The organism is Halalkalibacter lacteus (assembly GCF_036663595.1).
Taxonomy (GTDB): Bacteria; Bacillota; Bacilli; order Bacillales; family Bacillaceae_D; genus Halalkalibacter; species Halalkalibacter lacteus.
Window position 1 is genome coordinate 172,335 of the sequence record NZ_JAWRVL010000004.1, and the last position, 45,068, is coordinate 217,402.

Consider the following 45,068-nt stretch of genomic DNA (forward strand, 5'->3'; position numbering starts at 1 on the left):
CTGCTAATGCACCGTTTTTCGTCATTCGCTTCCAGAAAAGCGCTAAAATGATGACCGGACCAAACGCAGCTCCAAAGCCAGCCCAAGCATATCCTACTAAGTCAAGTACGGAATTTTCAGGATTGTATGCAAGGAAAATGGCTAGCAATGCAATAACAACAACACCAATTCGCCCTACTAGAACAAGTTCTTTTTGAGAAGCATCCTGACGAATAAAACCCTTATAGACATCCTCAGCGAGAGCACTTGATGAAACAAGAAGCTGAGAATCAATGGTAGACATAATAGCCGCTAAAATAGCTGCTAGCAAAAATCCAGCTACCCAAGGATCAAACAGAACTTGAGTAAACATAATAAAGACCGTTTCATGTGCTCCATCAGGAAGAGACTGTCCTCCTGGTCCATTTGTTGAAAAATAAGCAATTCCAGCAAAACCAGTGAAGATCGCACCGAACAAGGCAAGAACCATCCATGTCATCCCAACTGCACGTGCTTTCGGAATTTCTTTTACTGATTTTACAGCCATAAAGCGTGTAAGAATATGTGGTTGACCAAAATAACCTAACCCCCATGCAAGCAACGAGATAACCCCAATAAACGTTGCTCCTTGGAACGCATCTAAATAGGCAGGATCTATCGTTCCCACTGCATTTACTGTCTCATTCCAACCACCAATCTTTGAAATTGCGACAATCGGGACAATAATCAATGCTAAGAACATAAGAATCCCTTGGAAAAAGTCCGTCCAGCTAACAGCAAGAAATCCACCTAAGAAAGTGTACGAAATAATTACAAGCGCACCAATCCAAAGTGCTTGAGTATAGCTCATTCCAAATGATGCTTCAAAAAGAAATGCACCACCGACAAGTCCTGAAGACGTATAAAATGCAAAGAAAACAAGAATTACAAGTGCAGAAATAATACGTAATACCTTCGACTTATCATGAAACCGATTTTCCAGAAAATCAGGCAGCGTAATCGAATCATTCGCCACTTCTGTGTACGTACGAAGACGCGCTGCAACAAACTGCCAATTTAAATACGCACCAATAGCTAATCCAACAGCAATCCAACTTTCACCCATGCCACCTATATACATAGCACCAGGTAAACCGAGTAATAACCAACTACTCATATCAGACGCACCCGCACTCAAGGCAGCAACACTACCACCTAGTCGTCGTCCACCAAGAACATAGTCTGATAAATTACTTGTCATTCTATAAGCCACTAAACCAATTACGAGCATCCCAAGTAAATACAGGATAAATGTAATAATCGTTGCTAGTTCCAAATTAATCACTCCTTTTTAATACTAATGATACGAACGATAAAATAATTATTACCGGCATTGGGATAAACAACAAAAGCCAAGTTGCTGTAGTCAAACCATAATCCATTTGTACACCTCCTTAGATAGGCTATATGCAACTACTATGCAAGTACATGTTGCTTGATTCCTTAAACAAATGTTTGTTTAACTAAACGGAACGATTGGGACACACTATTTACCATACCATAAAATAAAAATTAGAACAGTCTAACAACTTGTAAACCAGAAAACAAATTGCATACTTATTCACCATACACAAATAAAAGAACGCTTTAATCAATATAAAGTAATATATATACATCAAGAATTATCTTCATTAATTTCTTTTTTACATTAACGCAGTAAATTTTCAAGTTAGAGAAAAGAAAATTTTACAAGTCGTTTTATTTTTTTTAAAAAGCTCTCCAAAGGTTTAGACCCCTAGAAAGCTATTGTTTCTTTGACTTATCTCGACCCTTTTTTATACGGTCCTTAATTACTTTTGGTCCCTGCACACAAATGCACCATTAAGCAACATTAATACCATTAGAGAAATCTAACATCCCTAGAATAAGAGCAGTAAGTCAAGATAGCTCTTTACATAGGTTTTCACGGTCCTGGGGTTCTTATTCCTGTTATACAAAAAATCAGTTTCGCTTTATGATAAGGATTATGTAGTGATCAGCACTTATGTAGCGCTTTCATACTTCTTAAGTCAATGACCAGATTTTATCTATTTTATCTATTTTATCTATCGAAAAAAAGGACCTCCCAATCGAAACCCTCTAAACTACGAGAAAATAATTTCAATGTGTTTAAGAGAAGAACGAAAAAGCGGCCCTTGTTTTCAATTAAAATATATGAATAAACGGTTCTTCATTTGGGTTTTGAATAATAACACTCTCGGTATTTCCTGCAACAGATGTGATCGCAACACTGACCTTGTAATGTCCTTGGAATCTTTGTTGCAATTGACTTGCTACGTATTGTGACAAAGCAACAATCTCAGCTTTCCCTTGAAAACGAAGTGGAATTTCAATCGTTAACTCCTGAACTTGATTGTCTACATAACGACCTTTTCCAACTACCCCAATATACGTATCAAAAAACGCCTGGACATCATCTTTAAAACGTTGGAATTGATCTGCTTCATTTCGTGCTTCTTGACTTGCTTCGCTTGAAGGAAACAAATAATAGCGCTCATTGATACGTTGCCACCTGTCTAAGTCACTGCTTGCTTCAGCTTTTGCTCTAGCAACAAAATAGCCCGGAATGACCGATTCACGTGATTGCTCTCGAAATAGAGCAAATACAATTGGAATGTCCTTAAACGCTCCCTCTTGCATATTGTCAGAGCGAATCCTTGCCAAAATTTCACCCGCAATTCGTTGACCTTCTTGTTCAATCACATCGTCTGAAAGTGGCAGCTCATAAAAATAATAACGCCCCTGCTCGTCTTCCACCCTGAAATTATATACACTGTTCATCGAAAGACCAATCACAATACCACCAAGGTTTAATTGCCCATTACTATCTTCAACAAGATAATTATGCTCTAAAATGTGCGACAAATAACGAGGTTGACTTTCTTCTCTCTCTCTCATCGATCCTCCCTCACCAAGGGCTGGATTCAACCCTTGAGGATTATCGTCCTCATCATAGCGCATTAACCAGTTATTGAGCGTATTTCTTTCAATAAATTGACCTTCTCTGAAAAAATAACTTTCAGGTTCAAAGTATTCTTGTGCAATACGAGTTAGACCGATTTCTAATTGGTCTAGATCAAGGCGATTATATACAACAGAATTTCCAAAACCTCTTGATTCCCCGTGTAAATAGGAGCCATCATATAATACACTTTGGTAATAATTATCTGGTGTAATTATTTGTGGTACAACTTCTACGACTTGATCCTGCTCTTGTTCATCTCCTTCTTCCACAACTTTCCCTTCTTCCTGAGGTGTTATAGGAAAACAAGCTGTTAGAAGCAATAAAGTGAGACATAGGATTCCCCATCTCTTTAACACAAATACTCCCCTCCCTTCTTTTTTCTATGTTTCCTTACTAAAAACTTCTACAAGCTGTGCTTCATCCCAAATTTCTATCTGCAATTCTTCAGCCTTTGTCCGTTTTGAACCAGCATCTTCTCCCGCTATAACAAGGTCGGTCTTCTTACTTACACTGCCTGTCACTTTTCCTCCGAGGGCTTCTATTTTTTCTTTCGCCTCTCCACGTGTAAGTTGCTCGAGTTTCCCTGTTAACACAATGGTTTTTCCAGCGAACGGACTATCTGCTACTTCTGTACTTGAAGGTGCTCTTGGACCTTTATACGTTACATTAACGCCTAACGCTTCTAACTCATCGATTAATTGTAGTACTTCTGGTTTTGCAAAATAGCGATTAATAGAAGTAGCCATTTTCTCGCCAATTTCATTTACGGCTATCAATTCTTCTTCTGAAGCCTCTTTAATCTTGTGAATCGTTTCAAACTCCATCGCTAACGTTTTTGCCGCTTTTGCTCCCACAAAACGGATTCCTAAGCCAAACAATAGACGTTCAAGTGAATTATCCTTTGTTTCTTCAATGGCCTCAAGCAAATTATCGACTGATTTTTCGCCCATTCGCTCAAGTTTCAACAACTCTTCACGATTCAGTTTGTAAATATCTGCAACATCGTGAACTAGATCATGTTGAAATAATTGACTAATCACTTTTTCACCAAGCCCATCAATATTCATCGCATTTCTTGATACAAAGTGGATCAAGCCTTCTCGTATTTGAGCGGGACATTGTGGGTTAATACAACGTAGGGCTACTTCCCCTTCTAAGCGTACAAGCTCACTCTCACAGGCAGGACAGTGTGTCGGCATTGAAAAATCGCGTTCACTCCCATCACGTAGCTCAGCAAGAACATTCACGACTTCTGGAATAATATCTCCTGCCTTCTTGATCACCACTGAGTCTCCTAGCTTTAAATCTTTTTCCCGAATTAAATCTTCGTTATGAAGCGAAGCACGTTTGACTGTTGTACCCGCGACAGTAACCGGGGTAAGAATAGCCGTTGGTGTCACAACTCCCGTTCGCCCAATGCTTAATTCAATTTCTTCAAGCTTTGTGACAACTTCTTCAGCCGGAAATTTAAATGCGATGGCCCATCTTGGACTTTTCGCGGTAAAGCCTAACTTCTCTTGTTGTCCGAGACGATCTACTTTAATCACAATCCCATCAATGTCATACGGAAGTGTCGCTCGCTTTTCTACCCATTCCTCTGTATAAGCAATAACTTCTTCAATCGTTGAACAGTGTTTGCTTTCATTGTTCACGCGAAAACCAAGTTCTCTTAAGTAGGTCAGCCCTTCGTGATGCGACTGGACTTCACGACCTTCTAGATGACCGATCGCATAGACAAACATAGATAAATTCCGTTTTGCTGCAAGCTTCGGATTTAATTGACGCAAAGAACCAGCAGCGGCATTACGTGGATTGGCAAACTTCTCTCCACCAGTCTGTTCTTTCCGCTCATTTAATGCTTCAAAAGAACCCTTAGGCATATAAGCCTCACCACGCACTTCTAGACTAACACGCTCGGTTAAGCGAAGTGGTATCGCAGGGATCGTTTTAAGATTCGCGGTAATATCTTCTCCAACAGACCCATCACCACGTGTTGCTCCTCGAGTAAACTTCCCATTTTCATACGTTAGGGAAACTGCCAAACCGTCAATTTTCAGTTCACAGCTGTACGTGACGTCATCGCCAACCAACTGTCTAACTCGACGGTCAAAATCACGTAAATCCACATCAGAAAAAGCATTCCCTAGGCTAAGCATTGGTGTACGGTGCTGAACCTTTTCAAAAAATGGCAAAGTGTCTCCCCCGATACGAACGGTGGGCGAATCTTCACTGAAAAGCTCGGGATGCTCTCCTTCTAGCTTTACTAACTCGTGCATTAATGTATCATACTCTGCATCTGAAACAATTGGTTTGTCAAGTACATAATAATGATGACCATACTCTTCTAGTTGCTTACGAAGCTCTTCAATCCTCATTTCTACCTGCTGTTTCCCCATGGCATTCTTCCTTTCTATTATGTAAGATTGACCAATTGAGGTATATTGCACTATCTATTCGAAGTCTGACCCTTTGAGATGGCTTCTAAAAATAGTGTTTCTGTCATTCTTGTCTACTACTGTTGTTTCGATATCGGTGCAAACTTAGCAAATAATCGCTTCACACCTGTTGGATTTGGAAAAGCAATATCAAGCTCAAGCGATTCACCTTCCCCCTTAAGGCTTACAACCGTGCCAACTCCCCATTTCTTATGTTCCGCTTTATCACCAACGCTCCACGAAAAGCTTTCTCCACCAGTTTGAATCACTTTTGGCCGGTCTATTGTTCTAGAACGTTGCTGTGCTGGTGCTGGATTTTTACGTGATGTCTTCATCCAGTCTGGCGTTTGCTTTACTTCATTTAATGACTCTAAACATTCAACTGGAATTTCGGCAATAAATCGCGACGGTGGATTTGTATTCGTTCGTCCATACAACGTTCTCATCCTTGCATTTGTTATATAAAGTTGTTTTTCTGCTCTAGTAATTCCAACATAGGCAAGCCTACGCTCCTCTTCCATCTCTTCTTCTTCAAATAAAGAGCGGCTGTGCGGGAATATTCCTTCTTCCATTCCAATTAAGAACACAAGCGGGAACTCTAATCCTTTTGCAGAGTGAAGTGTCATTAATGTAACAGCATCTTTCGGCTTGCCTTCATTATCATCATCCAGCTTATCAATGTCAGCGACTAATGCTAAATCAGTTAAGAAAGCAACGAGTGATCTATCTTCTCCATTTTGCTTCTCAAATTCATTCGTTACCGTGATAAACTCGTCAATATTTTCAAGACGACTTTGCGCTTCAATCGACTTTTCATTTTTCAGCATATCACGGTAGCCTGTCCGCTCAAGAAGCTCTTCAACTAGCTCTGTTACCGATAAATATTCTTGCATTTGTACCCAATGTCCGAGCTGATCTGAAAAGTCTCGTAATTTGCTCACAGTACGTCCAGTAAGACCGATTTGTTCGACCTCTTGAAGCGCAGCGAACATCGATATCCCTTGTTCGATCGCAAACGCACCTATCTTATCAACCGTTGTTGCCCCGATCCCGCGCTTTGGTACATTAATAATTCGTTGTAAACTAATATCATCATCAGGGTTGGCAATTAAACGTAAATAAGCTAGAACGTCTTTAATCTCTTTTCGATCATAGAACTTTGTTCCGCCGACAATGTTGTAGTCAATGTTCGACTTCACAAAAAATTCCTCAATTACACGCGATTGAGCATTTGTACGGTATAAAATGGCAATATCCGAATAAGAGTAGTTTTCTATCAGCATGGCTTCCCTTATTCTTTCAACAATAAATTGAGCCTCAGAATGCTCTGTGTCAGCTGCAAAATAGCCGATTCCACAACCTGCGTCATTTTCCGTCCATAAATTCTTCTTCTTCCGATTTGAGTTATTATCAATAACACGGTTAGCCGCTTGAAGAATTGTTTTCGTTGAGCGATAGTTTTGTTCAAGCAAAATCACCTTTGCACTAGGGTAGTCTTCCTCAAATGATAGAATATTAGCGATATCTGCCCCACGCCAACGATAAATTGATTGATCTGAATCCCCTACTACACAAAGGTTTTTCAAGCGAGCCGCTATCATATTTACAAGCATATATTGAGCCCTGTTTGTATCTTGATACTCGTCAACTAGAATGTACTGGAATTTTCGTTGATAGAACTCCAACACTTCTGGAACTAATTTAAATAATTCTATCGTCTTCATGATCAGGTCATCAAAATCAAGCGCATGGTTCTTCTTCAATTGCTTTTGGTACTCTACGTACACATCTGCAACAGTTTGTTCATATGGACCTGTTGCACTTTTAGCAAACACATCAGGCTTTTTCAATTCATTTTTTGCACTACTTATCGATCCAAGAATACTTCGTGCTTCAAACTTCTTCGGATCAATATTTTTATTTTTTAAAATTTGTTTAATAACCGATAATTGGTCGCCAGAATCCAAAATCGTAAAATTACGATTATAGCCAATACGATCAATGTCTCGACGCAATACCCGTACACACATCGAGTGGAATGTTGAAATCCAAATATCTTCCGCTACTGGCCCAACAAGCTGAGCAACACGCTCTTTCATCTCACGAGCTGCTTTATTTGTAAATGTAATTGCCAGCACACTCCAAGGGGCAATTTCTTTCTCGCGTAGCAGATAGGCAATTCGGTGCGTTAGCACACGCGTCTTCCCACTTCCTGCACCCGCCATTAACAATAGAGGTCCTTCCGTATGAGTTACAGCTTGTCTTTGCTCCGGGTTTAACCCGGCTAGCATCTTTTCAATTATTTTCGCTTGCACACCCTCACCACCAAACGTTTGTTCTCATCTTTATTTTAGCTTGTTTTCTTGGTTATTTCAATGTTTCTTTAACAGCTGTAACAGTATTTAGTGCAGCACGTAAATCTTCATAAATGATGTTTCCTACAACCACAGTATCTGCATATTGCGCCATTTCCTTTGCTTGGTCAGCAGAATGAATGCCACCGCCATAAAACAGTTTTGTTTTTTCAAGGACGCAAGAAACAGCATTCACAATTTTCACATCCCCATATGTTCCACTATATTCTAGATAAAAGATCGGAAAATGATAAAGATGCTCTGCCATCCGCGCATAGGCAACAACATCGTCCGTCTCAAGGTCCGCTTGGGCTTCCGTAAGCTTAGCAGCCTTTGCATCACTGTTTAATATGCAATAGCCTTCAACAGCAATTTCATCCCAGTTCATAATCGCACCGTATTCCTTGATCGCCTGATGATGATGACCAGAAATCCACTCTACTTTCGTACTGTTCATAACAGAGGGAATAAAAAAATAATCAAATCCAGGAGTGATTGCACAGACGTTTGACACCTCTAGTGCACATGACACAGTGTAACGCCGTACACGAGCAAGCAAATGCAACGTATTATCAAGAGTTACTCCATCGGTCCCACCAATAATAAGACCATCTGTCCCGGATTCACAAATGGCTTCTAATGCTTCATCTGATATTTCTTTATTCGGATCCAACTTAAAAACGTGTCGCCACTCATTAAACTCTAGCATCTTTATCACTCCTGCTTCCTGCAAAAAATACATTTAAGTACCTGTCTGAGAAGTCATTATATCAAAGAAAAGTAACGTTGTCGCCCGCAGCTCCTAACCAAAATGACCTCATTTGATTAGGCTGTCCCAAAGTCACTTTTGCCTTTTAGAACACTCTAATTAAATGAGCATAGCTATTTTCACTAAAAAGAGAAACGTCTCAAAAATTTAAAAGCCTGCTATGAGTATTTTCATAGCAAGCTACGTAGGAAGGAAAACCATTCCTCAGCTCATTTTTTTCTTTCCAGGCTGTTTCTACTTTCTGTCTTTTCAAACAATGTTTGATTTTAAACTACTGATTTCTAATGACTGATTCTACAATTCATCAAACCCATTGTCGCTCGATACTTTCGCATACTGCCTTGATTTCTGCTCAAAGAAATCACTTTTTGCTGCGTTCACATCTTCATAAGCTTTAATCCATCTCATCGTGTTAGTACGGTTGTTAGGATAAACCGCATTGTAGCCTAGCTGCTTTATGCGTTTGTTTGCCATAAATTTTAAATATGATTCCATTTCTTCTGGATCTATTCCATCAAGCTTGTCACCGATAATATAACGGAACCAACGGATTTCTAGATCGGTTGCCTTCTTGAATGCCTCTTCCACAAATGTTTGCATCTCAGTTGAATCTAGTTCCGGTTTTTCTTTCAATAGCTCCTTAAACAAATTCGTAAAGTAATAAACATGCAGTTGCTCATCACGATTAATATAATTGATCATCGTCGAAGTTGACACCATTTTTTGATGACGAGCCAAGTTATAGAAAAAGGCAAATCCAGAGTAGAAGTTTAAGCCCTCTAATATCACATCATAGACAATCGATTTAGCAAGTGTTTCTGCTGTTGGATTGTTTACAAACTCTTCATACCCCTCAACGATAAACTCATTTCTCTCACGCAAGACAGGGTCATGCTTCCAATACTCATAAATTTCATCTTGTGTTGCTTTCGGTACAACGCTTGAGAGTACATACGAATAACTTTGATTGTGAACGACCTCTTGGAAAGAGAGAACACTCATTAAGGCAGCCATGCTAGAATCAGTTAAATAATCCGCTACACGAAGGGTGTAGTCTGTTTGGATACTATCGAGAAAAGCTAGTAGTCCAATTATTTTCTTAAATGCTTCCTGTTCATCATTTGTTAAGTTCGGGAACTGTTTTGCATCATGTGTCATATTAATTTCAAACGGTGTCCAAAAGTTAGCTAGCATGTTTTTATATAATGGATAAGCCCATGAAAAACGAACATCATCCCAATTCAAAACGTTTGAACTTTCTCCGTTTATTAACCCCGTTGACGCATTAGGTGCCCCTACATCATATAATTTCCGTTGTTGCATCGTATCCACTTAAATGGCCCCTTTCTCTTCTTAACTTGAACAACTTTCGCAATCCTCTTCAATGGAAACAGAGGTAGAGCGAACGTAATAGGTTGTCTTTAGCCCTTTCTCCCAAGCTAAAAGATGCAAATCTAGTAACTCTTTTGCTCTTACTGTATTAGGTACATATAGATTAAAAGAAATCCCTTGATCAATATGACGTTGTCTCTTCGCGTTCTGAAGAATACTCCATTTTTGATCAATTGTATGGGCTGACTTGTACAGCCATGTTGTCTCTGCTGATAAGTCAGGAGCTACAACCGGAATCCGGTAATTTTTCTTTTCTTCCATATAGAACTTTGAAAAAATAGGATCAATGGATGCTGTTGATCCCGCAATAAGTGACGTCGTTGCATTTGGTGCTACCGCAAGTAAATAGCCGTTTCTGATTCCATGTTTTTTAACTTCTGTTTGTAATTCTTTCCACCTTGGAGAGTCATACTGACGCTTTTCGAAATACTCACCTGTCTCCCAATCTGAATTAGGAAAAGCTGGATACGCTTCTTTTTCTTTGGCAAGCTCCATACTTGCTTGGACGGTCGCATAGTTAATTGCTTCATACACGCGATCAACTTCTGCAACCGCCTCATCAGATTCCCATCTGATCCCTTTTCTAGCTAAATGGTGATGCCACCCATACGTACCTCCACCTATGGCACGATAAGTTTTATTCGTTAACTCTGCTTGTTTAACATCGAGACTGTTCATATCAATAACGTTATCAAGCATCCGGATTTGAATTTTAATAACTCTTTCTAATACATCGTCTTTCATTACATTGGCAATTGATAATGAGCTCAAGTTACACACAACGTAATCACCTGGCTTTTTCGTTACTGTTATCATTCCATTTTCAAGCAGCTCTTCTTCTATCGTTGTCGCACTCATGTTTTGCATGATCTCAGTGCATAAATTAGAACCATAAATCATCCCATTATGACGGTTAGGATTAAGTCGATTCGCAGTATCTCGGTAGAACATAAACGGACTTCCCGTTTCAAGTTGCGACATCATAATGCGTTTCATAATATCAATTGCTTGTACTTCAACTCTCGATAACTCGTTGTTCTTCACACATTGTTGATAACGTTCGCGAAAGGACCCTTCGCCCTTATTCTCATCGTAAAAGTCTTCTAACGAAAATCCCATCATTTGACGAACTTCATGCGGATCAAACAAATACCAACTCTCACGATTATCAACTGCCTCCATGAATGCATCTGGGATTGAAACAGCAGTAAATAAGTCATGTGTACGTTGACGTTCATCACCGTTATTAAGCTTTGAATCTAGAAAAGAAAAGATATCTTTATGCCAAACATCAAGGTAAACAGCAATCGCTCCTTGACGCTGGCCAAGTTGGTCAACACTTACGGCAACATTATTTAATTGCTTCATCCACGGAATGACACCAGAAGATACCCCTTTAAACCCTCTGATCGAAGAACCTTTTGCGCGAATTTTCCCAAGATATAGTCCAAGTCCCCCACCGTTCTTGCTAACTGTTGCCGCATCCGTACAGCTATCAAAGATCGCGCGTAGGTCATCTTCTACTGTATCAATGAAACAACTAGATAATTGACCGTCTTTTTTACCTGCATTAGCAAGCGTCGGTGTCGCAACGGTCATATACAAATTTGACAGTGCCCAATAACTTTCTTTCACAAGCTCTACTCGCTTTTCTACTGGTTCCTCGACCATTAATGTCATCGCTATGATCATCCAACGTTCTTGCGGCAATTCAAGCAATGTTCCATCAAAGTACCTCGTTAAATAGCGATCTGCCAGTGTCTTGACTCCGATATATGTAAACCGATCATCTTGCTTACGATTGATAGTAGCTGCAAACTCATTAAGCTCTTCTATTGAATAAGCTTGTAGCCTTTGATCATAAAAGCCGTCCTCTATTAATTTTTGTACCCAATTAGCAAATCGATTATCCCAATCGATAGCCCATCCTCTTGTCTGCTCAATTTGTTCATACAACGAGTTTAAATAGCACTGTCCCGCCACATATGTCCAATCAGGCGTATCAATCTCTAACTGATTAAGCGCATCCAAAGCTCGCGTTTCCCACGTGACATCTTCTTTCCACCATTCATTTATTGTTAGATGCGGAAATCGTTCCTTTACCTTTTCTATCATTGACCTTTTCTCCACTGTTGTCTCCATTAATTAAACACTCCTCTTCTAAAATAAAAAACGCTCTTTCTCCTGGTAAGAGAAAGAGCGCAAAACGGCGAGTGAAATAAGACAATACCAAACATACCTGCCGTCTCACTTCTCACACCCCGAAGATAGTTAACTAAAGAATGACGGCAGGTCTCCTGGCTAGCGCTTCACTCTACTTTGAGCCTTCCCATGCTAGTTCATATCTATCGATACGAACCTATTGCACAGTGGGTCCCTCATTTCGTCCACACATACAGTTGCGGGGGCAGCTCTGGCCTCACGCCAGATTCCCTATTAAGTCTACTAGACACCGTTCATTCCGCAAAATCAATATATAGTTGTTTTTACATTTATAGATTACGATATATTGTACATGCTACAGAATCACACTTAAGAATGCAAGAACTATTTTCAGCAAAAAATAGCATCTACTAATGTACATATTATTAGATTGCTTGTTACTCTCCTGACTAGCGGCTTTACTAGCCACAACCAACTCCTTCCACACAAAATAAGAGACTGCTCCTCTAAAAGGGCAGCCTCACTCACTCTAATTAGTACTTCTCAATCACCACCGCGGTCCCATACGCAATAATCTCCGCTGCATTTGCCATAACCGTCGATGTTTGCATTCTCATTCCGATGATCGCATTGGCTCCTTGTTCTTCCGCCTCTGTTACCATGCGGTCGATCGCAAGTTCACGTGCTTCGGTCATCATCTCGGTGTAGCCTTTTATTTCACCACCAACAATCCCCTTTAAACCTGCAGTAATATCACGCCCAATATGTTTAGACTGAATCGTACTTCCTTTTACATAACCTTTTACATCTGCAATGTCATACCCCGCTACTTGTTCAGTCGTTACAATCATCATAATTGATTTCCTCCATTTCTTCTTTCTTATGCTCTAATTTAAAAATCAAAAGTAATATGACTAAAGACTCCCCACTACCTCAGACATGACGATTTAACCATTGTTTGACGACCTCAAGAAAAACAGGTGAGAGTGGCTTTTCTCCGATGTTTTTGTACACCTTTTTCAATTGCAGAATTCCAACTTCTTCCATTTGATCACGAAGCATATGATTCATCCCATCAATTACGTGCGTTTCTGTTTCTACCTTTGTATAGCTCGCAACTTCACGTACTTTATCTGGGGTCGCTTGTACGTCCTTGGAACCCGTAACGGCTAAGATAGGACAAGATACTTGCGCTAATCCACTATACACATCATACTCATAATGTTCTCGAAACCACTTAGCTGGAATTTTCACTCCTTGATATCGAATGACGTCTTTTTTTGTTGAACGTACTTTTTTATCAAATTTGACTCCTTTTTTCTCTGCTTTTTTTGCTACATTTAACAGGCTGAATAGTTTCCCTTTCACACCTTTTTGTTCCTGTAATGATTCAACTATTTGTCCTCTCTGATACGTAAGAGCATCTTCAAGTGATGCCCCAGCTCCTGCAACTAATAGAAGTCCAGCTAAGTCTTCACCCTTTGCAATTTCTGGTGCTAGCATACAGCCTTCACTATGACCAAGCACAAATATCTTATTACGATCAACAATCGACTGCTTCTTCAAATAGTGAATCGCAGCCTTCGCATCATTAACGAGATCCCAGAAACCCATTTTCGCAAAAACTCCCTCGCTTTTCCCTGTCCCTCGTTTGTCATAACGCAACGTAATAAAACCTTGATTCGTCAGAAAGGTTGCAAGCTGATCATATAAATGCAATGTCTGCCCTTTGCCATTCCCATTGCGGTCAAGTGGACCTGAACCAGCAACAAGCAAAATGGCAGGTAGCGCAATCGGTGACGTTTCTGGATACGTTAATGTCCCGAAAATCTGATTTTTTTCGCCAAACTGAATCTCTTTTTCAGTCATATAATCGCCTCCAAAGAAGTTTTGCAGGATAAACATCATAAGTCCGTGCTTGTCGGTCTCTTAATGGTCGTTTCATAGCAGCTTTTCGAAAACCTCGCTAAGGTTCCTCACCAAATTGCACCACCTCATCATGAGTTAAGTGAAGCGTTGTCTGACCATACATAATCCAACTTGTTTATATTGCTTTAAATGATGATTTAGCATATCTAGCCACGAAAAGGGTCTACCTCTTCTCTCTCGATTCGAAACTCCTGTTTTCATCCCCCACGGTGTCTGACTACTTGTTCAACAGACTAGTCATGAAAAGCCGATCTGTTTATTAGGTGTTGTTTTATTTAACTCTACTTCTAAAAACGCAATATTATCCCTTTTTTTCAACATATATTTTTTTCTAATGTTCCTCTACCTTTATTGTTCAACTACTTGATTCTATATAGCGATACTATTGCAGAGGGTTTTACCTATCAAGAGTGTTTCATTCGATTTTCTTTTCTATTTCTATGCTATAGTAACATTACCATTACATTCAAAAAAGGCAGGAGTTATGTTATGGATTCGAATAAATTTGACCGTGTTTTCGATTCTCTTGAAGAATTCGTCGATACAATCAGTGATGTTCTTGATTGTCCCGTAACACTTGAGGATGCAAATCACCAATTACTAGCATACAGCTCTCATGACGATGAAACAGATGCAGCGAGAATCTCAACGATCATTGGAAGAAGAGTCCCTGAGAAAGTCATTAATCGTTTTTGGAAAGAAGGCGTCATTCCAGCACTTAACCAAAATGATGTTCCTGTTGAAATTAATAGCATCACAGATATTGGTCTTAGGAATCGTGTCGCGATTTCCATTCGAAAAAACCAAGAAGTTCTCGGGTACATTTGGGTGATAGAGGTTGATACGAAGCTTTCAACTAAAGATAAACAGTTATTAAAAATAGCTGCTGGAAAAGCAAAAAACCTCTTACTTCAATTAAATCTCCAGAAGAAGCAACGCGAAAAAAATCATCAAGAACTATTATGGCAAATCATAACTGACGAAACGACTACTCATGACCAAACAGCACCTCTTCTTGAAAAAGTAGGTGTCCTTCCTACAAAGCCTCTTGGCTTTATGGTATTACATGTTAACGAAATGTCAGATACTCTTTATCGGAATATTATGTACATCATCAAAACGACAAATAAAATAAACCTAGTGCTTGATACAATAGATGAGAATCAGCTAATCTGTTTGATTAGCTCCATTCATGAAAAAACCAATCAATCAGAGTTAATCGATTTTATGAAGACCGTCCAGGTTCAGATGCGGGAACGATTTGGATTAGAGGACATGTTTATTGGGTGCGGTTATTTATACGAGGATTATTCAAAACTAATGCAAAGTTATCTTGAAGCCAAAAAAGTTGTTCAATTAAAAGCAAATCGTCAAACTGATATTAAACAAGCTTATTTTTATCATCAACTAGGCGTGTTCCAACACCTAGATGTATTGCATAGTCACAAAAAAAGTTTAGTGGTAAATCCAGCCCTATCCCAGTTACAGTCGTATGATCAAGAGCATGCTACTTCCCTTTATCAAACACTCGAAGTGGTCTTAAATAAGGATGCAAATATGAATGAAGCCGCCAAAGAATTGCATATTCACGTTAACACCCTTAGTTACCGCTTAAAACGCATTCAAGAAATTACATCGATTCAACTAAAAGATCCTATACAGCGAATCGGTCTTTATTTAGATATTAAACTGCAAGCTTATAATTATGCAAATCAACAACCGTAGCGTATCCAAAAGGTCTGACCCAATGCAGAAGGCAGACCCTTAGACTACCTCAGTCATCGGCTACATTAATATGAGAAAAGCGTTTCACGTCAAACAGACCAGTATCCGTCAACTTTAAAGACGGAATCACAGGTAAAGCAAGAAATGATAACGTTAGAAATGGGTTCCAGTCTCCGTCAAAACCAATATCTCTTAGAGCAGCTTCTAATTTTTGTAACGCTCCGTTCACTTCCTCAAATGGCTTGAGCGACATTAAACCAGCTAAAGGTAGTGGCAGTTCTGCTAGAAGTTCTTGACCCCTTACAACTGCAATTCCCCCTTCTTGCTTTGCTACTTGTTCGATAGCAAATTTAATGCTCTTGTCATCTGTTCCACAAGCCACGATATTATGAGAATCATGAGCTACCGTTGCGACAATTGCACCTTCTTTTAGTGGAATTCCTTTCACAATTCCAACTCCTACATGACCGAGTTTGTGATGTCTTTCTGCTACGACAAGCTTTAATTGATTATTTTTAATGGAAGGAACAAAGAAGCCATTTGTCACATCTACTTCTTCAATTAAATGGTCTGTCACAATAGATCCAGGCGTTACTCCAATAACATGTGCCTTTGAAGAATCTAGTTTCAATTCCAAACTATTTGCCGTTAATGGCTCCAAGTGAACACTATTGAGTAGATAAGATGGCGGTTTAATCGCATCACGAACCGTTCGTGTCATTTCACCATTTTCAGCGACACATTCCCCTTTTATATAAACTGCTTCAATTTCAAGTTTGTCTAGATCACGAATCATGAGAAAACTCGCTTCATACCCGGGTGCGACGGCTCCCTTTTCCGAAAGACCAAAACATTCAGCTGCATTTAAACTAGCCATCTGAATCGCTTGAAGTGGGTCAACACCTAATTGAATAGCCTTTCTAACACTTGCATCAATCGATCCTTCATTGACAAGATCATCGAGATGTTTATCATCTGTTGCGAACACACAGCGTCTTGCATTTTGTGGTGTTAATATAGGGAGCAATGCCTCTACGTCTTTTGCAGCTGTTCCTTCGCGCATTAATACATACATTCCCAGTCGCAAGCGAGCAAGTGCTTCTTCAGCTGTAACAGCCTCATGGTCGTTACTTATTCCAGCAACTCGATAAGCATTTAACCCTACTTCATCTAATCCAGCAGCGTGCCCGTCAATTTTCTTTCCGCGCTTCCAAGCAGCCTCTAGCTTCGATAGCATCTTTTCGTCTCCCGAAAAAACAGCTGGATAGTCCATGACTTCAGCCAATCCATAAGCTTGATGCTGATCAAAAAGACTCTCAATATCTTCAGTCGTTAACTCTGCTCCATTATGCTCAAATTCAGTTGCCGGAACACAAGAAGGCACCATAATCTTAATATCAAGTGGAAGGTTTTTCGCTGCCTCGATCATGTACGTAACTGCTTTTATACCACCTACATTCGCAATCTCATGTGGGTCAGCCATAACCGTTGTTACCCCGCGCGGCACAACGATTTTCGTAAATTCCTCAGGTGGTACCATTGCAGATTCAATATGGACGTGTCCATCAATAAATGTAGGAGCCACATACAGTCCGTTAGCGTCTACTTCGGTCTGCCCATCGTATTCTCCAATTCCAACAATCATGCCATCTGTGACGGCAATATCAGCTTTATACGTTGTTAACGTAAACACATCAACAATCATTGCGTTTTTCACGACTATCTCTGCTTTTTCTCTTCTTGTCGCAGCACCGATCCTCGTTTGTAACGTTTGCCTCATCTTATACACCTCGCTATTTCGTGATCGTTCATCTATTGTAGTACGAAAGCTAATCAAAAACACGTAATCAGCAAGATTTTCTAACAAACACACTAGCTGCTCATTCGTTATTATGTTCGGACAACTAAGAAAACCGCAGGATTTCCTGCGGTTTTCTTTCCTTATTCCTTTACTTGCACTTCATCCTCTTTTACACGTTCTAACGTCAGTTTATAGCCATCATTTCCGTAATTCAAACACCGTTTCACACGTGAGATTGTCGCTGTACTTGCACCGGTTTCCGTTTCAATTTTATGATACGTATATCCATTTTGTAGCATTCTAGCAACCTCTAAGCGCTGCGCTAATGATTGTATTTCATTTATCGTGCATAGATCATCAAAAAATTCGTAGCATTCTTCAAGATCTTTAAGCGAAAGAATCGCTTTAAATAGTTGATCAAGTTCTTTTCCTCGAAGTTTATCAATTTGCATTTACATTCACACCTTTCATTAGAAGACATATTCATCGTGCGTTTTCAATAAGTGGCACAATGCTCTGCACATTGCTCACCTGATATAAAAATATAACAGCTTCGCTCATTACTTTAAGGTTGCTCCAAATATGTTACACTCTCCCCTAGACCTGGAGATGTAGAAACAACGTTAATCCATGTCTGACCAGGCTTTAATGGTACTAACTGACCATCTTTAACTGGGACAATTTGCCCTTTTTGATTTTCCCAGTTGATTATATTAGCAATCCCACTTTGAAAAAGAATTGCTTTTCCACCAGAAGTTAAATCGATGGCACGCCGACCTTGGTCATCTAACACGGTATGTTCCGTTTCAATGACAAGTAAATTAGATAATTGAATAGGCTCACTTGTCTCGTAATCAATCGTTTGTTGATCACCATTAAAACGCTCATACAAACCCGTCTCTTCAACAAATCGATACGTAACACGGTTAAGATCATAATAATTGATTTCAATTTCTTTCCCACTTCTTCCGGCTACGTATATATCTTCACTTTCATAAAAAGAAAGATTGGGTACATCTCCAGTAAGCTCATAACCTTTAGCGTCTAAGCCTTCCCAAATATGCTCAGAGGTAATATAGGAATTGTGAGGTGCCTTTCGATCAGAGGAGCGATGAAAGAACGTTCCATCATGGAATAACCCATTAAGAAAATCAGCTTCGCCTGCTTCCAAAAGTCGTTTTGCTTCTGGACTCCAACCGTGTGAAATAAACAACCCGTTATAACCGTTTACTAAATCGATATGATACGGACGAGCACTCCGAACAGGACCTACTCTTTTTGGAAGTTGACTGTGAAACAGCGCAACTAATCGAGTCACTTCAAACTCAGATAAAATTTCATACACAATGTCAGCATCACGTAACCCTGATTGAGGACGGGCAGCAGGATGGTTATTAATCGTAACACCAATTACTCGACGATTAAGTGGCTCCTCTACCTCTATTCCACTCAGAGGATATGTATAGGAAGGAGGTGCTTCTCCCACCTCTTCTTCCTCAACGCTTTCTTCAATTGGCTCTTCTACTTCTGGTTCAACAACAGAATTATTATTACATCCCCCTACAACGAACATTGCTGTTAAGAGAAGGGAGAGATTCATTATTTTCCACATGCCTTACACGTCCTTTTATAAGTTAACTCACTACAGTAAAAAAGGATTCTTTCTTAGTTTAACGCATAATCGCAGGAAAGAGTACAGTTTTCTTCTTCACATCGTAGATTCCTCTTTGCGTTACGCGAATATACGGAAGATGAGTGGAAGAGAAAAAGAGCAAACTATAAATAGGATCTTCAAATTTATAACCTCGCTCACGAAGTAATTTAACAAAAGTTTTCTCTTCCTCCATGACACCTTCCATCGATTTGGTCGATAATACACCAAACAATTCTAATTGTATTTGACCGATTACTTCATCCGATTCAACTAGGGTCATTCCGCCACCTTGCTCTTTTAACGCTTGGAACGCTTTGACCATATCGGATACATTTTTTCCAATCAATATAATATCACCTGTATTGGAAAACGAACTTGCAAAACCAGACACATGAGTTGCAAATCCTCTAATCATTGTAGAAATCTGCCATTTCCCATATTTATCAATCATGACAAAGAAACTTTCATCATGATCAGTACTTAGTCTTTTCGACGTACTTTCAATAGGAATTTGATACGGTTTTAAAATAACAGAATTAATCATTTCGATTCCCATTGGCATTGAAAAATGAAGATCATCCTCCGTTAAATCCCAGTTAATATCAAGCGGTTCAATGCCGTAATCACCCCATGGGAATTTTCCAAATTGATCGAGTGCCTCACCATCTCGTACAATCCAATTTCCTTTCGCAATGACGGAGCTAGGAAGAGGATTCGTCATATCATCAAGAATATTTAGATGAGCAATTCGTCCCGGTGCAATCATTCCAAGTTTATGGTCAAGGTTGTAATATTTTGCAACATTGTAACTCGCCATGGCATAAGCATCAATTGGATCTAGTCCACTTTCTAAAGCTATTTTAATTAACTGATCCATGACTCCATTTTCATAAAATGATGGCGGAGACCCGTCTGTCGTCATTAAGCACCTTTCAAAATAATCAACCCCTAAGTCTTGCATTTCCTTTAATAATTTAGGTAAATCTGGCCGTATCGAAGAATGTCGTAATGAAGTTGTATAACCTAAGTCAAGACGCCTGACAGCCTCTTCTCCTGTCATAGCCTCATGATCACATGTCACACCAAGAAGTGCCATTTGTGCCAATGTTCGCTCTGATGCACCCGGTAAATGTCCTTCGATTGGCTTGCGAAGCCTTGTTGTTTCTTGCATTAAGTGAAGTGTGGAATCATCCCCAGCTAATACTTTCGGCCATGAGGTCAATTCTCCTCCTTGTACAACAAGAGGGTGCTCTAACCATTCTTTCATTTTCGAATTCGACAAAGGTTCTTCATCACGAAGCTCTGTCTGTGCATCGTACCTGAACCACCAGTACATGGATGCTGGTAATTCATCTATCGCCTCAATCAAAGTAAGCGCTTTCTTTTTTTCGAGATGCAAAAAGAACATCATGTTATCATTGATAAGTGTTGTTGTTCCTCGCCCCGACGCATAGTTCGCAAAGCTATGGGGATTATAAAGTTGAAACGGGTGAGCGTGGTGCTCAATATAACCTGGTACAACGAATTTATTTGTACAATCAATAATTTCTGTATCAGTTACGACTGCGGGCATTTCTTTTCCTACGTATACGATGCGATCCTCAGCTATCCATATATTTGCTATCAACCATTTACGACGTGCAAAATTTAAGTAATTAGCATTTTTGAGGACAAGTGAAGGAGCTTTCTCTCCTTGTACAACAGCAAGCTGCTGTCGCAATCGTTGTTTTGTCCAGCGGTAAAGTCTCTCAGTCAATGTCATCACCCATTTCATCAGTTCCTATTTTTCTAATCGTAACACAAAATTTGTTAGTAGACTCATTACTATGTCAAATCTTTTAACAATATTTATTGTGAAATTGACAAACATGTGAAAGGTGGATTTTTTATGAAACCAAACATTGGACGAGTGGATGCCTTATGTCGAATTTCATTGGGCTTTACAGTACTTGCATGGTCTACTGCTAAGCTTGTTCGAAAACCAAGCCACAATCTCCCGTTATTTGCTGCTATGATAGGTGGAATGAAAGTGGCAGAAGGAATTACACGTTTTTGCCCACTTGTTTATATGGCAGAGCATAAAATGGTCGCGGTGCAAGCTCATGCATCTCATGACCGAAGTTGCCATCATGACGAAAACCAACAGAACCACGTCGTTAACTAACTCGCAACAAAGACCAAAGACATTGTTATTTTTTATGACTGTCCTTACACGTCCTTAGATAGATAAGTCAACGCACAATTTTTTCTTCTTTATGAGCCGAGCCATTGCACCTACTTTTTGGACACGCTTTTATAACAAATAAAAGCCGTATAAGATCAAAACAATCTTATACGGCTTATAATTTATTATTTTCAGAGGTGATATCTATGTTCAACATTCAAGAATACGCTACAGATACTCTTTTTGTCTATATCATGGTGATTGGTAGTATCGTTGCACTTATTTATTTGTTCATGAAGAGGAAACGCTCGAAATAGCTTTGTTTGCAATATCCTTACGATAAAACAAACCATCTGGACTAACGTTACTTACTTGTTCATATACACGTTGCTGCGCATCAAGCAAAGAACCTTTTTTAGTTGCAAGAAGTAAAACTCGCCCACCGTTTGTTTTCCATTCTCCGTCTTCCTTTTTCGTTCCAGCATGAAAAACAAGAACGTCTTCTGAAAGCTCGTCAAGCCCCTTGATAACCGTCCCTTTTTCATAAGTACCAGGGTACCCTTCACTTGCTAAGACAATGCCGACTACCTCTTCCTCTGACCAATCGAGTTCAGGTGTCTTCCCATCAAGTAACGTGGTAAAAACCGTGACAAGATCAGAATTCAATCTTGGTAGAACGACTTGAGTTTCTGGATCACCAAAGCGTGTATTGAATTCAATCACCTTTGGTCCAGCTGAAGTCATCATTAAACCAGCATATAAGATTCCAGTAAAAGGAGTTCCTTCTTTAATCAATGCGTTAGCAGTTGGTTGCAAGACTTTTTCTACGGCTTCTTCCACATCATCATTTGAAAACTGTGGAACTGGTGAATAAGCACCCATTCCACCTGTATTAGGACCGTTATCTCCATCTAGCGCTCTTTTGTGATCTTGCGCCCCAACCATTGGAATAACCGTATCGTTATGAACAAACGCCATTAATGAAAGTTCTTCCCCTTCGAGGTATTCTTCAATAACGACTTGTTCACTTGCTGCACCAAAGGCCTGATCATTTAACATCGCTGAAAGAGCATTGATCGCTTCCTCTTCTGTCATTGCAACAACAACGCCTTTACCCGCTGCTAGACCATCTGCTTTAATAACAATTGGAGCACCTTGCTCTTTTACATAGGCAACTGCCTTATCATAATTCGTAAACGTTTCATAGCTGCCTGTTGGAATATCGTACTTTTTCATAATTGATTTAGCAAAGGATTTACTTCCCTCTAGTAAAGCAGCTTCTCTTCTCGGTCCGAACACGCGCAAACCTTCATCTTGGAACCGATTCACTACTCCTTGGAGTAACGGAACCTCAGGACCAACAATTGTCAGACCTATTTCCTGTTTTTTCGCAAACGCAACGAGCTCATCAAAATTGTTTTCCTCAATTTTGATGAGTGTTGCTACATCGACCATCCCATCATTTCCTGGTGCAACAAATACTTCTGTTACTTGGTCACTTTGAGCAACTTTCCAAGCAATTGCGTGTTCGCGACCGCCACTACCAATAATCAGAACTTTCATAAGTCCCTCTCCTTTATCAATTAATGTTTAAAGTGTCTGACTCCTGTCATCACCATTGCAATTCCGTACTTATTCGCCATTTCAATTGATTCCTCATCACGAATCGATCCACCCGGTTGAATAATCGCTGTAACGCCTGCTTTTCCAGCTAATTCAACCGTATCTCCCATCGGGAAGAATGCATCTGACCCTAGAACCGCACCTTCAATTCGCTCGCTCGCTTGCGTAATCGCAATATCAGCAGCTCCAACACGGTTCATTTGTCCAGCCCCAACTCCAACAGTCATTAACCCGTTTGTTAAGACGATCGCATTCGATTTCACATGCTTCACGACTTTCCAAGCAAGCTTAAGTGCTTCCCACTCTGCATCTGTTGGTTTTCGATCTGTTGGAATCGAAACGGTAGCATCATCTAGACCAAAATGGTCCTCTTCTTGAACAAGTAGACCACCATGAATCGATGTTAGCATCGCTTCTGGTTGTTCTTGCTTATTCATCGGAACTGTTAATAGTCGTAAATTCTTCTTAGCTGTTAACACATCTAATGCTTCTTGAGTGAACGATGGAGCAATAATGATCTCAAGGAAAATCTCCTTCATTTTTAAAGCAGTCGCTTCGTCGATTTCACGGTTTGCTGCAACAATTCCACCGAAAATTGAGACAGAATCTGCTTCATATGCACGTCCATATGCTTCTCCAATTGTTTTTCCTGTTCCAACTCCACATGGGTTCATATGCTTCACTGCTACAACAGCTGGTTCTGTAAATTCTTTTACAATTGCAAGAGCAGCATCAGCATCGTGAATATTATTATAAGAAAGTTCTTTTCCGTGTAATTGGTTTGCACTTGCAATCGAACTTTCATCCGCTAATGGCTTTTTATAGAATGTTGCTTTTTGATGAGGGTTTTCTCCATAACGCAACCCTTGCTTACGCTCATAAGTTACCGTAAACGTTTCTGGTTCAGCTTCTCCTACAGCTTCCGTTAAATATTCAGCAATCAGTGCATCATAGGCAGCTGTATGTCTGAATACCTTTGCAGCTAGGCGCTGTTTCGTTTCCAATGTTACGTCGCCTTTTGAAAACTCATCAATAACCGTTTGGTAGTCTGTCGGATCTACAACTACTGTTACATGTTGGTGATTCTTTGCTGCAGCACGTAACATACTAGGACCACCAATATCAATGTTTTCAATTGCATCAGCAAATGTGCAATCAGGCTTGGCGATCGTTTCTTTAAACGGGTACAAATTCACGACAACAAGATCAATAGGTGAAATATTGTGATCAGCAAGTTGCTTTTGATGTTCTTCGCGTTCTCTCATGGCAAGCAATCCACTATGTATATTAGGGTGGAGTGTTTTGACTCTTCCATTTAAAATCTCTGGAAAGCCTGTTACCTCAGAAATACCAATAACCGGTATACCCGCCTCTTGTAGTGCTTTACTTGTTCCGCCAGTAGATACTACTTCAAATCCTTGTTCAACAAGCGCTTGAACAAATTCCACAATTCCATCTTTATTTGAGACGCTCACCAATGCTCTTCTTTTACTCATCACTTATCCAACCTCTCCATACGATGTTCTGATATTATTGTTTGCAATGTTTTTGGGTACAATTTATGTTCAACTGCTTGTACCTTTTCCTGCAGAGAACCCACTGTATCATCCGCTTCAACTCTAACTGCCTCTTGCGCAATGATCTGCCCTGTATCCATTCCAGCATCAACGTAATGAATTGTCACACCTGTTACTTTCACTTGTGCCAAAAAGGCTTGCCCAATAGCATCAAGTCCTGGAAACGAAGGGAGCAAGGAAGGATGGATATTAACAATCCTTCCTTCATAGGCATTTAACAATGTAGAGCCAATTAATCGCATATATCCTGCCAAAACGACAAATGTGATATCTCTTTTCTTTAATTCATCCACAATTTCTTGTTCAAATTCAGCTTTCTTTTTATATGACTTTGGATCAAATGAAAACACCGGAATGCCATGCTTATTCGCTCTTTCGATCACTTTCGCCCTGCGATTATCCGTTACAATCAAGTCAACCTCAGCATCAAGGAGTCCTGTTTTTGCAGCACGAATGATCGCTTCCGCATTCGTTCCACTCCCTGAGGCGAAAATAGCAATTTTCATTACTCAATGCCCCCAATTGTTACACCAGATCCATCTTGAACTTGTCCAATAATATATGCAGATTCGCCGTTTTCTTCAAGTAAGCGAAGAACATCGACATGCTCCTCTTTTGGAACAACCACGACCATTCCAATTCCCATATTAAACGTTGAGAAAAGTTCTTTATCCGTTAATTCGCCGTACTTTTGTAACAACGTGAAGATTGGTGGGATCGGCCATGATCCGTTATCAATACGAACGCTCACTCCTTCTGGTAACATACGCGGAATGTTCTCGTAAAAACCACCACCGGTAATATGAGCCATTCCGCGAACTGTATGTTCACGCAAACAAGCAAGTAACGGTTTCACATAAATTTTTGTCGGTGTTAATAGCTCCTCACCAAGCGTCTTTCCTAATTCCTCCACTTGTTGATCCAAGCTAAACGAATGATCATGTAATAAAATTTTCCGCACTAACGAGAAGCCATTACTATGAAGACCACTTGAAGACAGACCGATGACAACATCACCAGATTGAATCGCCTCACCATTAATAAGGTTCTTCTTCTCAACAGCCCCAACAGAAAAGCCAGCTAAATCATATTCATCCTCGCTGTACATGCCTGGCATTTCGGCTGTCTCACCGCCAACAAGGGCACATCCTGCTTGTTCACAGCCATCTGCAACACCTTTTACAATGGCTTCTAAACGTTCAGGAACCGCTTTTCCACATGCAATGTAATCTAGGAAATAAAGAGGTTCTGCCCCTTGTACAACAATATCATTGACACACATTGCAACCGCATCAATCCCAATCGTGTCGTGACGGTCGAGCATAAAGGCAAGCATAAGCTTTGTCCCAACTCCATCAGTTCCTGAAACGAGTACCGGCTCCTTCAGATTTAATGTAGACAGATCAAACATTCCACCAAAGCCACCCAGTGACCCCATTACACCAGAACGCTTTGTTCTTGCTACATGACTCTTCATTCGCTCTACTGCTTCGTACCCTGCCTCAAGGCTGACCCCTGCTTTTTTATAAGCTTCTGACATTCTTATTGCTCCCTTCTCCTCTAAACCTTTGCGTATGGATGTAACGTGTCTGGATAAATTTCTGTCGGATACTCACCCGTAAAGCAGGCTAAGCATTGCCCACAATTAGATGTATTATCTGAACGTCCAATCCCTGTTTTTAAGCCTTCTACTGATAAAAATGCTAATGAATCTGCGCCCATAATCTCTTGCATCTCTTCTAGCGAATGGTTTGCAGCAATTAACTCACCTGAATTAGACGTGTCAATTCCGTAAAAACAAGGATTCTTAATTGGAGGGGAACTGATTCGTACATGCACCTCTTTTGCTCCCGCTTCACGCAACATATTCACAATTCGTCTACTTGTCGTCCCACGTACAATCGAATCATCAATCATGACAACACGTTTGCCTTCAACAACCCCACGAACAGCAGACAGTTTCATCTTCACACCTTGCTCACGTAATTCTTGAGATGGTTGGATAAACGTACGTCCAACATAACGGTTTTTAATCATACCAAGCTCATAAGGAATACCCGCTTGTTCTGCATACCCGATTGCCGCTGAAATACTTGAGTCAGGAACACCTGTGACAACGTCTGCCTCTACAGGCGCTTCAATCGCTAGCTGTTTCCCTAGACTTTTTCTAGATGTATGAACATTAATTTCATCGACATTGCTATCAGGTCGCGCAAAGTAGACATACTCCATACTGCAAATAGCTCTCGTTGCCGTACCTGAAAATCTCGTTGATCGTAATCCATTATCATCGATAATGACTAACTCTCCAGGTTCTACTTCACGTTCATACGTTGCCCCAATTAAATCGAATGCACATGTTTCAGACGCAACAACGTAAGCATCACCTAGTCTACCAATTGAAAGTGGACGAAGACCATTAGGATCCAATGCGACCATCAGTTGCTTTTCGTTTAGAACCGCTAAAGCGTAAGCCCCCTTAAGCATTTCCAGTGAGTTTCGAAGCTGCCCCTCTAGTGTGTTATAGCCACTACGCTTAATCAAATGAGCAACAACCTCTGTATCAGAAGTTGATTGAAAGATACTTCCTTGGCTTTCAAGTTGATGCTTCATACTATTCGCATTGACAAGATTTCCATTATGAGCAATCGCTAAGCTTCCTGTTTGCGAGCGGAAAAGAAGGGGTTGCACATTCGCAAATCCCCCTCCGCCAGCTGTCGCATAACGGACGTGACCAATTGCTGCATGTCCACTTAATCTTTCAAAATCATCTGGACTAAAGACATCATTTACAAGACCTAACCCTTTATGAACCTTCAATTGTTCCCCGTCTGTTACAACAATTCCAGCTCCTTCTTGACCGCGGTGCTGTAAACTATGAAGACCGTAATACGTAAGATGTGCTGCATCCTTATGTCCCCAAATAGCAAACACACCACATTCTTCATTTAAGCCTTTGATTTCAGCAAACATGGAATGGCTCCTTTCCAAGCCGTTACGATTTCATCCTGAGTCGTTTCAAGGATGACACATTGTTCATCATTTTTTATTTGAAGCGTTTTTGCATCCGTTACTTCCCCAATTTTTGTAGCTGCAACGAGTTGTTCAAACTTCTCTGCTTTGTCACTTGGAACCGTCACAATAAAACGAGATTGTGATTCAGCAAATAAAGCTGCTGTTGTTTCACCTGGTAATGCTACACTAGCTCCAACTTCGCCCGATGTCATACATTCAGCAAGTCCAACAGCTACTCCACCCTCAGCTACATCATGCGCTGATGCGACAAGCCCTGAACGAATGGCTTTTAAAAGTTGCTTTTGAAGTCTCTTTTCAAGCTCTAAATCAAGAGTTGGCGCTTTTCCAGAAATATCGCCTTCAACTAGCTTTTGTAACTCACTACCACCAAACTCTGGCTTTGTCTTACCAACAAGGTACACTACGTCTCCAGCTTGCTTAAAGCCTTGAGTTGTAATATGGTCCGTGTCTTCAATTAAACCAACCATCCCAATAACTGGTGTTGGATAAATGGCAACACCCGCTGTTTCGTTATAAAGTGATACATTCCCTCCAATTACAGGTGTTTCAAGAACGCGACAAGCCTCACTCATCCCATCTGTTGACTTCTCTAGTTGCCAGAAGATTTCAGGTTTATCAGGGCTTCCGTAATTTAACCCGTCTGTTAGTCCAAGTGGCACCCCACCGGAGCAAACGACATTACGCGCTGCTTCAGCAATGGCAATTTGTCCACCTACTTCTGGATCAAGATACAAATAGCGTGAATTACAATCTGTTGTCATAGCAAGAGCTTTTCTTGTCCCACGAATACGAACAACAGCAGCATCAGAACCTGGCTCTACGACTGTATTTGTTTGAACCATGTAATCATATTGATCATAAACCCATTCCTTACTAGCAATAGTAGGTTGAGCTAATAACGTAAGCAAAGTCTCTTTGTAATCTTCAACAACAGGCGTTTTTGATTCTTGTTGTTGGAACTTCTCATAATAAGCAGGAACACTAGATGGCTTATGGTACACTGGCGCTTCTTCTGCTAAAGCATCTACTGGTAAGTCTGCTACTACTTCTCCTTTATGAAGAAGACGAAGACGCTTATCATCAGTTACATGTCCAACCTCTGCTGAAAGTAATCCCCAACGATCAAAGATATCCTTAATTTCTTGTTCACGACCTTTTTCTACAACGATTAACATACGCTCTTGAGATTCAGAAAGCATCATCTCGTAAGGCGTCATACCTTGTTCACGTTGTGGAACTAGATCTAAATTCATTTCAATCCCAGATCCAGCCTTACTTGCCATCTCTGCAGATGAAGAAGTTAATCCAGCAGCACCCATATCTTGAATACCAACAAGAGCATCATTATGAATTAATTCTAAACATGCTTCAAGAAGTAGTTTTTCCATAAAGGGATCTCCTACTTGAACAGCTGGTCGCTTCTCATCAGAATCTTCACCAAGTTCTTCTGAGGCAAACGTTGCACCATGAATTCCATCACGACCCGTGCTTGCACCAACGTACATAACCGTGTTGCCAACACCTTTAGCTTGTCCTTTTTGGATATCTTTATGGTCGATTAAGCCAACACACATCGCATTTACTAGTGGATTCCCTTCATAGCAAGGGTCAAATTGAATTTCTCCCCCTACGGTTGGAACACCCATACAGTTTCCATATCCAGCAATTCCTGCTACGACCTCTTCAAACAGGTAACGTACACGTGGAGATGTTAACTCCCCAAATCGTAAGGAATTTAGTAACGAAATTGGACGAGCTCCCATTGAAAAAACATCACGAAGGATACCGCCAACACCTGTTGCAGCACCTTGATAAGGTTCAATCGCTGAAGGATGGTTGTGACTTTCGACTTTGAACACGACTGCTTGTTCATCACCGATATCAATGATCCCTGCTCCTTCACCTGGCCCTTGTAAAACACGTTCTCCTTCTGTTGGGAACTTCTTTAAAAGCACTTTTGAATTTTTATAACTACAATGTTCCGACCACATTACTGAGAAAAGACCGGTTTCTGTATAGTTCGGAGTGCGGCCAAGAATGTCTTCGACCATTGCAAACTCCTCATCTGTTAAGCCCATTTCTCTATAAATCTTCTCCTCTTTCACTCGCTCAGCTGTTGGTTCAAGAAGTAGTGACATGAGATTCCCTCCAATTTCGTACAATCGATTGAAATAAACGTAAACCATCTTCGCTACCAAGTAATGATTCTACGGCACGCTCAGGGTGCGGCATCATTCCTAATACATTTCCACGCTCATTTGTAATTCCTGCAATATCTGCTTTTGACCCGTTAATTGCTTGCGCATAACGGAAGACAACTTGGTTCTTCTCTTCTAGTGTAGCTAATGTCTGTTCATCACACTCATAGTTTCCTTCACCATGTGCAACAGGAACTGAAATCACTTCATCCTTTTGATAGCCTGCCGTAAACATCGTTTCATTGTTTTCAACGACAAGTTCAACTGGACGACAAATGAATTTCAACCCATCATTACGCTTCATCGCTCCTGGAAGTAAACCTAATTCAAGTAACATTTGAAAGCCATTGCATACGCCAAGCACTGGTTTACCTGATTCTGCAAATTGTTTAACAGCTTCCATAATCGGTGCAAAGCAAGCAATCGCACCTGAACGTAAATAATCTCCATACGAAAATCCTCCAGGTAACAAGACACCATCAAATCCCTCTAGAGACGTTTCATCATAACGAACATAAGCAACCTCTTCTTTTAATGCATCCTGAATCGCAAAAAACATATCTGAGTCACAATTTGAACCAGGAAATACGATCACCGCAAATTTCATGAAGGAACAACCTCCTCGATTTCATAACGATAATCCTCGATTACTGTATTAGCTAACAGCTTTGAACACATTTCGTCAATACGCTTTTCAACGTCATCTGTATTTTTTAAAGTTAATTCCATGTATTTTCCGATCCGAACTTCTTCAACTTCTTTATATTCCATTGTATGAAGAGCACGTTTCACCGCTCCTCCTTGTGGATCTAGAACACTTTCTCGTAACGTTACATAAACTTTTACTTTGTACATGATGCGCCTCCTAAGCGTGATAAAATTTCTTGATATCCCTCTTGTAAACTTCCTAAATTTCTTCTAAATAAGTCTTTATCAAAACGTTGATTTGTTTCTTTATCCCATAAGCGACAAGTATCTGGCGAGATTTCATCAGCAAGTAAGATTTCTCCTGCATTTGTACGTCCAAACTCCAACTTAAAATCAATTAAGCGAACGTTCATGTTATCAAATAACGTAATCAAATGTTTGTTTACTTCTAACGCTTTCTCTCTTAATACGGATAAATCTGAGCCCGATGCGGCTTTTAAAATGGCAATATGATCTTCTGTCACAAGAGGATCTCCTAGCGCATCGTCCTTGTAGTAGAATTCAACGATTGGTTCAGCAAGTGCTGTCCCTTCTTCAATTCCTAGACGCTTTGCCATACTACCAGCAACTACATTACGAACGACAACTTCCAAAGGAATAATCTCTACTTTTTTTACAAGCTGTTCGGTTTCAGATAGTCTTTTGATGAAGTGGCTTTCTACACCATTTTTTTGTAAGTACGCGAAGATTAAGGACGTAATTTCATTATTCAATCGCGCTTTCCCTGATAGTGTCTCTTTTTTCTCTCCGTTAAATGCAGTTGCATCATCTTTATAACTAACCCAAAGCTCTCCTTCAATTGCTGTTTTATAAATTTGCTTTGCTTTGCCTTCATATAGTAAGACGCCTTTTTTCATGAATTTCCCCTCCGAAAACTGAAATATTGGAATTTAAATGTTGAAGAGGGATCCCCCTCTTATTGTTAAAGAGGAAATCCCCCTCTTTTTAATTCTTACGCTTCTAACCCCACTCTTGTAAAAATCGTATCTACGTGCTTAAGGTGGTGCTCATAGTTGAAGCAATCTTCAATCTCATCAGGAGTTAGAACACTTGTAATTCTCTCTTCTGCTTCGACTAATTCACGGAACTGAATTCCTTTTTCCCATGCTTCCATTGCCTTCGGTTGAACAAGATCATAAGCTTCTTCACGAACCATTCCCTTATTGATCAACGAAAGAAGAACGCGTTGAGAGTAAATTAAACCGTATGTGCGTGTCATGTTACGTTTCATGTTTTCAGGGAATACAGTTAAGTTTTTCACAATGTTCCCAAAACGATTCAGCATATAATTTAGCGCAATCGTCGCATCAGGAAGAATAATACGCTCAGCTGATGAATGAGAAATATCGCGTTCATGCCATAATGGAACATTTTCATATGCAGTCATCATGTACCCACGAATGACTCGAGCTAAGCCAGTCATATTCTCAGACCCAATTGGATTACGTTTATGAGGCATTGCAGATGAGCCTTTTTGACCTTTGGCAAAGAACTCTTCTACTTCTCTCGTTTCACTCTTTTGTAAACCACGAACTTCAACAGCAAACTTCTCGATTGAAGTGGCAACAAGTGCAAGCGCCGCTAAATAATCAGCATGACGGTCACGTTGCAACGTTTGTGTTGAAATTGGTGCTGCTTCAAGTCCTAACTTTTCGCATACAAATTTCTCAATTGATGGATCAATATTTGCAAATGTGCCAACTGCACCTGAAAGCTTTCCAACGCGAACTCCTTCAGCGGCTTGTTTGAAACGCTCTAAATTACGTTTCATTTCCTCATACCAAAGTGCTAACTTCAATCCAAATGTAGTCGGTTCAGCATGCACACCGTGAGTACGTCCCATCATAACGGTGTACTTATATTCCACGGCTTTCTCTTTTAGAATGTCAATAAAGCGTTCAATGTCCGCAAGTAAAATTTCATTTGCTTGCTTTAAAATATAAGATAAAGCTGTATCCACTACATCCGTTGAGGTAAGACCGTAATGAACCCACTTTCTTTCTTCTCCTAAAGTCTCTGATACCGCACGTGTAAATGCAACGACATCATGACGCGTTTCTAGTTCAATTTCATTAATTCGGTTAATATCAAAGCTTGCATTTTCACGAATTTTTTCAACATCTTCTTTTGGAATGTCCCCAAGTTCTGCCCAAGCTTCACAAGCGACGATTTCTACTTCCAACCATGCTTGAAATCTATTTTCCTCTGTCCAAATAGCTCCCATTTCAGGGCGAGTATAACGTTCGATCATCTAAAACCAGCCTCCGACTTTTATCTAACGATAAGTATTTTTTCTATGTTTATAAGGAAAAACTTGCCTTTTTGGATAACTTCTTTATTTTAGCACATTCGTCTGTTGCAAACGTGTTAGCTTCTCACAAGCCTCTTCAACTGTAAGAGCTGTTGCAGTCAAATGGCCCATCTTTCGCTTCATTTTCGCCTCTTTTTTTCCATAAAGGTGAAGTTTCACATTACCTAAATTCTTGGTTTCCTCAAGTACATGAGTTAATTCTTCGCCAAGGATGTTCTCCATCACAACAGGAGACCATAATGTCGTTTTCCCAAGTGGCAATCCGCACACCGCTCTTATATGTTGTTCAAACTGTGATGTTTCACAAGCCTCAATTGTATAATGACCTGAATTATGTGGTCGCGGTGCGAGTTCATTGACATATAATCTGCCATCTTCAAGCATAAAAAGCTCGACAGCCAGTGTCCCAACTACATCTAATCCGGTCACAATCTGAAGTGCTAGCTCTTTAGCCTGTTCACAGACAGCTTCTTCAATTCTTGCTGGTACATGCGAACGGAACAAAATATTCTCTCGATGTTCATTTTCTGATACAGGGAAAACGGATGTTTCACCATTTCTAGATCGTGTGACAATGACCGATAGCTCTAATGAAAAAGGAATCCAAGCCTCAAGCACACATTCCCCACTTTCAAGTAAATCGGAAGCCCCTTGCTTAAGTTGCTCTACATCATGAACAACTTTTTGGCCTTTCCCGTCATATCCGCCTCGGCACGTTTTTAACACCGCTGGAAAATCTAATTTATCGGCTGCCTTATCGATATCATTTATTGAGCGAATGGCATGAAAGGGAGCAAGCGGAACCCCAAGTGATTGAATCGCTTCTTTTTCCTTTAAACGGTGTTGGGTAATTCCTAATACCTTCGCCCCTTGTGGAAAATCAGCCTGTTCAGTAAGCCACTTGGCTGTTTGTTTATCTATGTTTTCAAATTCATATGTGATGACATCTGAAACCTCAGCTAGTCTTTTCGCACCTTCAATATCATCATAAGCTGCTTCAATAACAATGTCTGCAACTTGTCCACATGGAGAATCTTCTGTTGGCTCAAGTACAGCAATGCGGTATCCCATTTGCTTTGCTGAAATTGCCATCATTCGTCCTAGTTGCCCACCACCGATTATGCCTATCGTTGCTCCCGGCTTAACAACCCGACTCATAGTTCATCACTACTTTCTATAACAGTACGCTTTGTCTTTTCTCTCCTTGTGTTTAATCGATCAGCAATATCTGCTTGAAACGCCCCAAGGATTTGCGCCGCAAGCAAACCAGCATTAGTGGCACCGGCCTTCCCAATCGCAACCGTTGCAACAGGAACTCCTCCAGGCATTTGAACAATGGACAAGAGCGAATCTAAACCTTGTAGCGCTTTTGATTGAACAGGGACACCAATAACAGGCAATGTTGTCTTTGCTGCAACCATTCCAGGTAAATGCGCTGCACCACCTGCGCCTGCAATAATAACTTTCAACCCTCTTTTTCTTGCCTCTTCAGCATATTGAAACATCAAATCCGGAGTACGATGGGCAGAAACTACTTTCTTTTCGTACGGTATTTCTAACTCATCTAATACATCACATGCAGCTTTCATCGTTTCCCAATCAGACGTACTTCCCATGATTACACCAATTTCAGGATTCATTGTCGCTCTCCTCCATTATTCATTGATATATATATATATTGCTCATTTTCACATAAAAAAAACGCAGAACACTTTCTTCATCTACTCAATCTTGAGAGAAAGGAAGCCACTTCTGCGCTTTCATACGGATACAGAAAACGCAATCTCTGTATCTACCACTTTCCCTCATAGTCCGACTATTTAAGGCAATCGGGTAGAAACTTATGGACCATATCTCCAGATTATATGAGGTCGTATTTCGTTTTTTGTTCATTCTTATAGGTATATCTTACAAGCAACACTAGTAGCTGTCAACAAAATGTCGAACGTTTTAAAATGTCAGACTTTTATCGTTCGCTTTCTATTAGAATTCCTTCAAATATTATCTGTTGCCTGATCGGAACATATTCTTTTGTCGAATTCATAGGTTCTTCCTTAAAGATTGGTTTTTCCATTCGTCTAATAGGTTGATACCCTTCTGCCTTCATTCGATCTAAACAATCTTCAATTGTTTCAGACTCTTGTACTTCAAATCGCTCTTTCCTTTTTTTCGCCAAATTGCTTCCCTCCGATATTCAACTCTTATGTCAGTAATGATAGCCTCCCTCGTTATTCTTGATCAAGTATTTTCTGTGAAAACTTATCAATACATTTGTATTATTCCTCATATGTAGGAACAAACCTTCTACGCTTTTTAAAGACATCTTTGTAGTTGGTCGCATTTTCAAGTGCTTTTTCCTCAACCTTTATACGTATAGATAGAACGAGACCATTCATCATTGTAAAAAGGATAGCAGTCCAATAAGCTTGAAAAATCAAAGGGAGACAAGCCAATTCAGTCACTACAATGACATAGTTTGGATGACGAAGGTAACGATACGGACCTTTTGCAGCCACTTTTGCACCAGGTAGTATCATGATTCTCGTGTTCCAAAATCTACCTAATGCAGACAAAGTCCAAACCCGACCAATCTGCGCAAGAAGAAACATACATAAAGGTGCGACTGCCCAAAAGACAAAATGACTGTCTATAACGGTAACTTCTATTAATAATGAAATAAAAAAAAGAGCATGCAAAGCAACGATGTACTTATAATGATCCTTTCCTGCCTCATAACCACCCTGACTCTTTATCCACCTAGCATTACGATTAGCTATGATCACTTCAACAATTCTTTGTGTAATAACAAGAACAATAAATAAGTAAATGGCGAACATTAGTGCATCCCCTTCCATTGTAATAAGACTAATTCCGAGCAAAAACCTGGACCAAGTGCTGCCATTAAACCGTATTCTCCCTGTACGTGTTCTTGTATCATAAATTGTTCAAGAACATACAAAACGGTCGGTGAGGACATATTTCCGTGCAGCTTGAGAATTTCCTTCGATACATTCGTCATTTCTTCATCTAATTCCAGCGCCTCTATGTAGGCCTCTAACACTTTCTTCCCACCTGGGTGCGCTATAAACGAAGATAATTGATTCATTTCTATCTTGTTGTCCGTCAGAAAAGTTTCTACATTTGGTCCTAACCATTCTTTAATGATCGCCGGTATATCTCTTGAGAAGACAACATGCAACCCTGAATCTTTTACATCCCATCCCATGACATCTTCAGAATCTGGCATTAAGGTAGACTGAGTTGCAACAATATGTGGTCGTAAAGCTTTTTTTGATTGTTTCACAAGATGCGATTCCTCTCCAACGACAAGTGCACATGCTACTCCATCTGCGAATAAAGATGTGCCGACAAGATTGCTTTTAGAGCGATCATTCCTTTGAAACGTCAAGCTACATAATTCCACACATACTACTAATACACTTTCTCTCGGAAATGCTCTGCAATACTCATAAGCCCGACTAACCCCTGCTGCTCCCCCCGCACACCCGAGCCCCCATAGTGGGATTCTTTTTGTATGGGCAGAAAAAGAAAGTCTATTCATAATACGAGCGTCTAAGCTTGGCGTAGACATTCCTGAACTCGAGACCAGTATGATCGCATTAATGTCTTCAACATCAACCCCGTCCTTAACAAATACTGAATTCGTTAGACATTGCTTAATGACGCTTGTACAAAATGTCGTAGCTAGTTCAATATATAGATCATTTTTTTCCTGCAAAGAATGATTTGTTTGAAACCAATTCAAAGGGACGGCAAATTGCCGTTCATCAATCTGACCATTTGCAAACACTTTTAATAAACGTTCAATATCGTCAAAGCTGTCACTAAACAACTCTCTAGCAAATTCAGTTGTTGTATTTTGATCCAACGTATGAGGGGGATTATACGTACTAATGGAGACAATAGAAGGCATTCGGCTGCACCTACCCTACTCAGTAATTTACTGTTAGGTTCACCAAAAGTTGGCTTATCATTCAGTAAAATGGTAACTACATTTAAGATGCTTACGTTTAAATTTTTTTATTTGCCTAAATCCTACTGATGTTTGCCTTTGGAACTATATAAGTTATTTGTCAACTTTTATTCGACTCAGAGGGAAGCCTCTAACTACCCTCGGCTCTGAAGATTGTTGATTTTATCAACTCTCTTCTGCTTGGTTCATAAAAAAATCTCAGCACGACAAAGCCGGGCTGAGGTCCTGACTATTTTATAGCGCCTTATCTATTTGCCAACTAGAATCCGTCCCTCTTTTAGCTCTTTGAATCACGACCGCAATGATAGCTATACCAATAGCAACAAAATCCATATAGACGTTTGAATTGATCAAGGTTAGTGATGCAACTAACAACAGCACTCGAACGATCCAGTTTGTGCTAGCACCTGCAAACCATCCTTGAACCATTGCTGCTAAGAAGTAAATTCCAACCGATGCTGTGATCACTGCTAGAATGATACTTCCGGCTGAACCGATCATCATGATTTCAGGACTATAGATAAACATGAACGGTACGATAAACGCAGCAATCCCTAACTGAAACGCGGTGACGCCGGTTTTAAATGGATCGGTACCTGCTACCCCTGCTGCTGCATAAGCTGCTAGTGCAACTGGTGGCGTAATCGCCGACATGACTGCATAATAGAAGACAAACATATGAGCAGATAATGGCTCAAGTCCCATTTGAATAAGACCCGGTGCCACAACAGAAGCAGCAACTGCATACGCAGCTGTTGTCGGCATTCCCATACCTAAGATAATGGAGATTAACATTGCAAAGAATAAAGCAAGAAGCATGTTGTTATCAGCAAGGCCTAGTAACATTGAGCTGAAGCGTTGTCCTACTCCTGTTAATGCAATAACCCCTACGATAATACCAGCACACGCACAAACGGCAAGTAACTGAATCGTATTTTTCATACCGAGTTCAAGCGCTTGTAATACTTTTTTCAATCCCATACGAGTACTTGGATGAATCCAACTTACAACTAAACAAGCAAGGATCGCTACTGTACCAGAACGAATAACAGAGAATCCCATTAATAATGCTCCAATTAAGATGATAATCGGAATGAACAAGTACGCTTGCTTCATAATCCCTTTTAAAGGTGGTAATTCACTACGCTTTAAGCCTCTCATATTGTTTTTAATCGCTTGAAAATCGACCATAAAGTAAACAGATAAGAAGTAAAGCAATGCAGGAATTGTTGCTGCAATAATAATCTCTGAATATTTGATTCCCGTAACCTCAGCCATAATAAAGGCACCGGCACCCATAATTGGAATCATAATTTGACCACCAGCAGATGCCGTTGCTTCGGTCGCTGCAGCAAATTGGCCTTTATAACCAACACGTTTCATTAACGGAATCGTAAGGGAACCTGTTGCAACCGCATTACCTGCTGACGTCCCGTTCATCATCCCCATTAATCCACTCGAGATAACGGATACTTTCGCTGGTCCCCCTCGCATCCCCCCTGCTAGGGAGAAAGCAAAGTCGATAAAGTAACGACCGACACCAGACATTTGTAAAAATGCACCGAAGACTATGAAGAGTAAAATATATTTCGAAGAAACGTCTAACGTAACACCGAATATTCCATTATCCTTATAAATATATGTGACAAAACGATCGAAGCTGTAGCCACGATGATTTAAAATACCAGGTAAATAAGGACCGACAAATGCATATAAAGAGAAAACACCAGCGAGTATTGGGAGTGTCCATCCGCTTGTACGACGAGTTAACTCCAATACCACGATGAACCCTAGTATAGCAACGATCGTATCATGCGTTTGCGGCACCGTACCAAAACGACTTAATACCGCATTCAGGTTCGTATAAATATAAAACGTCACATAAAGGATCGACGCAATTAGTAGCCAGTCAAAAATCGTAACTTTGTTCGAGGTTGCTTTCCAGCCTTTAAATAGAATGAACCCTAATACTGCCCCAAAAGCTAAGTGAATACTTCTAAAAATCATTGGGTCGATTGGATGAAAATTTAAGATATATAGATGAAATAATGCCCCAAATACGGCAATTGACATGAACGTATATTTCAGCCATCCAGATAATACCCTTATATTTGAACCTTCAACCGCTTCTTCAAGCTCTTTTGCTTTATCATCGCTGACAATTGATTGAACTTCTTCTTTTTCAAGTTGATTGTTGTTTTTGTCTTTGCTCAAAGGAATAACCTCCCCATTTGAATTTCTACCTATTAATAGAACTCCTCTCTTAATGAAAAGAGAGTTTTTAAAATGGTATTCAAAAAGATAACGGATTCTTTTTGATACTTTTTTGAATATCATTTTGGTTAAAATGTTCACTCTCCTATGAACGAAGAGTGAACACTAGATTATTAGTTTTGATACTCAGCTGGATAAACTAATTCTGGTAAATCAATTCCGATTTCTTCGTAGTATTTAATCGCACCAGGATGTAATGGTACAGTTTCGTTAAGTAAAATTGTTTCTGGAACTGCTTCTTTAGCTGATGAATGTGTTGTTACTAAAAGATCGTTATTTTCGTGATATGCTTTTACTAGGTCATAAACAAAGTCAATGTTCATTGTTTTATGAACGATACCAAAGTTGAACTGAGCGATTGTCTCAATGTCATCATGGTCAATATTTTCATATGTTCCTGCTTCAATTGTGTAAGGTGTGAAGAATGGAAAATTCTCAATAACTTGATCACGTTGCTCTCCGTCGATACCAAATAAGTTGATATTACGTAATGCAGCTACCTCTTGTACAGCTGGAATTGGAAGACCTGCAGCAAAACCAATGACGTCAAGCTGGCCATCTTGTTGTTGACTCGCCATATCACCAGCACCCGCATAAACAGGTGTCGCATCTAATCCAAGAAGCTCATGAATTTGTGGTAAGTACGTACCAGAAGTCCCCCCCATAGGACCTACACCTGTACGACTAATTCCTTGTTCTGCAATATCATCAAGAGATGCAACACCACTTGATTCTAAAGCCCACCAGTGAAACGGTGTATAATACATTGGGAATACGACGCGAATATCCTCATGCGGACTTCCCTCAAATTCTGACCCAACACCATTAATTGCTTCGTATCCTGGTCCCGTTGTAATCATCCCAAGATCTTGATTTCCAGCTTGAATTAAACGAATGTTATCAACTGGTCCACCTGTTACCTCAACGTTAGCGGTAACGCCAAGCTTGCTTTCTAGAAGTTGACCAAGTCCGCCTCCATAAATATAGTACACTCCACCTTGTGATGCTGTACCTATGACAACAGTTGACGGTGCATCCTGGTATTCAACAGTTTCACCTGCATCACCACCTGAATCAGCGTCACCGTTATCTGCTGGTGTACTTGATTCACTACCTCCACATGCCGTAGCAAACACTAATCCTAAACTTGCAACCGCTGTTAGCATTGAATGCTTTAAAATTTTTTTCATTGCTTGTTCCCCCTTATATATAACTTTTTTCTAACTATTCAAATTATAAAGCGCTTTCACACCCTTGTCTGGATTTGAACTTAATATTCTTTTTGGTCTTTTTGGTCTCGGAACTAAGAATAAGAATCTCAGCAATGCGGTTGTAAAAGGTGTTTTCCCACACCACCAATGCAAAAAGAGCAAAAATCTTATAAAGACTTTTACTCCTTTTGATCTAGATTTCTATAAACCTCATTCATAATCTCTTGACCTATGGCATGAGAATGTTTTCGATAAACTGGTTCTAATTTTTCTCTCCATATAACCTTTTCTTCTTCGGTTAAATAATAAACTTTAGTTAAACCGCTCGCAGCAACTCGCTCTAACATTTCTTTGTTGTGAGTCTTGGCGTAGATCCGCAACCATTCTGTCACTTCATCCATCGCTTCGATTATATTCTTTTGATGTTCAACAGGTAAGGCGCTCCAATACTCCTGATTCATCAGAACCGCATAACCTAAATAATTATGATTACTTACGGTCATATACTTTTGCTTTTGATAAAATCCTTTTGAAAAAATGTTGGAGAGTGTATTTTCCGTCCCGTCGACTCGTTTATCACTTAGGACTTCATACACTTCATTAAAAGGATAAATGCGAGGACGTGCTCCTAATGTACGATACGTATCGATTAACACGTCACTTGGCATCACTCGAAAAGACAAACCCTCTACATCAGCTGGTTCTATAATAGGTCTACTATTGTTCGTCATTTGCTTAAAGCTATTATCCCAGTAGGCAATTCCTTTATAGCCCTTTTTTTCAATACTTTCAAATAATAGTTCTCCTATCTTACCTTCAAATACGTCTTTTACCATCTCTTCATTATTAAAAAATAATGGCAAGTCCATTACCTTCCATTTTTGATCATGAATGGTAATCTCAGAAAAGGCGGGAGCAATCAAATGAACATCATTTTTCATTAAAGCGTCAAATTCTTCTTGTGCTTCATACAACATTCCATTTGGAAATACTTGCACTTCGACCCAACCATCTGTTTTCTCGCTTACTAATTGAGCAAACTTTGCTGCAGCTATCCCTTTTGGTGTATTCTCAGCGACCACGTGGCTGAATTTCAACACATACTTTTCATTTAATCCTTCTAGTTCTTTATCAACTGCAGTTGGCTTATTATTAACATATACACCAAATCCAATGTGAAAGGCCGTAATAATCCCAATACATAAAAACGACATTATCACCAAAAATCCTTTCATCGCCCTTCACCCTTCAACCGGTACATTTGAATTGGTCGACCAATGGCGCCGTATGTTAATTCCATTTCTACTTTTCCAATCGATTCTAAATAATTCAAATACCTTCTTGCCGTCACTCTCGCCAGCCCCACATTGCTACCTATTTCTTCTGCTGACTTAGAGTCTTTCATTTTGCTTAGATAGTTATAGATTTGATTTAGCGTCTGTTCATGTAACCCTTTTGGTAAATCTGCTGATGACTTTAGCTCGTCTTTTTTTTGTGTTGACAAGACTTCATCTAATTTATCCTGAGTCATCGGCACGTCTTGATTTAGTTGACTTTGAACATCTATATATTGCTTGAAAGCTTGCTTTAAACGTTCAAATGTAAAAGGTTTTACAATATAATCAATGACTCCATAACGTAACAATGCTTTAACCGTCTTTGTATCATTTGCTGCTGTAACAGCAATGATATCGACATCTACTTTCTCTTGCCGCAAATCTTGAATTAAGGAGAGCCCATCTTGCCCAGGCATAAAAATATCCAATAACACAATGTCTGGGTTAAGAAGTTCAATTTGCTTTTTCCCCTCTAATCCTGTGGAAGCAACACCAACAACTATGACCCCGTCTATTTTCTCAATAAACATCCGGTTCACTTGTTGAACCATTGGATCATCTTCAACAAGTAAAACGTGAATAGACTCATTCTGTTTTTTACTCATTTGTCTCCTCAACCCCTCTCATCATTGGCAATGTAATGATAAACTCTGTCCCTTTTTCCACACCGCTATTAATGTCAATCTGACCATCGACCCGTGATACAATCGAATGAATTAAAAATAGGCCGATTCCTCTTCCTTCCTTTTTCTTCGTTGAAAAACCTCTTGAGAACACACTTTCTATAATTTCACTAGGAATCCCACTGCCATTATCCGATACTCTAATGAGTAACTGTTGTTCCTCTTCCTTTAACAGCAAATGGACTTCCTTTGTTACTTCGGAAAAGTCAGCTAAAGCATCAAAGCTGTTATCAACTAAGTTTCCTATAATAACGACTAAATCATGATTTGTAATACCTTCTGGGAAATCAGTAAATTCACTATTCTTATTTATCTTTAATGTAATCCCTAATTCTTTTCCTCTACTTACTTTTCCTAGTAGTAACCCTGCTATATTATCATCATGAATTTGCTGCATAAGCATTTGCGATAAACTAGTTTGTTCTTCTGTCAAATCGAAGATATATTCAAGTGCCTTTTGCCCTTCTTCTAACTGAATTAATCCAGCTATCGTATGAAGTTTATTTGAATATTCATGACTTTTAACGCGTAATGCTTCCACAAAGGCTTGTACTCCCGTTAATTCCTGCGCTAAACGATTTACCTCTGTCCTGTCTTGGAAAATGGCCACTGCACCAACTGTTTTATCTCCCACTGTGATCGGAATTCGATTACTTAAAATGGCTCTGTTTTGAACATATAAGTCACGTTGATAAAGCGGTTTTCCTAGTTCTAAAATTTCTGGCAGCTTAGTATCAGGTATTACCTCTTGTATTTTCGCACCTATTATTTTCTCATTTTCATTTAAGCTTAGCATGTTTAGTGCAGCGCTATTTATAACAGTAATCCTCTCTTGATCATCAATTGCAATGACACCCTCATGAATCGCATTAAAGGTAGCTGTCCTTTCAACTAATACACGTGCTAACTCTTCAGGCTCCATCTCAAATGTTTGCTTTCTAATATGATTAGCTAACAGCCAAGCACCCCATACTCCAAAAAGTGTTGTAATGAGAGCGATTACAAATATTGTATGACGAAATTCATATAAAATATCTTTTACGGTCGGTAAAACATTTCCGACGACCACGACTCCAATTTGTTCTTGTGCTTGATCAGGTTTCTTAATTGGAACAAACGCTCTTACTGAAGTTATATCATCAGCTACTTGCGCCTTTGAAACATAAATATGCTCTGTAAAAGCAGGCCCCTCATCACCCCCATCAAACTGCGTATTCATGCGCTCTTGGATCGGGTGTGTCAAACGGATTCGATCCATATTTAGAATGACAATATAATCATGATCGTTTATCACTCTTATTCTCTCTACAACCGGTTGCAGTCTTTCAGATGCGTGCTCGGACTCTATATTTTGCTGTACGATTGGATTTTGCGCTACAAGTTGTCCCGTGATCATTGCACGTTGTGATAACTGGTCTTCTTTTACATTTAAAAGGTAACCTATCAAAATAATGCCTACAATTAATAAAGTAAATGCAACAATTCCAAAGGATAATCCTGTTATTTTCCACCGAGTCGGTATATTTACATATTTATTCACTAGGCTATACCTCATTCGACTTTTTTCTCTCTTAACTATATCACATGATGTTTAATAGAATAGGTTTTCAGTTTTAATAGGGTGTTGAAATTTTAACCAGTTAGTGAGAACGAGTTGTGAGACTGGGCCTTATGTCAACCATGTTGTCATTCAAAAGATTCACCTGTGTAAAAAAAGCTACTGTTAACCCTAAAGGTTAACCTAATACTCCAAACATTGCAGAACTTAATATTTGAGAATAAAAGCTCTTTTGCTCCCTTCCTCATTTCATACATAGAAAAAAGCATTCCTCATTGGAATGCTTTTAGGTGCCTGGCAACGTCCTACTCTCACAGGGGGAAGCCCCCAACTACCATCGGCGCAAAAGAGCTTAACGACCGTGTTCGGCATGGGAACGGGTGTGACCTCTTTGCTATCGCCACCAAACTATAATGGTATTTTTCAAAAATACCTTGAAAGAAGTGATTCCTTCAAAACTAGATAATGCGTAATAGAAACATCAAGAATTATATATTGGATAAGTCCTCGACCGATTAGTATCTGTCAGCTCCACGTGTCGCCACGCTTCCACACCAGACCTATCAACCTCATCATCTCTAAGGGGTCTTACTGGATTAACTCCATGGGAAATCTCATCTTGAGGGGGGCTTCATGCTTAGATGCTTTCAGCACTTATCCCGTCCACACGTAGCTACCCAGCTATGCTCCTGGCGGAACAACTGGTACACCAGCGGTGTGTCCATCCCGGTCCTCTCGTACTAAGGACAGCTCCTCTCAAATTTCCTGCGCCCGCGACGGATAGGGACCGAACTGTCTCACGACGTTCTGAACCCAGCTCGCGTACCGCTTTAATGGGCGAACAGCCCAACCCTTGGGACCTACTTCAGCCCCAGGATGCGATGAGCCGACATCGAGGTGCCAAACCTCCCCGTCGATGTGGACTCTTGGGGGAGATAAGCCTGTTATCCCCAGGGTAGCTTTTATCCGTTGAGCGATGGCCCTTCCATGCGGAACCACCGGATCACTAAGCCCGACTTTCGTCCCTGCTCGACTTGTAGGTCTCGCAGTCAAGCTCCCTTATGCCTTTGCACTCTTCGAATGATTTCCAACCATTCTGAGGGAACCTTTGGGCGCCTCCGTTACTGTTTAGGAGGCGACCGCCCCAGTCAAACTGCCCACCTGACACTGTCCCTGAACCGGATCACGG

36 protein-coding genes, 2 rRNA genes and 2 riboswitches (1 of these 40 only partly in view) are annotated in these 45,068 nt (G+C 40.1%); of the genes, 3 read left to right on the forward strand and 35 right to left on the reverse strand.

Translation table 11 applies throughout. The annotated features are described in order from the left end of the window. The 9 genes from putP to SAZ04_RS04805 all read right to left on the reverse strand — a co-directional run. Positions 1-1,294, reverse strand: the 5' portion of a protein-coding gene (gene putP / locus SAZ04_RS04765; RefSeq protein ID WP_332691820.1) for a sodium/proline symporter PutP. The gene continues 206 nt to the left of window position 1, outside the view; 1,294 of the gene's 1,500 nt are visible here — the first part of the coding sequence; its start codon is at positions 1,292-1,294; its stop codon lies beyond the left edge, outside the window. 869 nt (positions 1,295-2,163) lie between these two features. After that, positions 2,164-3,339, reverse strand: coding sequence for a CamS family sex pheromone protein (locus SAZ04_RS04770; RefSeq protein ID WP_332691824.1), 1,176 nt, complete (start codon positions 3,337-3,339; stop codon positions 2,164-2,166). Positions 3,340-3,363: 24 nt separating this feature from the next. Further along, entirely contained in the window at positions 3,364-5,379 is a 2,016-nt protein-coding gene (gene ligA, locus SAZ04_RS04775) for an NAD-dependent DNA ligase LigA (RefSeq protein ID WP_332691827.1), read from the reverse strand. Between the two features lie 116 nt (positions 5,380-5,495). Continuing rightward, complete coding sequence (pcrA, locus tag SAZ04_RS04780) at positions 5,496-7,709, reverse strand: DNA helicase PcrA (RefSeq protein WP_332691956.1); 2,214 nt, start codon at positions 7,707-7,709, stop codon at positions 5,496-5,498. A gap of 76 nt (positions 7,710-7,785) precedes the next feature. Continuing rightward, positions 7,786-8,481 (reverse strand): heptaprenylglyceryl phosphate synthase, encoded by a 696-nt coding sequence (pcrB, locus tag SAZ04_RS04785; protein WP_332691830.1) that lies wholly within the window; start codon positions 8,479-8,481, stop codon positions 7,786-7,788. A 354-nt stretch (positions 8,482-8,835) separates the two neighbouring features. After that, positions 8,836-9,864 (reverse strand): ribonucleotide-diphosphate reductase subunit beta, encoded by a 1,029-nt coding sequence (locus tag SAZ04_RS04790; protein WP_431308962.1) that lies wholly within the window; start codon positions 9,862-9,864, stop codon positions 8,836-8,838. A gap of 30 nt (positions 9,865-9,894) precedes the next feature. Further along, entirely contained in the window at positions 9,895-12,075 is a 2,181-nt protein-coding gene (locus SAZ04_RS04795; protein ID WP_332691836.1) for a ribonucleoside-diphosphate reductase subunit alpha, read from the reverse strand. A gap of 128 nt (positions 12,076-12,203) precedes the next feature. Next, positions 12,204-12,406: riboswitch (cobalamin riboswitch) on the reverse strand. A gap of 223 nt (positions 12,407-12,629) precedes the next feature. Beyond that, complete coding sequence (locus tag SAZ04_RS04800; protein WP_332691839.1) at positions 12,630-12,950, reverse strand: YbjQ family protein; 321 nt, start codon at positions 12,948-12,950, stop codon at positions 12,630-12,632. Between the two features lie 79 nt (positions 12,951-13,029). After that, positions 13,030-13,965: an alpha/beta hydrolase gene (locus SAZ04_RS04805; protein WP_332691842.1), complete on the reverse strand. Its 936-nt coding sequence runs from the start codon at positions 13,963-13,965 to the stop codon at positions 13,030-13,032. A gap of 549 nt (positions 13,966-14,514) precedes the next feature. Between SAZ04_RS04805 and SAZ04_RS04810 the strand changes: the two genes are divergently transcribed. Beyond that, positions 14,515-15,750, forward strand: a complete 1,236-nt coding sequence (locus SAZ04_RS04810; protein WP_332691845.1) for a PucR family transcriptional regulator — start codon at positions 14,515-14,517, stop codon at positions 15,748-15,750. A gap of 49 nt (positions 15,751-15,799) precedes the next feature. On the opposite strand, the gene ade is transcribed toward SAZ04_RS04810, so the two are convergent. The 4 genes from ade to SAZ04_RS04830 all read right to left on the reverse strand — a co-directional run bounded on the left by ade (position 15,800) and on the right by SAZ04_RS04830 (position 20,961). Further along, the gene (gene ade, locus SAZ04_RS04815) at positions 15,800-17,530 is read right to left on the reverse strand and encodes an adenine deaminase (RefSeq protein WP_332691848.1); all 1,731 of its coding nucleotides are present in this window, start codon (positions 17,528-17,530) and stop codon (positions 15,800-15,802) included. A gap of 161 nt (positions 17,531-17,691) precedes the next feature. Continuing rightward, entirely contained in the window at positions 17,692-18,003 is a 312-nt protein-coding gene (locus SAZ04_RS04820; protein ID WP_332691851.1) for a YerC/YecD family TrpR-related protein, read from the reverse strand. Between the two features lie 113 nt (positions 18,004-18,116). Then, positions 18,117-19,163 (reverse strand): DUF3048 domain-containing protein, encoded by a 1,047-nt coding sequence (locus SAZ04_RS04825; protein WP_332691854.1) that lies wholly within the window; start codon positions 19,161-19,163, stop codon positions 18,117-18,119. A gap of 58 nt (positions 19,164-19,221) precedes the next feature. Beyond that, complete coding sequence (locus SAZ04_RS04830) at positions 19,222-20,961, reverse strand: adenine deaminase C-terminal domain-containing protein (RefSeq protein WP_332691857.1); 1,740 nt, start codon at positions 20,959-20,961, stop codon at positions 19,222-19,224. 132 nt (positions 20,962-21,093) lie between these two features. On the opposite strand from SAZ04_RS04830, the gene SAZ04_RS04835 reads away from it, so the two are divergent. Then, on the forward strand, positions 21,094-21,369 hold the full coding sequence (locus SAZ04_RS04835; protein WP_332691860.1) for a YgaP family membrane protein: 276 nt from the start codon (positions 21,094-21,096) through the stop codon (positions 21,367-21,369). Positions 21,370-21,623: 254 nt separating this feature from the next. Continuing rightward, positions 21,624-21,686, forward strand: coding sequence for a hypothetical protein (locus SAZ04_RS23370; protein WP_431308963.1), 63 nt, complete (start codon positions 21,624-21,626; stop codon positions 21,684-21,686). Here the strand turns inward: SAZ04_RS23370 and purD are convergent. From purD to SAZ04_RS04945, 22 genes are all read right to left on the reverse strand, one after another. Beyond that, a complete protein-coding gene (gene purD / locus SAZ04_RS04840) occupies positions 21,661-22,932 on the reverse strand; it encodes a phosphoribosylamine--glycine ligase (protein WP_332691863.1) in 1,272 nt (423 codons plus the stop codon). The two genes, SAZ04_RS23370 and purD, sit on opposite strands and share 26 nt — an antisense overlap. A gap of 20 nt (positions 22,933-22,952) precedes the next feature. Continuing rightward, positions 22,953-24,488, reverse strand: a complete 1,536-nt coding sequence (purH, locus tag SAZ04_RS04845) for a bifunctional phosphoribosylaminoimidazolecarboxamide formyltransferase/IMP cyclohydrolase (protein ID WP_332691866.1) — start codon at positions 24,486-24,488, stop codon at positions 22,953-22,955. Further along, positions 24,488-25,075, reverse strand: coding sequence for a phosphoribosylglycinamide formyltransferase (purN, locus tag SAZ04_RS04850; protein ID WP_332691870.1), 588 nt, complete (start codon positions 25,073-25,075; stop codon positions 24,488-24,490). The genes purH and purN overlap by 1 nt, the downstream gene beginning before the upstream one ends. After that, a complete protein-coding gene (gene purM, locus SAZ04_RS04855; protein ID WP_332691873.1) occupies positions 25,075-26,109 on the reverse strand; it encodes a phosphoribosylformylglycinamidine cyclo-ligase in 1,035 nt (344 codons plus the stop codon). Before purM ends, purN begins: the two co-directional genes overlap by 1 nt. A 20-nt stretch (positions 26,110-26,129) precedes the next feature. Further along, complete coding sequence (gene purF / locus SAZ04_RS04860) at positions 26,130-27,542, reverse strand: amidophosphoribosyltransferase (RefSeq protein ID WP_332691876.1); 1,413 nt, start codon at positions 27,540-27,542, stop codon at positions 26,130-26,132. Beyond that, positions 27,518-29,743, reverse strand: a complete 2,226-nt coding sequence (gene purL / locus SAZ04_RS04865; protein ID WP_332691879.1) for a phosphoribosylformylglycinamidine synthase subunit PurL — start codon at positions 29,741-29,743, stop codon at positions 27,518-27,520. The genes purF and purL overlap by 25 nt, the downstream gene beginning before the upstream one ends. Continuing rightward, entirely contained in the window at positions 29,727-30,410 is a 684-nt protein-coding gene (gene purQ, locus SAZ04_RS04870) for a phosphoribosylformylglycinamidine synthase subunit PurQ (protein WP_332691883.1), read from the reverse strand. The genes purL and purQ overlap by 17 nt, the downstream gene beginning before the upstream one ends. Continuing rightward, positions 30,407-30,658, reverse strand: a complete 252-nt coding sequence (gene purS / locus SAZ04_RS04875; protein ID WP_332691886.1) for a phosphoribosylformylglycinamidine synthase subunit PurS — start codon at positions 30,656-30,658, stop codon at positions 30,407-30,409. Before purS ends, purQ begins: the two co-directional genes overlap by 4 nt. Next, positions 30,646-31,368, reverse strand: coding sequence for a phosphoribosylaminoimidazolesuccinocarboxamide synthase (gene purC / locus SAZ04_RS04880; protein ID WP_332691888.1), 723 nt, complete (start codon positions 31,366-31,368; stop codon positions 30,646-30,648). Before purC ends, purS begins: the two co-directional genes overlap by 13 nt. Positions 31,369-31,463: 95 nt before the next feature. Then, positions 31,464-32,762 (reverse strand): adenylosuccinate lyase, encoded by a 1,299-nt coding sequence (purB, locus tag SAZ04_RS04885; RefSeq protein WP_332691891.1) that lies wholly within the window; start codon positions 32,760-32,762, stop codon positions 31,464-31,466. An 84-nt stretch (positions 32,763-32,846) separates the two neighbouring features. Then, positions 32,847-33,980 carry a 5-(carboxyamino)imidazole ribonucleotide synthase gene (gene purK / locus SAZ04_RS04890; RefSeq protein ID WP_332691894.1) on the reverse strand — a complete coding sequence of 378 codons (1,134 nt, stop codon included), beginning with the start codon at positions 33,978-33,980 and terminating at the stop codon, positions 32,847-32,849. Then, the gene (purE, locus tag SAZ04_RS04895; RefSeq protein WP_332691897.1) at positions 33,977-34,462 is read right to left on the reverse strand and encodes a 5-(carboxyamino)imidazole ribonucleotide mutase; all 486 of its coding nucleotides are present in this window, start codon (positions 34,460-34,462) and stop codon (positions 33,977-33,979) included. Before purE ends, purK begins: the two co-directional genes overlap by 4 nt. Before the next feature lie 148 nt (positions 34,463-34,610). Continuing rightward, a riboswitch (purine riboswitch) is annotated at positions 34,611-34,711 on the reverse strand. Between the two features lie 77 nt (positions 34,712-34,788). Beyond that, positions 34,789-34,998 (reverse strand): NETI motif-containing protein, encoded by a 210-nt coding sequence (locus SAZ04_RS04900; protein ID WP_332691900.1) that lies wholly within the window; start codon positions 34,996-34,998, stop codon positions 34,789-34,791. A 100-nt stretch (positions 34,999-35,098) separates the two neighbouring features. Continuing rightward, on the reverse strand, positions 35,099-35,659 hold the full coding sequence (locus tag SAZ04_RS04905; protein WP_332691903.1) for an isoprenylcysteine carboxyl methyltransferase family protein: 561 nt from the start codon (positions 35,657-35,659) through the stop codon (positions 35,099-35,101). Next, positions 35,659-36,756 carry a type III polyketide synthase gene (locus tag SAZ04_RS04910; RefSeq protein WP_332691905.1) on the reverse strand — a complete coding sequence of 366 codons (1,098 nt, stop codon included), beginning with the start codon at positions 36,754-36,756 and terminating at the stop codon, positions 35,659-35,661. Before SAZ04_RS04910 ends, SAZ04_RS04905 begins: the two co-directional genes overlap by 1 nt. 294 nt (positions 36,757-37,050) lie before the next feature. Then, a complete protein-coding gene (locus tag SAZ04_RS04915; protein WP_332691908.1) occupies positions 37,051-39,030 on the reverse strand; it encodes a TRAP transporter permease in 1,980 nt (659 codons plus the stop codon). A gap of 173 nt (positions 39,031-39,203) precedes the next feature. Continuing rightward, complete coding sequence (locus SAZ04_RS04920; RefSeq protein ID WP_332691913.1) at positions 39,204-40,280, reverse strand: TAXI family TRAP transporter solute-binding subunit; 1,077 nt, start codon at positions 40,278-40,280, stop codon at positions 39,204-39,206. A gap of 200 nt (positions 40,281-40,480) precedes the next feature. After that, the gene (locus tag SAZ04_RS04925; protein ID WP_332691916.1) at positions 40,481-41,536 is read right to left on the reverse strand and encodes a DctP family TRAP transporter solute-binding subunit; all 1,056 of its coding nucleotides are present in this window, start codon (positions 41,534-41,536) and stop codon (positions 40,481-40,483) included. Then, entirely contained in the window at positions 41,533-42,243 is a 711-nt protein-coding gene (locus SAZ04_RS04930) for a response regulator (RefSeq protein ID WP_332691919.1), read from the reverse strand. Before SAZ04_RS04930 ends, SAZ04_RS04925 begins: the two co-directional genes overlap by 4 nt. Continuing rightward, on the reverse strand, positions 42,236-43,861 hold the full coding sequence (locus SAZ04_RS04935) for a sensor histidine kinase (protein ID WP_332691922.1): 1,626 nt from the start codon (positions 43,859-43,861) through the stop codon (positions 42,236-42,238). Before SAZ04_RS04935 ends, SAZ04_RS04930 begins: the two co-directional genes overlap by 8 nt. Before the next feature lie 310 nt (positions 43,862-44,171). Continuing rightward, positions 44,172-44,287, reverse strand: a 5S ribosomal RNA gene (rrf, locus tag SAZ04_RS04940). Between the two features lie 87 nt (positions 44,288-44,374). Then, positions 44,375-45,068 (reverse strand): 23S ribosomal RNA (locus SAZ04_RS04945); the annotation flags it as partial.

Coding starts and splice junctions, on each gene's coding strand:
- SAZ04_RS04795 (WP_332691836.1), bottom strand. CDS start 12,075: ATGGAGACAACAGTGGAGAAAAGGTCAATGATAGAAAAGGTAAAGGAA.
- SAZ04_RS04920 (WP_332691913.1), bottom strand. CDS start 40,280: ATGAAAAAAATTTTAAAGCATTCAATGCTAACAGCGGTTGCAAGTTTA.
- pcrA (WP_332691956.1), bottom strand. CDS start 7,709: ATGCTAGCCGGGTTAAACCCGGAGCAAAGACAAGCTGTAACTCATACG.
- SAZ04_RS04790 (WP_431308962.1), bottom strand. CDS start 9,864: ATGCAACAACGGAAATTATATGATGTAGGGGCACCTAATGCGTCAACG.
- SAZ04_RS04930 (WP_332691919.1), bottom strand. CDS start 42,243: ATGAGTAAAAAACAGAATGAGTCTATTCACGTTTTACTTGTTGAAGAT.
- SAZ04_RS04820 (WP_332691851.1), bottom strand. CDS start 18,003: ATGCAAATTGATAAACTTCGAGGAAAAGAACTTGATCAACTATTTAAA.
- SAZ04_RS04825 (WP_332691854.1), bottom strand. CDS start 19,163: ATGTGGAAAATAATGAATCTCTCCCTTCTCTTAACAGCAATGTTCGTT.
- SAZ04_RS04800 (WP_332691839.1), bottom strand. CDS start 12,950: ATGATGATTGTAACGACTGAACAAGTAGCGGGGTATGACATTGCAGAT.
- purK (WP_332691894.1), bottom strand. CDS start 33,980: ATGAGTCGGGTTGTTAAGCCGGGAGCAACGATAGGCATAATCGGTGGT.
- SAZ04_RS04835 (WP_332691860.1), top strand. CDS start 21,094: ATGAAACCAAACATTGGACGAGTGGATGCCTTATGTCGAATTTCATTG.
- SAZ04_RS04810 (WP_332691845.1), top strand. CDS start 14,515: ATGGATTCGAATAAATTTGACCGTGTTTTCGATTCTCTTGAAGAATTC.
- purN (WP_332691870.1), bottom strand. CDS start 25,075: ATGAAAATTGCTATTTTCGCCTCAGGGAGTGGAACGAATGCGGAAGCG.
- purS (WP_332691886.1), bottom strand. CDS start 30,658: ATGTACAAAGTAAAAGTTTATGTAACGTTACGAGAAAGTGTTCTAGAT.
- purE (WP_332691897.1), bottom strand. CDS start 34,462: ATGAATCCTGAAATTGGTGTAATCATGGGAAGTACGTCTGATTGGGAA.
- ade (WP_332691848.1), bottom strand. CDS start 17,530: ATGAGGCAAACGTTACAAACGAGGATCGGTGCTGCGACAAGAAGAGAA.
- SAZ04_RS04905 (WP_332691903.1), bottom strand. CDS start 35,659: ATGTTCGCCATTTACTTATTTATTGTTCTTGTTATTACACAAAGAATT.
- SAZ04_RS04805 (WP_332691842.1), bottom strand. CDS start 13,965: ATGACTGAAAAAGAGATTCAGTTTGGCGAAAAAAATCAGATTTTCGGG.
- SAZ04_RS04925 (WP_332691916.1), bottom strand. CDS start 41,536: ATGAAAGGATTTTTGGTGATAATGTCGTTTTTATGTATTGGGATTATT.
- purB (WP_332691891.1), bottom strand. CDS start 32,762: ATGATCGAACGTTATACTCGCCCTGAAATGGGAGCTATTTGGACAGAG.
- purQ (WP_332691883.1), bottom strand. CDS start 30,410: ATGAAATTTGCGGTGATCGTATTTCCTGGTTCAAATTGTGACTCAGAT.
- pcrB (WP_332691830.1), bottom strand. CDS start 8,481: ATGCTAGAGTTTAATGAGTGGCGACACGTTTTTAAGTTGGATCCGAAT.
- purC (WP_332691888.1), bottom strand. CDS start 31,368: ATGAAAAAAGGCGTCTTACTATATGAAGGCAAAGCAAAGCAAATTTAT.
- ligA (WP_332691827.1), bottom strand. CDS start 5,379: ATGGGGAAACAGCAGGTAGAAATGAGGATTGAAGAGCTTCGTAAGCAA.
- purD (WP_332691863.1), bottom strand. CDS start 22,932: ATGAAAGTTCTGATTATTGGTAGTGGCGGTCGCGAACACGCAATTGCT.
- purL (WP_332691879.1), bottom strand. CDS start 29,743: ATGTCACTACTTCTTGAACCAACAGCTGAGCGAGTGAAAGAGGAGAAG.
- SAZ04_RS04910 (WP_332691905.1), bottom strand. CDS start 36,756: ATGCCTTCTATTGTCTCCATTAGTACGTATAATCCCCCTCATACGTTG.
- purH (WP_332691866.1), bottom strand. CDS start 24,488: ATGAGTAAAAGAAGAGCATTGGTGAGCGTCTCAAATAAAGATGGAATT.
- purF (WP_332691876.1), bottom strand. CDS start 27,542: ATGTTTGCTGAAATCAAAGGCTTAAATGAAGAATGTGGTGTGTTTGCT.
- purM (WP_332691873.1), bottom strand. CDS start 26,109: ATGTCAGAAGCTTATAAAAAAGCAGGGGTCAGCCTTGAGGCAGGGTAC.